Raw genomic sequence first — 57,360 nt, 5'->3', positions numbered from 1 at the left:
CACAGCCTTGGTCAGCTTCGAGCTGTGCACGCCTCTCTCGGCGTAGTCGATCCAGAGGTCGGCACCGACCAGGGCGATCCTCTCCCCCGGCTGCAGGCGCTGCTCGAGCGCTTCGATCGCCCCGTCTGCCGCAGGCCTCTCGAGGAACATCACGTGCAGGAGCTTGTCCTGCGCCGCATCAGGGAACGGGTTCTCGGCGAGTGCCGCCAGCAGCTCGGAATGCGTACGCGCGATCACAGGCGTATCCACACCGAACTCGGCGGCGATCAGCGCCCGCACCTCGGCGCACGTGCGGTCGATGTCCCCCGGATCGTCGCAGATGATGTTGCCGCTCGCGATGAAGGTCGACACACCGGTGAGCTCGGTGCGCTCCTCGAGCAGTCGACGCAGCTCCGCCATGGGCACACGATTGCGCCCGCCGAGGTTCACCGCCCGCAGAAGCAGGGCGCAGCGGTCGGCGGTCACGCCTGTACGCTCTCGGCGAGTTCCGCTCCTGCATGAGCGAGCTCGGCGAGGGCGGCGGTGCTGGTCTCGGGTGCCACACCGGCGATCAAGTCGGTGAAGACCCGCACCCGCACACCGTGCGCGAGCGCATCCAGCGCCGAGGCGCGCACGCAGTGGTCCGTCGCGATGCCGACCACATCCGCGCTCAGCACGCCCGCCTGCGTCAGCACGGCCCCCACCGTGTCGCCGGCATCCGTCACGCCCTCGAACATCGAGTAGGCGGGCTCGCCCTGCCCCTTGCGGACGTGGTGGGTGACGGCATCCGTGACCAGCAGCGGGTCGTAGTCCGCTCCTGGGGTGCCCGCGACGCAGTGCACCGGCCACGAGTCGACGTAATCCGGCTCCGCGGCGAAATGGCCGCCGTTGTCGCCTGCGGCGTCGTGCCAGTCGCGGGAGGCGATGATCACCTCGTAGTCGGCGGCGTGCGCCTCGAGGAAGGCGGACACGGCGGATGCCACGGCATCTCCGCCAGCGACGGCAAGTGCGCCGCCCTCGGTGAAATCGTTCTGGACGTCGACGATGAGAAGCGCTCTGCTCATGCTTCGAGCGTACGCCCGAGGCGCGCGCGAGGGGAGAATCCAAAAGGCCCCGTGATCTTCATCACGGGGCCTGACGGAGCCCCGAGTCAGGATCGAACTGACGGCCTTCTCATTACGAGTGAGATGCTCTACCACTGAGCTATCGGGGCGCGATCTCCGATGTTACATGGTTCCGCGCGTGCTCGCGAATCGACCCTTCGACAGGCTCAGGGACCAGTCGATCTCACTCGCAGCGCAGGCCGTCTTCGGGCACCGTGCCGTCGACGAAGTAGGCCTCGACAGCGCTGTCGACGCACGTGTTGCCCTTGTTGTATCCGGTGTGACCTTCGCCCACGCGGGTGATCAGCACGCCTTCGTCGAGCTGAGCGGCGAGCGATTCCGACCACTCATAGGGCGTCGCCGGGTCGTTCGTCGTTCCGACGACGACGATCGGGGCTGCGCCCGTCGCGTGGATCTCACCGCGCGTGCCCGTGGGCGGGTACGGCCACACCTCACAGGAGTCGGGGCCCTCCCAGTAGGGCGCGATGGTCGGTGCGCCCTCGTCGATCTTGGCCTTCTGCGCAGCCTCGGCGTCCGGGTCGTCCTCGACCGGGTAATCCATGCAGTTGTATGCACGGAACGCTTCACTGGAGTTGTCGATGTACGCGCCGTTCTCGCGGCCGTTGTAGAAGTCCGCGAGCATGAACGCCGTGGAGGGATCGCCCTGCAGCGCCTCGTCGAGCGCCTGCGTGAGATACGTCCAGCTGTCCTGGGAGTAGAGCGCGGCGATGATGCCCGTCATCAGCGCATCGGCGCCGAGCATCCGCCCGTCTCCGCTCTTCAGCGGTGCGGCGTCGACGCTTGCGAGCAGCGCTCCGAGATCGGTCATCGCCTCGTCGACCGTGCCGCTGAACGGGCAGTTGCCCGAATCGAGGCAGCTCTGCATGTACGCGCGCAGCGCCGATTCGAAGCCGAGCGCCTGCGTCGTGCCGACCTCGAGGCCGGAGACGGCGGGGTCGATCGCGCCGTCCAGCACCAGGCTGCCGACCCGATCGGGGTACAGCTCGGCGTAGGTCGCGCCGAGGAAGGTCCCGTACGAGTAGCCGAGGTAGTTGAGCTTCTTGTCACCCAGGACCGCGCGGATGAGATCCATGTCACGAGCCGAGTTGATCGTCGTGATGTACGGGAGGATGCCGCCGCTGTTGGCATCGCAGGCCTCGGCGAACTTCTTGTGCCCCGCGAGCAGCTCTGCCTCCCATTCCGCAGAGCCGCGAGGAGAGGTCGGGATCGAGTACAGGTACGCGTCCATGTCGGCCGCGTCGTAGCACTTCACTGCTGTCGATCGGCCGACTCCACGGGGGTCGAATCCGATCACGTCGAAGTTGTCGATCAGATCCTGGCCGACCGCGAAGGTGAGGCTGTCGTGGATGAGGTCGTAGCCGCTCGCGCCCGGTCCGCCGGGGTTGGTCAGAAGGGAGCCCTTCGCGGTACCCGACGCCTGGTGGCGCACGACCGCGAGGGTGATGTCGCCCTCGGCGGGGTTCTCCCAGTCGAGCGGGGCGGTCACCTCGGTGCAGTCGAGACCCCCGCCGCAGTTCTCCCACGCGAGCGTCTGTCCGTAGAACGGCAGCAGGTCGTCGGACACGCCCTCGGTGTCCGGGGCGTTCGTGGCCGAGGGCTTCTGCTCGGGGATCATCGAATACAGGCAGCCGGTGAGGGCGACGGATGCCGCGGCGAGTCCCGCGATCACCGCCGCAGCACGGCGCAGGCGAGAAGTCGATCGAGTGTTCACGGTGTCCTCCCGCTCGTGATGGTCACGAGCAAGCTCTCCAGGGCGAGCAGCGGTGCGACGTTGCGCTCCAGCGACTGGCGCGTCTCGGCAAGGTGATCAAGTACGACAAGGGTACGGGCCTGGGTCCAAGCGTCGGCGAGCGCGCTCAGCTCGTCGCGAAGCTCGCTGTTGATCAGATCGTCGCCCCGCCCGAACTGCAGCATCACCACATCGCGGAACATCGACTGCAGATCTGTGAGCACCCGATCGATGCCGTCGCGCAGGCTGCGGGTGGCGCGCTTCTTCTGCTCGTCCTCGAGGGCTGCGAGCTGAGACCTCAGCGCCGGCGGCACGGCCTGCCCCTCGGCGATGCCCACCGTGCGCAACAGCGATGCGCGCTCTGAGGCGTCGCGCTCTGCGGTGAGGGCTTTCGCGTCTTCTGTCGCGGCCTGGATGATCCGCCCGGCGACCTCGACCGCGTCACCGACGCCACGGACGCCGATCACCGACCGCAGGGTCTGGTCACGACGACGGCGGGCGGCGTCATCGGTCGCGAGCCGCTGAGCCATGCCGATGTGCCGTTGGGCATGACGGGCCGCCTGCTCCGCGACGGTCTCGTCCACCCCGGTGCGCAGGGCGATCAGCCGTGCGACGTCGGCGACGTCGGGCTCGCGCAGCCGCAGAGAGCGGACACGGGAGCGGATGGTCGGGAGCAGATCGGCCTCGCTCGGGGCGCACAGGATCCACACGGTCTGCTCGGGCGGCTCCTCGAGCGCCTTGAGCAGCACGTTCGAGGTGCGCTCGACCATGCGGTCAGCGTCTTCCACGACGATCACCCGGTAGCGGCCGGCCGAAGGGGCGAAATACGAGCGCTCTACGAGGGCACGGGCCTCGGCGATCGTGATGATGACCTTGTCGGTGCGCAGAGCCGTGACATCCGGGTGCGTGCCGGCGAGCACCTGGCGCATGGCGGCCTCGTCATCGGGCCGATCCGCGACCAGCGCGGCGGCGAACGCGTAGGCCAGGGTCGACCGCCCCGAGCCAGGAGGACCCGTAATCAGCCAGGCGTGCGAGAGGGCTGCGGGATCGGATGCCGCTTCCCGCAGCGTGTCGACCGCGGCATCCTGCCCCCAGACATCGCCCCAGGGGAACGAGGCGGCGACGGTCTGGGTCATGCACCCAGCGTAACCTGCGCGACCGACGTCGCCTCCCGCCGTCGCGTTCCTCGGGCGCGCACGCGATCCTCAGTCGAGCAGCGCAGCGACCCTCTCGCGGATCTGCGCGGCGATGTCGTCGACGGATGCTGTGGCGTCGAGCACGAGAAACCGTTCGGGTTCGGCCGCGGCCAGCGCGAGGTAGGCGTCGCGGACGCGACCGTGGAACTCGGCTTTCTCGGCCTCGAGACGGTCGAACGGCTTGTCGGCGGAATCCAGCCGCCGCCGAGCCGCAGCGGGATCGAGGTCGAGCAGCAGCGTGAGATCCGGCAGAGCGCCCTCGGCAGCCCACAGCGACAGGTCGCGGATCTCGGTACCGTCGAGCACCCGACCGGCCCCCTGATAGGCGACAGAGGAGTCGAGGTAGCGGTCCTGCAGCACGATCTCCCCGCGCTCCAGCGCCGGGCGCACGACTGTGGCGACATGGTGCGCGCGGTCGGCCGCATACAGCAGCGCCTCTGCGCGCGGGGCGATGTCGCCACGGTGGTGCAGCACGATGTCGCGGATCAGCTGGCCGACCTCGGAGCCGCCGGGTTCACGAGTGCGGACGACCGTGTGCCCTGCGTCCGCCAGCCAGTCGGCGAGCAGGTTCGACTGCGTCGTCTTGCCCGAGCCGTCTCCGCCCTCGAGTGTGATCCATGCCCCGCGGCCTGCGGTCACGAGCCGGCTTTCGCCTTGGCCGCAGCGTTGGCGGCGCGGGTCGCGGCGGCCTTCTTCGCCGCCGCCGAGCGAGCCGCGGCCTTCTCCGCATCCGTCGAGGCAGCCGTCGCCGAAGCCTTCTTCGCGGGAGCCTTCTTGGCCGGAGCCTTCTTCGCGGGGGCCTTCTTGGCCGCTCCGCGCTTGGGAGCCGGCCCCTTGGCGCGCTTGTCGGCCAGCATCTGCACCGCGATCTCGAAAGTGATGTCGGCGACCTGCTGACCGCGCGGAATCGTGACGTTCGTCTCGCCGTCGGTCACGTACGCGCCGAAGCGTCCGTCGCGGATGCGGATCGGTTTGCCGCTCACCGGATCTGCCTCGAACTCGGCGAGCGCGCTGGACGCCCGGCGGGATCCGGCTCCGTACTTCGGCTGGGCGTAGATCGCCAGCGCCTGCTCGAGCGTGACGTCGAAGATCTGCGACTCGCTCTCGAGAGAACGCGAGTCGGTGCCCTTCTTCAGGTAGGGGCCGTACCGGCCGTTCTGCGCCGTGATCTCCTCTCCCGACTCGGGGTCCTTGCCGACGACTCTCGGCAGGCTGAGCAGCTTCAATGCGGTCTCGAGGTCGATCGTGTCGACGGACATCGAGCGGAACAGCGAGCCGGTGCGCGGCTTCGGGGCCGCTTCCTTCTTCGCGCCGCGCTTCGGCTTGGGCGTGTCCACGACTTCGCCGGTGGTCTCATCGACCGCCGCGTCGTCGGAGACCGGATCGTTCTCCTGCACGTACGGCCCGAACCGTCCGTCCTTGACGACGATGATCTTCCCGTTGTCGGGATTCTCACCGAGAACACGGTCGCCGGCGACCGGAGCGTCGATGAGCTCCTGCGCCTTCTCGGCGGTGAGCTCGTCGGGCGCGAGATCCTCGGGGACGTTCACGATGCGCGGCTTCTCGTCGGGCGCATCGGGACTCGCGACCTCGAGGTAGGGGCCATACTTGCCGAAGCGCAGCGTGGCGGTCTCCGTGATCGGGGTCGAGTTCAGCGCCCTCGCGTCGATCTCGCCCAGGTTGTCGACGACCTGACGCAGGCCGACGTGCGACTCGGAGCCGTAGTAGAACGACCTGAGCCATTCCACGCGCTTCTGCTCGCCACGGGCGATCGCGTCGAGGTCGTCTTCGAGGGCGGCGGTGAAGTCGTAGTCGATCAGGTCGGCGAAATGCTCTTCGAGCAGCCGTACGACGCTGAAGGCCAGCCAGGTCGGGACGAGCGCCTGCCCGCGCTTGGTTGCGTAGCCGCGATCGATGACGGTGCCGATGATGCTGGCGAACGTGGACGGACGGCCGATGCCGTGCTCTTCCAGTGCCTTGACCAGCGAAGCCTCGGTGTAGCGGGGCTTCGGCGTGGTGCGGTGGCCCTTGGCCTCGGCATCCGACATCCGCAGCTCGTCGCCGACGGCGACGACCGGCAGCGACTGGTCGTCCGACGCGTCCTGCGAGTTGCGCTTCTCGTCGCGTCCTTCTTCGTACGCCTCGAGGAAGCCCTTGAAGGTGTAGACGGTTCCGGATGCCGTGAACTCGACGCTCTGCGCACCGGCACCCGGCTCGGTCGAGGTGTCGACCGAGAGCGTCACGGTCGTGGTCTCGTACTTGGCGTCGGCCATCTGGCTCGCGACCGTGCGCTTCCAGATCAGGTCGTACAGGCGCAGCTCTTCACGATCGAGCTGCGAGGAGACGGACGCCGGAGTGCGGAACGTCTCGCCCGACGGGCGGATGGCCTCGTGGGCCTCCTGCGCGTTCTTGCTCTTCGACTTGTAGACGCGGGGCTTCAGCGGCACCGCACTGTCGCCGTACAGGGCGACCGCCTGGCTCCGCGCCGCCTGCACCGCCTGGGTGCTCAGCGCGACGGAGTCGGTGCGCATATAGGTGATGTACCCCTTCTCGTAGAGACGCTGGGCGACGCTCATCGCCTGCTTCGCGCTCATCGAGAGCTTGCGGCCGGCCTCCTGCTGCATCGTGGAGGTCGTGAAGGGCGCGTAGGGGCTGCGCGTGCCGGGCTTCGCCTCGACCTTGGTCACCGTTCCGGCACCGGCTGCGTCGACGGCCTGCGCGAGGGCCGCGGCCCTCTTCTCGTCGAGGATGACGACGGCCTTCTTCAGTTTGCCGAGGTCGTCGAAGTCGGTGCCCCGGGCGAGCTGACCGCCATCGACGCGGACCAGGCGCACCTTGAACGCGGAGGCCGACGCGGCGAGCGCCTCGACGTCCCAGTACTCGGCCGAGACGAAGGCCATGCGCTCGCGCTCACGATCGACGATCATGCGGGTGGCCGCGGACTGCACGCGTCCGGCCGAGAGGCCCGTCTTCACCTTGTACCAGAGCACGGGCGAGACGTCCCAGCCGTAGAGACGGTCGAGGATGCGGCGGGTCTCCTGCGCATCGACGAGGTCGGTGTCGAGTTCGCGGGTATTGCCGACGGCTGCCTGGATCGCGTCCTTCGTGATCTCGTGGAAGACCATGCGCTTGACCGGGACCTTCGGCTTGAGCGTCTCCAGGAGATGCCAGGCGATCGCCTCGCCCTCGCGGTCCTCATCAGTGGCGAGCAGGAGTTCGTCGGCGCTCTTCAGCGCGCGCTTGAGCTCGGCGACCGTCTTGGTCTTGCGGTCGGAGACCACGTAGTACGGATCGAAGCCGTTCTCGACGTCGATCGAGTACTTGCCGTAGGCCTCCTTGTCGGCGGCCGGGATGTCCTTCTTGTCTGCGAGGTCGCGGATGTGCCCGACCGAGCTCAGCACCTCGTAGCCGTCGCCGAGGTACCCCTGAATAGACCGCATCTTCGTCGGGGACTCGACGATGACCAGCTTCTTGCCTTGAGCCAAGGGTGCATCCTTTCTTCGAAGCACACCATACACACCACTGCCATGGGGGTGCCGCAGTGATCCGTGTACGAGCCACCGTCACTTCCCCTCGGGTGGCCCTGCTCGGGCTCGGGAGACGGCAGCCAGTCCAGCGTACGCCGCCTCGACCTCGACGGTCGCCACGAAGCCCTCCAGCACGCAGCCGGTGAGAGAGGCGCCCGACGCCGCGGCGACCCGCTCAGCGAGTGCGCACGGGTCATCGGATGCCGCGATCGCGCCGCTCGCGGCATCCGCCGCCGCCAAGGCCGCAGCGTCCGCGGCACCGGCGGCGCGCTGCGCCGTGACAGCCGCGCCGCCGACCGCCGCAAGGCCCATCGACAGAGCTCCGACGACGACGAGAACTCCCGCGGCGAGCGCCGAGCCCGCCATCAGAGACCTCCGCTGAGGGCGCAGCTCGACGCTCGCATCGGCAGCGTGAGCAGTCCGCCGATCTCGACGTCGACGGTCGCGGTGACGCACACGAGGTCGCCCTCACCGCGGCTGGCGAATCCTGCACCGGGTACGGCGGCCCCGACGACCCCCGCCGCGGCGTCAGCGCCCTCCCCTCGCCCGAGGAGGCGCGCCGCGTCGGCGGCCGCGTCCTGCAGCGACACCTGCCGCGCCGCCGCGCCGAGGGCGCCGGCTCCGAGCAGCAGCGTGAGGATCACGGCGGGAAGCGCGAGCGCGAGCTCGGCGGCGACCGAGCCTGTGTCACACCCGGCGGCCCGGCGCATCACGACACCGTGAGAGCCCGGCGCACCATGTCGGTGAGGATGCCGCGCACCTCGTCGGATCGCAGGACGAACACGAGGGCGCCGGCGAATGCCACTGCCGCCATCGTGGTGATCACGTACTCGGCGGTCGCGGCGCCCGTGTCGTCGCCGAACAGCTGCGACGCGCGGCGACGCGTGAGAGGGGGAATGGTGTTCATGGTGTTCCTTCTTTCTTATGTGGTGGTTCGGGTCGTCACAGCGAGATCGAGGTCGAGGTCAGCACGCTCAGCAGCAGCGGAGCCACGCCGAGGAGCATGAAAGCCGGCAGCGTGCACACGCCCAGCGGAATCAGCAGACGCGTCGACAGGTCGGCGGCCCGCATCCGCCCGGCGACCCGGGCCGCATGCCGGTCCTGCGCGGCCGATGCGCGCAGCAGCTCACCGGCGGGAACGCCGGCGGCGCGAGACAGCTCGAGCACCGTGTCGATGCGCTCGCGTCCGCCGTGCCGCGACGCGGGGCTCTCGGCCACCAGACGCAGAGCACGTTCGACCGAGGCTCCGCCGGCGAGCGCCACCGCGACGAGTTCGGCCTGCATGCCCGGAGTCCCGGGTGCGGGCTGCGCGCGATCGAGCAGCCGCTTCGTCCACATCCTGGCGGCGAGCATGAGCAGGATGCCCAGCACGACGCAGGCGGTCCCGATCGGGTTGCCCACGATCACGCTCACCGTGTCGAAGCCGAGCGCGAATCCGAGCAGGAGCCCGGCGAAAGGCATCAGGAGCAGGAGCCGCGCGGTGCCGGCAGGCTCGGCCAGCGCGATGCGCACGTCATCGGCGGCTGAGGCCGCATCGCGCAGCGTCTCGGCGATCATGCGGAGCACCTCGGCGAGCGGCGCCCCGACTGTCGTCGCGATCTCCCAGGCGGCGGCGAGATCGAGCCAGGCTCCTCCTTCCGCCTCGATCGCCGCGGTCAGCGGCATCCCGTCTTCCGCGCGCGAGACGACAGCCGCGGCATGGCTGTCACCGGTCTCGGCCAGGTGCCGCCACGCGACGAGCGGCACCGCTCCGGCCTGCAGCAGCACCGCCAGGGTCTGAACGCTCGTCGCGGCATCCGCTCCCTGATCGACCGCGGTCCGCCGACGCAGCCTCACCACGGCTGCACCTCCTCGATGCCGAGCCTGTCGCCGACCAGGGTGAACCGCCCGGCCTGCGCGATGCGGCGCGCACCGCCCGGAGCCCGAGCGAGGTGGAGCACGATCGTGAAGGCGCTGACCACCTGCCGGGCCAGAGCCGTCGCATCCATCCCGGCGAGCGCGCCGAGCGCCTCGAGTCGTGCGGGAACGTCGCGCAGGCCACTCGCGTGGAGGGTGCCCGCTCCCCCGTCGTGGCCCGTGTTGAGGGCCGTCAGCAGTTCCCGCACCTCTTCGCCGCGGCACTCGCCGACGATCAGCCGATCGGGCCTCATGCGCAGCGACTCACGGACGAGCCTCGCGAGGCTGATGCCGCCGGCACCCTCGAGATTGGCCTGCCTGGCCTCGAGAGCGACATGGTGCGGATGCCGTGGCCGCAGCTCGGCGACGTCTTCGATCGTGACGATGCGCTCGGCCGGCGGCGCGGCCGACAACAGGGCCGACAGCAGAGTGGTCTTGCCCGTGCCTGTGCCCCCGGTGATCAGGACGTTCGCCCGTTCCCTCACGAGCTGCAGCAGCCAGGCCTGCTGACGCGAGTCGAAGGCGCCCAGCGCTGCAAGCGCGTCGAGATCGGCCGCTCGAACCCGGGGGATGCGTATCGACAGGGCAGTGCCGGCGGTCGACACCGGCGCGAGCACGGCGTGGACCCGGATGCCTGACTCGAGCCGCACGTCGACGCACGGCGCCTGGTCGTCAAGGTGCCGTCCGCCGAGCCCCACCAGCGCGACGGCGAGATCGCGCACCTCGCGTTCGGACGCCGCCCATTCCGTCACCGGCTCGGCACCGTGACCGCGGTCGATGAAGAGGCCCGCGGCCCCGTTCACGAAGATGTCGGTGACCTCGTCGTCGGCGCAGTGCACGGCCAGCGGGCCGAACGCCGGATCGACGGTGAGAGCAGCGTTCGCCGGAGCCAGGGCGGCGCCCTGCCCTCGAGGCCGGATGACGAAGGATTCGGTCATGCCCCGACGGTAGGCCGAAGCGCTCTTCCGCCGCCGAGCGATCCGGTTCGATCCGCGCGTTCTGTGCAGAAGTCGTGGTCGAACGTGATTGTGCAGGGCAGGCGGGGACCGCTCCGACATGGAGAGGGCGGCACCTCGCGGGGGGAACGAGATGCCGCCCAGGGCGGCGTCCGATCGGGGGAATCGGGCGCGCCAAGGCCGGAATGAGAATTCGGCTGTGGTCGAGTGTACGCAAGGCGACCGTCCTGACAAAACCCGCAGCACTACCGACTTTCAGCAGTATGCGCTGTCCGGGCCCGAGACTAGATTGGCGCCTGCCGGACGCCGATCTCGTCGCCGTCCGGCGCGCACGACACCCATCGCCGCAAAGGAGCGCCTTCCGATGAGCAGCCAGATCGATCACCTTCTCGATGAGACCCGCCAGTTCCCGCCGTCCGAGGAATTCGTGGCGCAGTCCATCGCGTCCCCCGCGCTCTACGAACGAGCAGCCGCCGACCGCGAAGGATTCTGGGCCGAGCAGTCGCGCGACCTCCTGCACTGGCACAAGCCCTTCACGCAGGTGCTCGACTGGTCCACACCGCCGTTCGCGAAGTGGTTCGACGACGGCGCGCTGAACGTCTCGTACAACTGCCTCGACCGTCACGTCGAGGCAGGTAACGGCGACCGCATCGCCCTGTACTGGGAGGGCGAGCCCGGCGACTCGCGCGCCATCAGCTACGCCGAGCTGACCGACGAGGTCAAGCGCGTGGCGAACGTGCTCCAGGACCTCGGCGTCGGCCAGGGCGACCGCGTCGCGATCTACCTCCCGATGATCCCGGAGGCGATCGCCTCGATGCTCGCCGTCGCACGCCTCGGCGCGATCCACTCCGTCGTCTTCGGCGGCTTCAGCGCCGACAGCCTGCGCTCGCGCATCGACGACGCCGGCGCGAAGCTCGTCATCACGGCAGACGGCGGCTACCGCAAGGGCAAGGTATCCCCGCTGAAGCCGGCCGTCGACCAGGCGCTGGCCGACCGCGGCGAGGGCGAGCAGCAGACGGTCGAGCACGTTCTCGTCGTCAAGCGCGGCGGCAACGAGGTGGACTGGAACGACGATCGTGATGTCTGGTGGCACGACGCGGTACCGTCCGCATCCGCCGATCACGAGGCGCAGCCGTTCCCCGCGGAGAACCCGCTGTTCATCCTGTACACCTCGGGAACCACGGGGAAGCCGAAGGGCATCCTGCACACGTCCGGCGGCTACCTGACCCAGGCCTCCTATTCACACAAGTACGTGTTCGACCTGCACCCGGAGACCGATGTCTACTGGTGCACCGCCGACATCGGCTGGGTCACGGGGCACAGCTACGTGACATACGGACCGCTCGCGAACGGCGCCACGCAGGTGCTGTACGAGGGAACCCCCGATGCTCCGCACCCGGGCCGGTGGTGGGAGATCATCGAGAAGTACAAGGTGTCGATCTTCTACACGGCGCCGACAGCGATTCGCTCGTTCATGAAGATCGGGCGGGCGGTGCCGAACAAGTTCGATCTGACGTCGTTGCGCGTGCTCGGCTCCGTGGGCGAGCCCATCAACCCCGAGGCATGGATGTGGTACCGCGAGGTCATCGGCGCCGGCAAGACGCCGATCGTCGACACGTGGTGGCAGACAGAGACCGGGGCGATCATGGTGTCGGCTCTGGCAGGCGTCACAGCGACGAAGCCCGGCTCGGCACAGGTTCCTCTGCCGGGGATCTCGATCGACGTGGTCGACGAGTCGGGCGTCGAGGTCGGCAACGGCAACGGCGGACTGCTGGTGATCACCGAGCCGTGGCCGAGCATGCTCCGCGGCATCTGGGGCGACCCCGAGCGCTACAAGGAGACCTACTGGGAGAAGTTCGAGGAGCAGGGCTACTACTTCGCCGGAGACGGCGCCAGGCTCGACGACGATGGCGACCTGTGGCTGCTCGGACGGGTGGATGACGTCATGAACGTCTCCGGGCACCGGCTCTCGACCGCCGAGATCGAGTCGTCGCTGGTCGCGCACGAGGCGACAGCCGAGGCGGCGGTCGTGGGCGCCTCGGATGAGACGACCGGGCAGGCGGTCGTCGCCTTCGTGATCATCAAGGAGAGCTACCTCGCCGCGCACGACCCGGCAGGCCTGGCGCAGCAGCTGCGGCTCTGGGTCGGCGAGCAGATCGGCGCGATCGCTCGCCCCCGCGACGTCTACATCGTCGGCGAGCTGCCCAAGACCCGCTCGGGCAAGATCATGCGGCGCCTGCTGCGCGATGTCGCTGAGGGCCGCGAGGTCGGCGACACCACCACGCTCGCGGACACGGCCGTGATGAGCATCATCTCCGCGCAGGTGAAGTGACCCCAGCCGGTCGTTGAACCTCACCGCACGTTGAGCGAGCGTAGCGAGACGAAACGCCTCATGTTCCGCGGATCATGAGGCGTTTCGTCTGGAACGCTGAGCGTCAGGCGAGGGTGAAGGTGACCTCGACCTCGACCGGGCTGTCCAGCGGAAGCACGGGCACGCCGACAGCGGCACGGGCGTGGCGTCCGGCGTCGCCGAAGATCTCGCCGAGTACGTTGCTGGCTCCGTTGATCACGCCGGGCTGTCCCGTGAAGTCGGGCGTGGACGCCACGAAGCCGCCGACACGCAGCACCCCGGCGATGCGCTCGATCCCGCCGGCAGCATCCGCCGCGGCCGCGAGCGCGTTCAGTGCACAGGTGCGGGCGTACGCATTCGCGTGCTCGGCCGAGACCTCCGCGCCCACCTTGCCGGTGGCGGGAAGCACGCCATCCGAGAACGGGAGCTGACCCGAGGTGTACACGAGGTCGCCGTGGACGACGGCGGGCACGTACGCGGCGACGGGGGCCGCGACGGCGGGCAGCTCGATGCCGAGCTCGGCGAGGCGGTCGGCGACGCTCACGCTGCTCCTCCCTCGAACTGGCGAGACGCCTCGGCAGCGGCCGCGAGCCCCGCGTTGGCCGAGGAATCGCCGGTCACGGGGCGCTTGAAGTAGGCGACCAGTCCGCCCTCGGGTCCGGTCACGACCTGCACGAGCTCCCAGCCCTGCTTCCCCCAGTTGTTGAGGATCGCAGCCGTGTTGTGGATCAGCAGGGGCGTGGTCAGATATTCCCACGTGGTCATGGCACTCCTATGCGCGCTCGGGCCGTCGAAAGCTGTTATTCAGGGAACTCCCTTACGATCAAGCGTATGCCCCAAAAGAATCGCACGGTGAAGAGCGTGCTCGGCGGCCTCGTCGGGCTCGTCGGGCTCAGCGTCGTCGCCGGCCTCCTCGTCACGGCCAGCGTCACCCCCGTCCTCGCAATGACGGGCATCACGGGTTCCACCGCCCTCTCCCTCTTCGAGAAGCTGCCCGAGAACCTCAAGGTCAACTCTCCGATGGAGCAGTCCACGATCTACGCCACTGGCACGGATGGCAATCCGTACCCGCTGGCGTCGTTCTACGAGCAGAACCGCATCCCGCTGAACTACGACCAGATCGCGCCGGTCATGTACGACGCGATCCTCTCCAGTGAGGACAAGAACTTCTACACGCACGGCGGCGTGAACCTCGGGGCGACCATCAAGGCCGCGTTCGGCAACGTCGTCGGATCGACCGACCGCGGCGCCTCGACGATCACGCAGCAGTACGTGAAGAACGTGCAGATCCAGGAGTGCGAGCAGAACGTCGACACCTCGGCCGACAACTACGACGAGCTCGTCAACGAGTGCTGGAGCAAGTACGCGATCGCGACCGGCAGCGAGGGCATGGAGCGCAAGCTGCGCGAGATGCGCTATGCGCTGCAGATCGAGAAGGAGTACTCGAAGAACGACATCCTGCTCGGCTATCTGAACATCTCGAGCTTCGGCGGCCAGGTGTACGGCATCGAGGCCGCCGCCAACCGCTACTTCTCGACCACGGCAGCCAACCTCACTGTCGCGCAGGCGGCGACCATCGCGGGCATGGTGCAGGAGCCGAACACTCTTCGGATCGACCTGCCCGGCGGCACCTGGACCGACAAGGACGGCGTCGCTCACAATGGCGAGGCTGACGGCTACGCCAAGACCCTCGAGCGTCGGAACTACGTTCTCGATCGGATGCTGAAGGACGGCAAGATCACGCAGGCCCAGTACGACGAGGCCTACGCGACGCCCATCACGCCCGCGATCAAGACGACAGCCCAGGGATGCACCACGGCCGGCGACAACGCATACTTCTGCCAGTACGTGAAGTCGGTCATCGAGAGCGATCCTGCGTTCGGCGACAGCGTCGAAGAGCGACGCGCCAACCTGCGCCGCGGCGGCATGCAGATCTACACCACGCTCGACATGCGTCTTCAGCAGCCTGCCGTCGAGGCCGTGCACGCGCGCGTGCCGCAGTCTCTGCCCGGCATCCTCGTCGGCGGCACGGGCGTCTCGCTCGAAGCGACCACCGGCCGCATCCTCGCGATGGCGCAGAACACCGCGTTCAACGAGACGACGACCGCCAATCTCGCCGCCGGCGAGACCTCGCAGGTCTTCGCTGCCGACCGGCAGCACGGCGGCAGCACGTACGGATTCGAGACCGGCTCGACCTACAAGCTGTTCACGCTCCTCGAATGGCTCAACACCGGGCACTCGGTGAACCAGGTGCTCGACGGGCGCCTCAGGGTCATCAGCCCGTTCACGGTCTGCGGTGAGAAGGTCACCAACAAGGAGAAGATCAACAACTTCGGCAACGGAGGCGGTTCCGTCAGCAGCGTCGCGCGGTTCACCGCTCAGTCGCTGAACACGGGCTTCCTCGCGATGGCCCAGCAACTCGACCTCTGCAAGATCAACGAGGTGGCCAAGAGCCTCGGCGTGCACTACGGAAACGGCGATGACATCACCGTCGGCGGCACGAACGCCAACACGTCGCCGAACGCGCCGTTCCCGTCGGTCCTCGGTTCGAAGAGCGTCGCCCCTCTGCAGATGGCCGGGGCGTACGCCGCCGTGGCCAACAACGGCGTGTTCTGCGAGCCGAAGGCGATCGACCGCGTGGTCGGCAGCGACGGTCAGGAGCGAAAGATCCCCGAGACCACCTGCACCCAGGTGCTCACCCCGGAGGTGGCCGCAACAGCAGCCTTCGCACTGCGCGGTGTGATGGAGGGCGGAACGGGTGGCAACGCCAAGCCCAACGACGGCATCCAGGTCATCGGCAAGACCGGTACTGCTGAGAAGGAGCACACGATGCTCATCGAATCCAGCACCAAGGTCACGACCGCGGTCTGGGTCGGCAACATCGATGGGCGAGAGAACCTCAGTCGGTTCCGGAACGGCGACGGCACCCCGCTGAACAACATCCGATACGGGCTGGCGAAGGCGATTCAGACCGCCGCCAACGCGACCTTCGGCGGAGACCCGTTCCCGAAGCCCGACGACAAGCTCACCAAGCAGGTGACCGCTGACGTGCCGAACGTGGTCGGCCAGACGATCGAGCAGGCGACGGCCACGCTGGAAGCCGCCGGTTTCACCGCTGCCGTGGGAGCACCTGTCGACAGCGATCAGGCGACGAACATCATCGTCGCGCAGGACCCGTCGGGCCAGGCTGCCACGGGGATGACAATCACCATCTCTCCGAGCAACGGCTCAGGCGCGACGATTCCTGCATCCGTGATCGGAGAATCGAAGGCGGCCGCACAGAACACTCTGTTCGGCGCCGGCTTCACCTCGATCGCGTTCGACAACTCCTGCAACCCGCCGAATGCGAAGGTCGCCAACACTGATCCTGCTGCCGGCACTGCGGCGAACAAGGCCACGACGATACAGGTCACGTGCCAGTGACGTCGAACCGCTCGGCCCACCCGGCCCTCATCGCGCTCGGCGCGGTGGGGGCCGCTGGCGCTGCCGCGGCTGTCTGGGGCATCGGCATCGAGCGCTACCTCTTCACGGTGCGGGAGGCGACGGCATCCGCTCTGGCTCCCGGCTCCGCACCCCTGAAGGTGCTGCACATCTCCGATGCGCACATGGCCCCCTGGCAGCATCGCAAGCAGGACTGGCTCGCGTCGCTGGCGCAGCTTCAGCCCGATCTCATCGTGAACACGGGCGACAACCTCGGACATCGTGATGGGCTCGAGGGGGTCCGCCGGGCGTTCGAGCCCTTCGCCGGCATCCCCGGGGTCTTCGTACACGGCTCGAACGACGTCTCAGAGCCCTCGCCGCGCAACCCTCTGCGGTACTTCTCCGGGCCATCGAAGCGGCACCGCAAGGCGCCTGAGCTCGACACCGCCGCGATGGACTCGTTCTTCACCCACGAGCTGGGCTGGACCGATCTGAACAACACCGCCGCCCGCCTGGAGGTCGCAGGCAACACGGTCGACTTCTTCGGCGTCGACGACGCGCATCGCGACTGGGACCGCCTGGAAGACCTCCCCGCGGCGATCGACGCTCTCGGCCCGCGGCCCGACGGCGCGTCGGTCATCGGTGTGACCCACGCGCCCTATCAGCGGGTGCTGAACGATTTCATCGACCTCGGCGCCGACGCGATCTTCGGGGGCCACACGCACGGCGGGCAGGTGTGCCTCCCCGGCTTCGGAGCGCTCGTCGCGAACTGCGACATCCCGCTCAAGCAGGCGAAGGGTCTCAGCACCTGGACGCATGATCACCGCACCGCGCCGCTCAACGTGAGCGCCGGCTGCGGTCACTCGATCTATGCCCCCGTGCGCTTCGCGTGCCGGCCGGAGGCGACGCTTCTGACGCTGACGGCGCGATGACGCACGCGGCGGCGGAACGCGAGCCCAGCGCGTGGCCGCTCGGCGGATACTGGTTCGCAATGCTTGTCGCCGGGGTGCCGGCGCTGCTCGCGAGCGGCGCCGTCTACTCGATCGCCCTGCCGCTGAGAGCCGAGAGCGGTGTCGCTGACGGCATCCTCACGCTGGCCCTGGCTTCGGTGCCGCTGATCGCGATGTTCGTGTTCTACCGGTCCTCCCGACGACACGGGTACGCGGCCTCGCCGGGGCTGGCCGTCGCGCTCGTCGTGTTCATCTGGGCGGGTGCCTGCATAGGCGCCGTGCTGAACTCGTTCGAAGACATCTACAGCACCGACGTCGATCCGGCACACATCGAGACGGTTCGGCACCTTTCCGAGTCGCTGCTCGGGGGCAGTGTCGGGCTGCTCACGCTCAACATCGTGTGTGCACTCGGCCTGAACGCCGAGGGCTGGCCCGGCCGCGCGGCGCGCATCGGCTTCATCGGTTCGGCATCGCTGTGGGGAGCACTCATCGTCGCCCCTGCCCTCACCGGAATGCTGACCGGAGGATGAGTCGGCGGCACGGGCGCGGATAGCACCCGAACTCGCGCACCACGGCATCCTCGGATTCGTCATCGTGAGCGCTCACCCGTCGTGACGACGATCCGACTCCCCCGATTCGCTGTTTCGCCCTCCTCTCTTGTAGACTCGGAGGGTTGCAAAACGGGGTGTGGCGCAGCTTGGTAGCGCGCTTCGTTCGGGACGAAGAGGTCGCAGGTTCAAATCCTGTCACCCCGACCAGTAACACCGGAAGGCCGCCCTCAGGGGCGGCCTTCTCTGTATCGAAAGCGAGGGAACGCACATGAGTACGCTCTTGCCTCCCCCGCGCCGACGCACGCGCACCGTCGCACTGATCCTCGGCATCCCGTTCCTGGCCGGCCTCGCGCTGCTCACCCTCACGCCCTCCCGTGTGGAGGAGAAGATGCCGAACCTCCTCGACGCGGTGCTCCGCGGCATCCACCGCCTGGGCTGGGAATCTCTCGACTTCACGAAGCTCGAGATCCTCGCGAACGTCCTCGTCTTCATCCCGGTCGGCATCCTCGCCTTCGTGCTGCTGCCGCGCCGCGCCTGGCCGGTGTCGCTCCTGATCGGTCCCGGCATCTCCCTCACGATCGAGCTCGCGCAGCGCTTCGCGCTTCCCCATCGCGCCGCCACCGTCAACGACGTGCTGGCGAACTCGACCGGCGCGATCCTCGGCGTGCTCGTCGCCGTGCTCTGCACTCTTCTGTTCGCCCCGCGCGTCTCGCGCGTCTCCCCTACGCTGGAAGCATCATGACCACGCCTGCCCTCGTCGCCTTCGACCTCGATGACACGCTCGCTCTCTCGAAGAGCCCCATCAGCCCCCGCATCGCCGAGCTGCTTCTCGCACTGCTCGAGCGGGTCGAGGTCGCGATCATCTCGGGAGGCAACGAGGAGCAGTTCCGCTCTCAGGTCATCGCTCAGCTCGGCGAGACGGATGCTGCGCCCCTGGGCCGCCTGCATCTGCTTCCCACGTGCGGAACGCGCTACCTGCGCCACGACGGCACCGTCTTCGCACCCCTGTACGCGCACGATCTGAGCGACGACGAGAAGACGAGAGCGCTGACAGCCCTGCGCGAGGAGGCCGAACGACTGGGACTGTGGGAGGCGGAGCCCTGGGGCGAGATCCTCGAGGACCGCGGCTCGCAGATCACCTTCTCGGCTCTCGGTCAGAAGGCGCCCGGCGAGGCCAAGCATGCCTGGGACCCCACCGGCGCGAAGAGACTGGCCCTCCGCGAAGCGGTCGCGGCCCGACTTCCCGACCTCGAGGTGCGCGCCGGGGGGTCGACGTCGATCGACATCACCCGCGCGGGCATCGACAAGGCCTACGGCATGACCCAGCTCGCGGAGCACACCGGCATCCCGCTCGCATCCATGCTGTTCTACGGCGACCGTCTCGACGAAGGCGGCAATGACTACCCCGTGCTCGCACTCGGCGTGCCCTCGGTGGCGGTCGACGGCTGGGAAGACACGGCGGACAAGCTCGACGATCTGCTCAAGACTCTCTGAGTCGTTCCGACCACCGCCCTCCGCGGGAGAAACGGATCGATCGGGCCGGGTTCTCCCGCGAAGGTGCGGCGTCAGCCGGCGGTGACCCGCCCCGCCTCGCCGGAGACCGGCACCAGCCGGGTGAGCTGCGTGACGTGCGCCGGTTCGAGCTCGGCGAGCGATGAGACTCCGAGCAGGCGCATGGTGCGCTCGATCTCGCTGCGCAGAATCGCGATCGTGCGGTCGACGCCCGCGCGTCCGCCCGCCATCAGGCCGTACAGGTACGCCCGTCCGATGAGCGTGAAGTCGGCGCCGAGGGCGACAGAGGCGACGATGTCGGCGCCGTTCATGATGCCGGTGTCGATCATCACGGTGAAGTCGTCGCCCACAGCCTCCCGCACCTTCGGCAGCAGGTGGAACGGGATGGGCGCGCGATCCAGCTGACGACCGCCGTGGTTCGAGAGCACGATGCCGTCGACGCCGGCATCCTTCAACCGCATCGAATCCTCGACGTTCTGCACGCCCTTGATCACGATCTTTCCCGGCCAGATGTCGCGGATGACGGCGAGGTCGTCGTAGCTGATCGTGGGGTCCATCGCAGCGTCGAGCAGCTCGCCGACCGTACCGCCGGTGGTGCTGAGCGACGCGAACTCGAGCTTCGGCGTGGTGAGGAAGTCGTACCACCACCACGGCCGCGGGATCGCGTTGATGATCGTGCCGAGGGTCAGCTGCGGCGGGATGCTGAAGCCGTTGCGCTTGTCGCGCAGACGCGCGCCGGCCACCGGCGTGTCGACCGTGAAGTGCAGGGTGTCGAACCCGGCTGCGGCGGCTCTGCGGGTGAGCTCATAGGAGATCTCGCGATCGCGCATCACGTACAGCTGGAACCAGTTGCGTCCGTCAGGGTTGACGGCCTTGACGCCCTCGATCGACGTCGTGCCGAGCGTCGACAGCGTGAACGGGATGCCGGCGGCGGCCGCCGCTCCCGCGCCCGCGACCTCGCCTTCGGTCTGCATCAGACGGGTGAATCCGGTCGGCGCGATGCCGAACGGCAGCGCTGACGGGCCGCCGAGGATCTCGACGGAGGTGTCGACCGTGGGTGCGGGACGCAGGATGCCGGGATGGAACTCCACGTCCTGGAAGGCCTGGCGCGCGCGCGAGAGCGACAGCTCGCCCTCGGCAGCGCCGTCGGTGTAGTCGAATGCCGCCTTGGGCGTGCGACGCTTGGCGATCGTGCGGAGGTCGTCGATCGTGAGCGCGGCGTCGAGACGGCGCTTCTTTCCGTTCAGCTCGGGCTTCTTGAACTTCATCAGCTCGAGCAGTTCGGCGGGGTTGGGTACCTGGCGCTGGACCATGGTGCTCCTTCGGTGGACGGCGGGCTCGTCAGGAGCCCAGAACGGTCTGGTAGTAGCCGGAGATGTGGTCTCGGACGAGCTGGCCGGCGGATGCCGCGTCTCCCCCGTCGATCGCCGAAACGATCTCGCGGTGCTCTGCGCGCAGGCGGGCGGCCATGGTGTTCCAGTCGGAGACGGATGCCGCTCCCGCCTGCACATAGGACTCGATCGCGGTGCGCAGGCCGGCCATCATCGCCGCGATCACCGTGTTGCCGCTGGCTTCCGCGAGCGCCAGGTGCAGCTGCGCGTCGAGAGCCAGGAACTCCTGTGGCGTGAGGCCTTCTGTGTCCATCACGTCGAGCAGCGTGTGGACGGCGTCCGTGTCACGAGCGTGCGAGTACGCGAGGGTTGTCACGACAGCCTCTTCGAGCACGAGACGCGTCTGGACGACATCGCTCAGCGGGAAGCTCTGGGCCGCCACCTGCAGCCGCAGCAGGGTCGACATGCCTCCGGAGGGCGTCGCGATGACGATCGCTCCCGACTGCGGACCGGAGCCGGTCGCAGTGCGGATCAGGCCCATGACCTCGAGCACGCGCAGAGCCTCGCGGACGCTCGAGCGGCCGACGCCGAGATCGGCCGCGAGATCTCGTTCAGAGGCCAGCCGGTCACCGGGACCGAGTCTGCCGTCGAGCAGGTCACGTTCGACGTGCTCGAGGACGACACGCCAGGCACGGGGCTGCTCCGGCATCCGCTCCTCCTCGACTCTGTGGTCTGACCACAGTAGCGCATGTGGTCAGACCACGCAAGGAACGTTCACAATTCAGGAAGAGATGGGGCCGATCGGTCCCGATCGGCCCCGGATACGCCGAACCGCCCCGATCTTCCTGAGTTATGAACGGGTGGCTTCATGGACGGCGCGGCTCGCAGGCCGGTCCGGCGCGGGCGGGGCGATTCAGCCCAGGCGGCCGCCGGACTCCTGCAGGTAGCAGGAGCCGCACAGCGACTCATAGGTCGTCACCTCGGGCGCGACAGCACCCTCCGCGCCCTCGTCGATCGCGACCTGGTCGCCGTCGAACACGAACCGCCCGCCGACCACACGGCCGTTGAACACGGCCTTGCGTCCGCAGCGGCAGATGGTCTTCAGCTCCTCGAGCGAGTGCGAGATCGCGAGCAGACGGGCAGATCCCGGGAACGCATGAGTGAGGAAGTCGTTGCGGATGCCGTAGGCCAGGACCGGGATGCCGTCTTCCACCGCGATCCGGAAGAGGTCGTCCACCTGTTCCGGGGTGAGGAACTGCGCCTCGTCGATCAGCAGGCAGGCGATGTCCTTGCCCTCGGCATGCTCGGCGTAGAGTGCGCGTGCGTCAGCATCCGCCTCCACCAGGAAGTCGACTTCTCGCGTCATTCCGAGACGGCTGGAGATCTCCGAGGCGCCCTTGGTGTCGATCGCGGGCTTCGCGAGCAGCACGTGCTGACCGCGCTCCTCGTAGTTGTATGCCGCCTGCAGCAGCGAGGTCGATTTTCCGGAGTTCATCGCCCCGTAGCGGAAGTAGAGCTTCGCCACGATGCGATTACGCGCTGATGCCGAGAACCTCGGCGGTGGCCGCGGTGGACTTCGCGGCGGCTTCCGCATCGGTGTTCAGCTTCTTGCCGAACGTCGGGATGAGTGCCCGCAACTCGGGCTCCCAGCTGGGGTACTCGTTCGGGAAGCACTTCTTCAGCAGATCGAGCATGATCGGCACAGCCGTCGACGCACCCGGCGAGGCGCCGAGGAGGCCCGCGATCGAGCCGTCGGCCGAGGAGACGACCTCGGTGCCGAACTGCAGGATGCCGCCCTTCTTCGGGTCCTTCTTCATGACCTGGGCGCGCTGACCGGCGTCGATCAGGGTCCAGTCCTCGTCCTTCGCAGTCGGCATGAAGGTGCGCAGGCTCTCGACCTTCTTGCGGTGGTTCTTCAGCAGCTCGCTCACCAGGTAGGTGATCAGGTCGGGGTTCGCGAATGCAACCCGCAGCATCGGCCACAGGTTGTGCGGACGCACCTGGGTGACGATGTCGAGCATCGACCCCTTCTTCAGGAACTTCGGGCTGAACGTCGCGAACGGACCGAACATCAGCGACGACTCGCCGTCGACGACGCGGGTGTCGAGGTGCGGCACCGACATGGGCGGAGCGCCCACCGACGCCTGCGAGTACACCTTCGCCTTGTGCTGTGCGACGACCTTCGGGTTCGTGGTCTTCAGGAACTGGCCGCCGATCGGGAAGACGCCGTAGCCCTTGATCTCGGGGATGCCCGAGCGCTGCAGCAGCTTCAGCGCCCAGCCGCCCGCCCCGACGAAGACGAAGCGCGCCTTGATCTGGTTCGGCGTGTGGCCCAGCGTGTTGCGGTAGCTGAGCAGCCAGCCGCCGTCCTTCTGCTTCTTGAGGTTCTTGACCTCGTGGTTCAGTCGCAGGTCGACGCCCGACTTCGTGAGGTGGTCGAAGAGCTGGTGGGTGAGGGCGCCGAAGTCGACGTCGGTGCCCGCCGGCACGCGGGTGGCCGCGAACGGCTCTCCCTTGCGGCGCTTCTGCATGAGCAGCGGCGCCCACTTGTTGATGACGCGGGAGTCCTCGCTGTACTCGATGCCCTCGAACAGGGGCTGCTTCTTGAGCACCTCGTAGCGGTCCTTGAGGTACGCCACGTCCTTCTCGCCGCGCACGAACGTCATGTGCGGGGTCGCGTTGATGAAGGTCTTGGGCTCGTCGAGCACGCCCTTCTCTACGAGCGACGACCAGAACTGGCGGCTCTGCTGGAACTGCTCGTTGATGCTGACGGCCTTGGCCGGGTCCAGCGGCTCGCCCTTGACCTGCGGCATGTAGTTCAGCTCGCACAGGGCGGCGTGACCGGTGCCGGCGTTGTTCCACGGGTTGGACGACTCCTGCGCCACATCGGAGAGCCGCTCGAAGGCGACGATCTTCCAATCCGGCTGCAGCTCATGCAGCAGCGTACCCAGGGTGGCGCTCATGATGCCACCGCCGATCAGGACGACATCGACGTTTTCAGTCACCGCACCATTCTAGTTCGCAGGCACGGCACGGCTGACCACGCGGGGGTGTGCGACCAGAGCCGATCCGCATGGCGCCGATGCGCTCAGGCTATGAGTCTCCTGTGTCGAAGCTCAGTCGCCGGGCACGTGGCGACGACCCTCGCGCGGTGATCCTCAGGCGGTGACGCTCAGGCGCTCCGCGAGGACTTCGGCGATCTGCACGGCGTTCAGCGCGGCACCCTTGCGCAGGTTGTCGTTGCTGATGAACAGCACGAGGCCCTTGCCCTCTGGTGCGGACTGGTCGGCGCGGATGCGGCCGACGAAGCTCGGGTCCTTGCCCGCGGCCTGCAGCGGCGTGGGCACCTCTTCGAGCTCGACACCGGGGGCGGCGGCGAGGATCTCCGTGGCACGGGCCGGCGTGATGTCCTTGGCGAACTCCGCGTGGATCGACAGCGAGTGCCCGGTGAAGACGGGGACGCGCACGCAGGTGCCGGCGACGCGGAGGTCGGGCAGCTCGAGGATCTTGCGGCTCTCGTTGCGGAGCTTCTTCTCCTCATCGGTCTCGTTGTCGCCGTCATCGACCAGGTTGCCGGCGAACGGGATCACGTCGAAGGCGATGGGCGCGACGTACTTCTCCGGCTGCGGGAAGTCGATCGCGGAGCCGTCGTGCACGAGACGGAGAGTGTCGCCCTGAGCGAGCACACCCTCGACCTGGCCCAGGAGCTCCTGCGCGCCCGCAAGGCCCGAGCCGGAGACGGCCTGGTACGTGGACACGATGAGACGCTCGAGACCGGCCTCGGCGTCCAATGCCTTGAGCACCGGCATCGCAGCCATCGTGGTGCAGTTCGGGTTCGCGATGATGCCCTTGGGCCGCTCGTCGATCGCGTGCGGGTTGACCTCGCTGACCACGAGCGGCACCTCGGGGTCGTTGCGCCAGGCGCTGGAGTTGTCGACCACGACGGCGCCCGCCTCGGCGAAACGCGGGGCGTAGGCGCGGCTGGCGGTCGCGCCGGCGGAGAAGAGCGCGATGTCGATGCCTGCGGCATCCGCTGTCTCCACGTCTTCGACGATGACCGTCTCGCCCCCGAACTCGATCGCGGTGCCCGCTGAGCGAGACGACGAGAACAGTCGCAGCTCGCGAATCGGGAACGACCGCTCGGCGAGAATCTCGCGCATCACGGTGCCCACCTGGCCGGTGGCGCCCACGATGGCGACGGAGAGTCCTGAGTCGGAGATGCGGGTCATGAGAGTTCCTTGGCGTCGAACGAGTACTGCGTTGCGAGACGCGAGGCGCGACGTCGGGGTGCGGATGCCGCGCCTGGCGCCGATGTCAGGGTTCCGGTGAGTCTACCGCGCCGGAAACGGTGCCAGGGTCGTGATGACGGGAGCGGATGCCGTCAGCGGCCGGTGCCGGCGTGCACCGTGGCTTCGGCTTCGCCGTCGAGCCCGTACGCCGTGTGCACCGTGCGGGCAGCCTCGGCGAGATCGGAGTCGCGCAGCACGACCGAGATGCGGATCTCGGAGGTCGAGATCATCTCGATGTTGATCCCGGCATCCGACAGCGCCTCGAACAGGGTCGCCGAGACGCCCGAGTGCGTGCGCATCCCGGCGCCGACGACCGAGAGCTTTCCGATCTGGTCGTCGTGCACGAGGCTGGCGAAGCCGACCTCGGCCTGATCCCCGGCGAGCGCCTTCAGCGCCGCCGAGGCGTCGGCCTTCGGAACCGTGAACGAGATGTCGGTGCGACCGGTCGCCGACACGTTCTGCACGATCATGTCGACGTTGGCGCCGGACTTCGCGACGATCTTGAAGATCTCGGCCGCCTTGCCCGGCACATCCGGCACACCGGCGACGGTGATCTTGGCCTGGCCGAAATCGGTGGCGACGCCGGCGACGATCGGTTCTTCCATGGCTGCTCCCTCGGATTCGCGGGGGTTCTTCATGCCCTCGCCCAGAACGTAGGTGCCCTCGGACGACGAGAAGGTCGAGCGGGCGTGGATCAGGACGCCGTGGCGGCGTGCGTATTCGACGGCGCGGATGTAGAGCACCTTGGCGCCGTTGGCTGCCAGCTCGAGCATCTCCTCGCTGGAGACGTGGTCGAGCTTCTGCGCCTTCGGGATCACGCGCGGGTCTGCCGTGAAGATCCCGTCGACGTCGCTGTAGATCTCGCAGACGTCGGCGTCGAGCGCGGCGGCCAGTGCGACGGCGGTCGTGTCGGAGCCGCCACGGCCGAGAGTCGTGATGTCGCGGGTGTCGCGGTTGAAGCCCTGGAAGCCGGCGACGATGACGATCGCCCCCTCGTCGAGCGCCTCGCGCAGGCGCACGGGGGTCACGTCGACGATGCGCGCGGCGCCGTGCTGCGAGTCGGTGATCATCCCGGCCTGGCTGCCCGTGAAAGAGCGCGCTTCGAATCCCATCGAGTGGATCGCCATCGCCAGCAGCGCCATCGAGATGCGCTCACCGCTGGAGAGCAGCATGTCGAGCTCGCGCGGGGCCGGAATCGGCGCCACCTCGTTCGCGAGGTCGAGCAGCTCGTCGGTGGTGTCGCCCATCGCGCTCACGGCGACCACCACGTCGTGACCTGCACGACGGGTGTCGACGATGCGCTTGGCGACGCGCTTGATGCTCTCTGCGTCGGCGACGGACGAGCCGCCGTACTTCTGCACGATGAGGGCCACGTTCACTCCCTGGGATGTCGGGCGGATCCGCCCACGCTCATTCTACGGAGACTGCATATGCGCCGATGCGCATGTGACGGGGCCCGGGCGGTCGGTGCGAAACGTCGGAGTTCCTCGCCGACACACCGCACCGCGGCTCGCTCCGCCGGCGTGTCGCGTCGAATCTCCGACTTTTCACACCTGCATGACGGGCGGACGCCGCGGGCGGAGGCGGGCGGGCGCACCCGGAGGAGGCTCAGGGTGCGGGCGGCAGCGGAGCAGGGGCGGATGCCGCGGGCCGGAGCCGTCCGCCGGTGCCGGCGAACCAGCATCCGGCGATGATCAGCGGGAATCCGATCAGAAGCCCGGGGGTCAGCGGCTCGGCGAGCACGATCGCGCCGAGGATGATCGCCACCACCGGGTTGACGTAGGTGAACAGCGGCGCACGCACAGGGCCCACCTCGCGGATCAGCGCGAAGAACGCCAGGAACGCGATGGCCGTGCAGACCACGGCGAGCGTGAGCATGGCGCCGATCGACGGCAGCGTGGGCACCTCGTGCTGCGTGAGCAGCCCGATCGGCAGATACAGGATGCCGATCATCATGAGCGAGAGCGTGATCGTGCCGAGTGAGGGCACGTCGCCGAGTTTGCGCGCCACGATGAAGGGGGCGATCGCGTACAGGACGGCGACCAGCAGAACCTCGCCGGCCGCGAGAAGGCTCACGTCGCCGCCGAACAGCCCGGGGCCGGCGACCACGATCGCGACGCCGATGAAGCCGACGATCAGGCCGATCGCGCGGGCGGGCCGCAGCACTGCCCTGTCCCCACCGCCCAGGGCGATCAGCGCGGCGAACAGCGGCACGGTCGCGACGAGGAGCCCGGTCATGCCCGAAGGCAGCGTCATCTCCGCGTGCCCGAGCAGCACGAAGGGCCCTGCCATCTCGACCAGGCCGAACGCCAGCACCCACGGCCACATCTTGAGCGCGGGCCGGAGCGCTCCGGAGCGGATCGCGAAGGGCAGCAGCAGGAGCGCCGCGATGAGCGTGCGCCCGGCGACGATCGCGGGCGGCGAGAACGACTCGACCGCCACGCTGATGAACAGGTACGGCACTCCCCACAGCAGGCACATCGCTGCGAAGAGCAGCCAGCCGCGGCGCGAGAAGCCCGACTGTGCGGTCACAGGACGCGCCGGCCCTCGAAGGCACGGCCGAGCGTGACCTCGTCGGCGTACTCGAGGTCGCCGCCGACGGGAAGGCCGGAGGCCAGCCGCGAGACGGTGATCTGCATCGTGGTGAGAAGGCGGCTGAGGTAGCTCGCTGTCGCCTCGCCCTCGAGATTGGGATTGGTCGCGAGGATGACCTCCTGCACGGTGCCGTCCGCGAGGCGCGACATCAGCTGGGCGATGCGCAGATCGTCGGGGCCGATCCCGGCGATCGGGCTGATCGCGCCACCGAGCACGTGGTAGAGCCCGCGGAACTCGCGCGTGCGCTCGATCGCCGCCACATCCTTCGCATCCTCGACGACGCAGATGAGCGCCGGGTTGCGCCGCGGATCGCGGCAGATCGCGCAGCGGTCCTGCTCGGCGACGTTGCCGCAGATCTCGCAGAACCGCACGCGCGTGCGGATCTCGGAGAGCAGCTCGGCCAGACGCGCGACGTCGAAGGTCGGCGTCTGCAGGATGTGGAAGGTGATGCGCTGGGCCGACTTCGGTCCGATGCCGGGAAGACGGCCGAATTCGTCGATCAGCTCTTGGACGATGCCGTCGTACATCAGTTGAACCTCGTCGGGGGCTCGTAGGGCTCTTCGCGCACGAACGTCGCGCCAAGCACCTGGCGGATCACGGCCTCGCCGTAGCGCTGCACTCCCCCGCCGGGGGCGCGCTCCGTCACCACCGGCGCGGACTGCGGGCGGACAGGCGAAGGGGAGGGAGCGGATGCCGGGGCTGAGGATGCCGGGGCGGTGTGGGCCGGGGCCGGCGAGGCCGGGGCGGTCGGGCGTGCCACCGGCGCCCCGACGGACGCCGGCTCATAGGCGGGATCGTACGGCGGCTCGTCATCGTAGTAAGGAGGCTCGTCATCGTACGGAGGTTCGTCGACGGCCGCGGGGGCCGGCGCGGACGACGAATCGCGGCGAGGCGTCTCGGCCGTCCCTACGCTCGGCTGAGGCATCTGAACGGGCGCATCCGAGGACGTGCCGGCGACGGAGGCCGGCGGAACCACCGATGCGGTCGCGGCAGCAGCGACGGGCCCGGAAGCGATGGATGCAGCTGCAGCTGCAGCTGCCTCGGCCGTCGGCGCGGTCGGGGCACCGCTGCCGAGCGTCGCGGGAGCCGCAGCGTCAGAAGACGCCGCGGGGATCGACGCGACCGCCCACTCGGTCACAGGTGCCGAGGACTCGGAACGGGACTGCGGGCGGGAAGACCGCGCTGACGCAGGCTCCGATGCGGAGGGCGCGTCGCCCGTCGACGGCGCGGACGACGAGGGCTGACGCGGCGCGCCGCCAGCCGGCATCGGGGCCGGGCGGTACTTCACCGTGACGCCGAGCTCCTGCTCGATCGCCGTGCGCAGGTGATCGGACGGGCCGGAACCCGGAACGGAACCCTTGAACTTCTGAACGTCGTGCTGGCTCGTGAACCCGAGCGTCAGCACCTCGCTCTCGGTGTCGTAGGCGAGCGGCTGAACGGCTGTCGCGAGCAGCCACGAGGTACGGCTGATGTCTTCCAGGCGCTTGAGGACCGCAGACCACGAGCCGGCGATGCGCTCGAGGGTCACGGGGCCCGAGGGAGCTGCGGGCGCGGACGACGCGGGCGCGGAAGCGGCAGCGACGGGAGCCGACGTCGAGGCAGGAGCCGACGTCACGGCAGGAGCCGACGTCGCGGCAGGATCGACGCGTTTCGTCTCGGTCGCTGCGCTCCCTCGCGGGGCGACCGGCGAGGCGACGGGCTCAGCCGTGGCGGCCGCAGGCGCAGAGGTGACAGGAGCGGAGGCCGCAGGCGCAGAGGTGACAGGAGCGGACGCCGCAGGAGCGGAGGCGACAGGCGCAGAGGTTCCGGCATCCGCACCTCCGGCGAGGACGCGCGCGACGAGCAGTTCGAGATGCAGGCGAGGCGATGTGGCACCCGACATGTCGTCGAGTGCTGCGCTGACGATGTCGGCCGTGCGCGAGAGCCGCGCCGACCCGAAGACCGCAGCCTGACCGCGCCAGCGCTCGAGCTCGTCGTCGGCCACGCCGCGCAGGACAGCGGCTGCACCGGCTCCGACGGCGGCGATGACGATCAGGTCGCGCAGGCGCTCGAGCAGATCGTCGACGAAGCGGCGAGGATCCTGACCGGTCTGCACGACCTTGTCGATCGCCGGGAAGGCGGCTGCGGCGTCGCCCGCGGCGAGCGCGTCGACGATCTCGTCGAGCACCGTCGCGTGCGTATAGCCGAGCAGCGACACCGCGCGCTCGTACTTGACCTCGACGATCTCGGAGCCCGCCGGCGAATCGGACCCGGCGATCAGCTGGTCGAGCAGAGACAGCGTGTCACGAGGCGACCCGCCGCCGGCGCGGACGACGAGCGGCAGCACACCCTGTTCGACGGCCACCCCCTCTTCCTTGCACAGCTTCTCGACGTACTCGAGCATCGCTGCAGGCGGCACGAGCCGGAACGGGTAGTGGTGGGTGCGCGAGCGGATCGTCCCGAGCACCTTCTCGGGCTCGGTGGTCGCGAAGATGAACTTGACGTGCTCCGGCGGCTCTTCCACGAGCTTCAGCAGCGCGTTGAAGCCCTGCGGCGTCACCATGTGCGCCTCGTCGAGGATGAAGATCTTGTAGCGATCGCGGCTGGGCGCGAACGTCGCCCGCTCGCGCAGGTCTCGAGCGTCGTCGACGCCGTTGTGGCTGGCGGCGTCGATCTCGACCACGTCGAGGGATCCGCCGCCCGCACGCGAGAGCTCGACGCAGCTGGGGCAGGTGCCGCAGGGCACGTCGGTCGGCCCCTCTGCGCAGTTCAGGCACCGCGCGAGGATGCGCGCCGAGGTGGTCTTGCCGCAGCCGCGGGGCCCTGAGAAGAGATACGCGTGCCCGACCCTGTCACCGCGAAGCGCGGTCATCAGCGGATCGGTCACCTGGGACTGCCCGATCATCTCGCCGAAGGACTCGGGCCGGTAGCGGCGGTAGAGGGCTGTAGTCACCAGAACAGCCTACGGCGTGCCGCCGACCTTGCGGTCGGCCCTGAGGACGATCGTCCTCATCGCCTCGGCGAAACCCCGGATCCGCGCCGACACCCCGCCCTTGCGGCATTGCTGAGACGGGGTCTCGGCGACACGGCGGGGTCTCGGCGACGGGATCAGTCGATCGGGTCGGATCCGATGATCGGGATCGCCGTCGTGATCACCGGAACGGATGCCGACAGCGGCGTGCCGTCCTCACGCAGCGCATCCTCGAACTGGCGCAGCGAGGGGCGGCCGGGGATGACCGGCCCCTGATCCGCGAGCTCGACGATCACGGGAGAGCCCGCCGTTGCGATGTACGCGTCGCCGCGCACCGTGAACGGCACCGGTTCCCCCGAGCGCACCTCGACCGTCAGCGCATCGCGCGTCACCGTCACCAGCAGCGAGGATCCCTGCCACTGCAGCGGGTACGACAGTCGCGGCCAGCTGGCCGGAAGACGCGGGTCGAAGCTGAGCTCGCCCGCGTAGTCGCGCATGCCGCCGAATCCGCTCACGAGCGCAGTCCACACGCCACCGGCCGATGCGACGTGCACGCCGTCGGCGGCGTTGTGGTGCAGATCGTGCAGGTCGACGAAGATCGACTGGGAGAAGTACTCCAGAGCGAGGTCCTGATAGCCGACCTCCGCCGCGAGGATCGACTGCACGACCGCGGAGAGCGTGGAGTCGCCCGTGGTCAGCGGGTCGTAGTAGTCGAAGTCGGCGCGCTTCTCCTCCGGCGTGAAGTGGTTGCCCTGCAGGAACAGCGCGAGCACGACGTCAGCCTGCTTGAGCACCTGGAATCGGTAGATGACGAGCGGGTGGAAGTGCAGCAGCAGAGGACGCTGCGAATCCGGCGTGTGCGCCAGATCCCACACCTCGCGTTCCAGGAACAGCGAGTCCTGCGGATGGATGCCGAGCGCCTCGCTGTACGGGATGAACATCGCCTCGGACGCGCGCTCCCACTCATCGGCTTCCTCGGGCCGAAGCCCCGTGCGCTCGACCAGCCGCGCGAAGTCCTCAGGGTAGCCCTCGGCGATCTCGTGCACGACCTTCGCGGCGTAGCGGAGGTTGTAGCGTGCCATGACGTTCGTGTACAGATTGTCGTTCACGACCGTCGTGTACTCGTCAGGGCCGGTAACGCCATGGATGTGGAAGGTCGAGATGCGATCAGCATCCGCCCTGTTCGCCACATCCCTCGAGGTGCGCCAGAACCCGAGAGTCGCCCACAGCCGGGCGGTCTCGATCGCGATCTCGGCCCCTTCACGCCGCAGGAACTCCTCGTCGCCGGTCGCCCGCACGTACTTGCCGAGGGCGAAGCTCACGTCGGCGTTGATGTGGTACTGCGCGGTGCCCGCCGCGTAGTACGCCGAAGCCTCCTCGCCGTTGATCGTGCGCCACGGGAAGAGGGCGCCGGCCTCGTTGAGCTGCGCGGCACGCCGCCTGGCGGCGGGCAGCATCAGCACCCGGGCGCGCAGCGCGTTGCGCGCCCACTGCGGCGATGTGTACGTGAGGAACGGGAGCACGTAGATCTCGGTGTCCCAGAAGTAGTGCCCGCTGTACCCCGAGCCGGTGACGCCCTTCGCGGCGACTCCTGTGCCGTCGGCACGGGCAGAGGCCTGTGCGAGCTGCAGCAGGCACCACCGGGTCGCCTGCTGCAGGTCGTCGTGCCCGTCGATCTGCACGTCGCTGCGCTCCCAGAACGCGGCGAGCCACTCGGCCTGACGCTGGAACTGCACATCGACGCTCTCGACCACGACACGGTCGAGCGAGCGACGGCAGCGGTCGACGAGCTCGCGGGGCGGCACGCCGCGGGAGGTGTGATAGCTCACGAGCTTGGTCACCGTGATCGGCACGCCGGCCTTCGCCTGCACACGGAACACGTTCTTGGCGATGTCCGCTTCGATCAGAGTGCGGGCGCTGTACTCGTTGTCGGTCTCGATGACGTGATCGGCCACGACCGCCACGGTCATTCCCGATGCCGCGACGCGATACGACAGCGCGGAGCGCAGTCCGTCCTGCCAGTGCTCGGCGGGCTGCAGCACGCGATCGGCGATCTTCTCGGCCTTGCGCGGATCGAAGCCCGCGCCCTGGGCCTCGACAGGCGTGCCGGCGTAGACGCCCGCGCCGTCCTGCCGGTTCAGCAGCTGACAGCTGATCGTCACGGGCGCGTCCGAGTTCTCGACCACGACCTCGAGCCTCAGCACGGCCAGGTGACGCTCGGCGAAGCTGACGATGCGCTCATCGCGCATGCGCACGCGCTTGCCGGACGGCGTCTCCCACACGACGACGCGCTCGAGCACACCTGTGCGCATGTCGAGCGTGCGGCGATACTCGCGCACATCGGCGTCGTCGAACGAGATCGGCTCGTCGTCGACGTACACCCGCATGACCTTGGCGTCGGGGGCGTTGACGATGGTCTGCCCCACCTCGGCGAAGCCGTAGGCCTGCTCGGCGTGCCGGATCGGCCAGGTCTCGTGCAGGCCGTTGATGAACGTGCCGTGCTCGTGCGCGCCGCGGCCCTCGATGTGATTGCCGCGGAGCCCGAGATAGCCGTTGCCGACGCCGAACAGCGTCTCGCCGACCCCGTCTTCGGTGTAGCGCGTCTCGATCAGGCGCCAGGGGTCGACGGGGAAGCGGTCGCGGTCGATCATGCGGTCTCCTCGGAGTCGGGTGCGGAGTCGGATGCTGTCAGGAACACGTCGAGATCGGTCACGACGACGGTGGCGCCCGCGGCGCGCAGCGCGTCGGCGCCCGTGCCGCGATCGACGCCGACCACGGTCGCGAAGCCCGCTGCGGCCGCGGAGGCCGCTCCGGAGGTCGCGTCCTCGACCGCGGCGCTGAGCTCGGGGTCGACGCCGAGAGCCTCGGCGCCGGCGGCGAACATGTCGGGGGCGGGCTTGGAGGCGAGCCCGTCGTTCTCGGCCACGACGCCGTCGACGACGACCGTGAAGAACGAGCGGATGCCGGCGGCCGCCAGCACCTCCTCGGCGTTCTTCGAGCTGGAGACGACGCCGAGAGGCACTCCGGCCGCATGCAGCTTCTCGACCAGCGCGAGGGATCCGGGATAGGGGGCGATGCCCTGGGCGCGCAGAGAGGCGGCGAAGGCGGCGTTCTTGCGATTGCCGATGCCGCAGATCGTGTCGGCTTCGGGCGGGTCGTCGACGCTCCCCCACGGCACCTCGACGTTTCGGCTGTGCATCAGGCTCGCGACCCCGTCATAGCGCTTCTTGCCGTCGACGTAGTCGTAGTAGTCGGCGTCCGTGTAGGCGGGGTCGATCTGCCAGGCGGCGAAGACCTCGTCGAACACGGCCTTCCACGCGCGCATGTGGACCTCGGCGGTCGGCGTGAGCACTCCGTCGAGATCGAAGAGCACGCCCTCGGCGCCGAGCAGATCGGGAAGAGCGTCAGGCACAGGAACCTCCGGGGAGAAGGACGAGGGGGGTTCGGCACCTCTCCGTGCCACGGTGCAAGCGTAGTCGGGCGAGTGAAGTGAGGTAACCCCCGACGGCGTGGCGCGCCGGACTCGGTTAGGAAACCGGGTTAAGCAGCTCTCGCGCTTCGATCGCGATTCTGTCTAGCTGCGTGCTGGGCACAGCGTGCACACCCAGGCTCTGCCATGCTTCCAAGGCCGCCTCGAAGACATCGACGGTCCTCGCATCAGCTCCCGGTCGCGGCTCCTGATATGCCGCCGAAACGGACACGTCTTCGGAAGCAGGTAGCTCCGAAGTCCCGGATAGGACCACTCCACCATCGGTACGCAACCGGCTCACGATGAAGTTCCATGATTGAAGCTCTTGTTCAAGTGTTTCGCTGTCTCGTACGTCGAACGCGAAAGCCTGCGAAAGCTGATCAACGCGGCCATCGACGACCGCGAAATCGAACCTGCCTCGTTGCCGACCAAGCCGCGCCTTGGGACGCCGCAACAGCGACGATCCCAGTTCCAGGCTGCCGGTGCGAACATACAATTCCGCCAGGTTCTGCACCATGCGTGTACGAGTCTGGGATCGTGCAGCGGCCGTCGGCGATGCGACCAAAGCCGGGTAGAGGAAATCAACGCCGTCCTTTGCCGATGCGGCCTCCACAGGAGCTGGGGCGCTTACTTGTAGGACGTTGTTGAAGCGATGCGACAGAAGCTCAAGCCAAGCCCGTCCGATAGTCGGCGCATCCGCGCGCGCGAAGAGCGCCAACGGTGGATGCTCGTAATCGTGAACCGAGCGCTCGATACTCTCGAGCCACGGGCGGAGCCCGCTCGCATCTCCGCCAAGCCTGCTAGCTCTACGCAGATTCGGGACGACACGAATCGCCCAGTCGCCTCCGTCGCGGCCAACGATTACGGCGACATTCACTTGCTCACCCCGTGCCACATCCGGTACATAACGAACGAGCCAGTACAGGTACGGCTCTTCCATGATGACTCCCGGGAATCTCGGATGCGACCAGGTCAGGCCGCTATTCGTCGTGTTCGTGCAGCAACAGCAGGTGCCCGGTAGTAGAGGAACCAGGCCATCGACTCAAGGTCGTGATCGGAAGCACCCCATTCTAATGGGACGGCGGACATCGCTCGAACATAGGAATCGGGAGTAAGTGATTCGAGACGGTCCGCCACCTGAAGCAGTGCTTCCTTGCTCAGCCCGGCAGGTGGATTCCGGAACGCTCCATCCAAGTCCGCCAGACGCTCGAGAACACTCGTGTCCCAATCGCCCTCGCCCGTCGTGAACCAGAGCCCGTGATCGTACGACCAAATGGATGACGAGTTAGACGCGTCATAGAGCCATTGCTCATCATCTCCCACACACAAATCCCACAACGCCAGAAGGGAGGCTTGCCGACGGGCGTTGTCGTCTCGACGGGTGTATGCGAGGGCATCATCGTCGACCGCACCAGGTACATGTAGGGATGCATGGGCAACGAGAGGGTGCTCGGAAGGCCGAACAGGGAAGTCGGTCCATCGACTTGAACTTGGCGGCACCAGCGCAAGCGCACGCCGACATACAGGGGCGCCGATGAGCCGTCCCACCTCTTCGACGATGACTTCATTTACCAAAACCCGATCACCTTGGGGGTTTCCGGGCACTTTGAACCAGTACTGGTTGCCGTCGCTGCCAAGACCTAAGAACGCTCCAGCACCCGAGGAACGCGCCCTGCGAAGTGGTGCCCTCAACGTCATGGTTGGGGTCGGACGTTCATACCCTTTCAAGCGGCCCGTCCAAGCGTCCCGATCAAAGTAGTCGCGCGGCATACGCCGAGCGTAGTGCGTTGGGCGCCGAACTCATTGCCCCTCACCCGACGCGCCGGATTCAGCGCAGTCCTGCGGTCTGCCTTGCGATCTGCAGTTCCTCGTTCGTCGGCACGACGAGGACGGTCACTCGCGAGGCGTCAGTGGAGATCCGGCGGATGCCGCGCTCGCGCGCGGTGTTGCGATCATGATCGATCTCCACGCCCGCGAAGCCGAGGGTCGCCATGGCCTCGGCGCGCACCGCCGCGGCGTTCTCGCCCACCCCGGCGGTGAAGGAGATGACGTCGACCCCGCCGAGCTGGGCGATGTACGCCCCTGCGTAGGCGCGCAGCCTGTGGATGTAGACGTCGAAGGCGAGGGTCGCGGCCTCGTCGCCGGCTTCGCGGCCGGCGAGGATGTCGCGCATGTCGCTGAGCCCGGCGAGGCCCTTGAGGCCGCTGCGCGTGTTCAGGAGCGCGTCGAGATCGTCAATGGAGAGACCGGCCCGTCGGGAGAGATGCACGAGGGCGGCGGGATCGATGTCGCCCGACCGCGTGCCCATGACGAGTCCCTCCAGAGGGGTGAGCCCCATCGAGGTCTCCACCGAGCGGCCGCCGTCGACCGCTGTCACCGACGCGCCGTTGCCGAGATGGAACACGATCTGCGTCAGCTCGCCGAGGTCGCGCCCGAGGAACGCGGCGGCCGACTCGCTGACGAACTGGTGGCTGGTGCCGTGGAAACCGTAGCGGCGGACCCGGTGCTCGCGCGCGAGGTCGGCGTCGATCGCGTACGTGTACGCGGCCGGAGGGAGCGTCTGATGGAACGCGGTGTCGAACACGGCCACGTGCGGCACATCCGGGAACACGGCTCGCGCCGCGACGATGCCGGCGAGGTTGGCCGGGTTGTGCAGCGGAGCGAGCACCGAGAGCTCCTCGATCTGGCGCTCGACGTCGGCGTCGATGAGCGTGGGGGCGAAGAAGCGCGCCCCTCCGTGCACGACGCGATGCCCGACGGCCACCGGCGGATGCTCCTCGAGTGACGGCCCATGCGCGGCGAACTGCTCGAGCATGACTCCGAACGCCGCGTCGTGGTCGGCGATGCTCCGCTCGTCGGCGTATTTCGCGTCGAGCATCGTGACGACGGCATCCGACGCGGTCTGCGGCCGCACCTTGTGCTCGACCGGGCTGAGCTCCTGGCCGATCCGCTCGATCAGACCGCTTGCCAGCTCGTTCTCGTGCTCGATGTCGATCAGGCTGTATTTCAGCGACGACGAGCCGCTGTTGATGACGAGGATCGCGCTCATGATTCCTGTCCCTGCGCCTGGATGGCGGTGATGGCCACGGTGTTGACGATGTCGTCGACGAGCGCGCCGCGCGACAGGTCGTTGATGGGCTTGTTCAGCCCCTGAAGAACCGGCCCGATCGCGACGGCTCCCGCCGAGCGCTGCACCGCCTTGTAGGTGTTGTTGCCGGTGTTGAGGTCGGGGAAGACGAACACGGTGGCGCGGCCGGCGACCTCGGAACCGGGCAGCTTCGCCTTGGCGACGGCCGCGTCTGCGGCGGCGTCGTACTGGATCGGCCCCTCGACCAGGAGCTCCGGGGCCCGCTCGTGCACGAGCGCGGTCGCCGCCCTGACCTTGTCGACGTCGGCGCCCGACCCCGACTCTCCGGTCGAGTACGACAGCATCGCGACACGGGGGTCGATGCCGAACTGCCGCGCGGTCGCGGCGGAGGAGATCGCGATGTCGGCGAGCTGCTCGCTGGTCGGATCGGGGATCACGGCGCAGTCGCCGTAGACGAGCACCCGGTCGGCCAGCGCCATCAGGAAGACGCTCGAGACCACGTTGACGCCCGGCTTCGTCTTGATGATCTCGAACGACGGGCGGATCGTGTGCGCGGTCGTGTGCGCGGCGCCCGACACCATGCCGTCGGCGAGCCCCAGGTGCACCATCATGGTGCCGAAGTACGACACGTCGGTGACGGTGTCGGCGGCCTGTGCGAGCGTGATGCCCTTGTGCGCCCGCAGCCGCGCGTACTCGGCCGCGAACCGCTCGACCATCTCGGGGTCGTTCGGGCTCAGGACCTGCGCCGCACTGATGTCCACGCCCAGTTCGAGCGCCCTCGCCCGCACCGCCGCTTCGTCTCCGAGGATCGTCAGGTCCGCCACCTCGCGGGAGAGCAGAGTGGCCGCGGCCTGCAGGATGCGATCGTCGTCGCCCTCGGGCAGCACGATCCGCCGCCGGTCGGCGCGGGCGCGCTCGATCAGGCCGTATTCGAACATGAGCGGCGTCACGACGGTCGACTCCGCGAGGCCGAGCTGCGTGGTCAGATCGGTGATGTCGACGTGCGCCTGGAACAGACCGAGCGCCTTGTCGTAGCGGGTGCGCGACTCGGGCGAGATGCGCCCGCGCGCGTTCATGACGCGGACGGCGGTGTCGTAGGTGCCGAGGTCTGTGGTGATGATCGGCGCCGTCGAGGCGAACCCGTCGAGCAGCTGCACGATCGGCTCTGGCAGCGGGAACGGGCCGTTCAGGATGATGCCCGCCACGCGCGGGAAGGTGCCGGAGGCGTCGGCGAGCAGGGTGGCCAGCAGCACCTCGGTGCGGTCGGCGGGGATCACGACGACCGCCTCCTCTGTGATCCGCGGCAGCACGTTCACCATCGACATGCCGGCGACGACGATGGTGAGCGCCTCTCGGTCGAGGCGGTCGGGGTCGCCCTTCAGCAGCCGGCCGTCGACGGCGGACAGGATGCCGCGGATCGACGGGGCCACGAGCGTGCGGTCCTCGGGGATCGCCCAGACCGACATGCCGCGTGCGGGGCGCACGGAGGCCACGGCCGCAGAGACCTCGCCCAGAGCATCCGGGGCTGCGCGATTCACGATGACGGCGAAGAGCTCCGCCCGCTCCGCCTCGAGTTCGGCGAGCGCGAGCGAGGCGATCTGGCCGACGGCGGATGCGGACCGCGCGGTCGTGGTGCCGAGCTGCTCCGCCTGCCGCTGCTGGTCGCGACCCGAGAGCACGAGCAGAACGGGGGCCCCGAGGTTGGCCGCGATGCGCGCGTTGTAGCCGAGTTCGGCGGGGCTCGCGACGTCGGTGTAGTCGCTGCCGACGATGACCACGGCATCGCACTGGGCCTCGACGGCTTTGAAGCGGGCGACGATCGTCGACAGCGCGCGGTCGGGATCGTCGCGCACGTCGTCATAGCTCACGCCGACGCAGTCGTCGTAGTCGAGGTGCACGCCGTCGTGGGCGAGCAGCAGCTCGAGGATCTCGTCGCGCTGCGTGACGGAGCGCGCGATGGGGCGGAACACCCCGACACGCGGCGTCACCCGCATCAGCGCATCGAGCACACCGAGCGCGATCGTCGACTTGCCTGTATGACCTTCGGCCGAGGTGATGTAGATGCTCCGCGCCATGGGTTCAGCCTAGGCGTGTCAGCACCCGCTCGTGAGCGCGTCGACGACCGCCGTCGCATCGTCCTGGTAGCGCGAGTAGTAGTCGGCGTCGGTGTTCACCTGGACCCGGTGGATCGCGTGCGACGGCGGCAGCTGCGGCCAGTCGGCCAGCGTCGACAGCTTGCGGTAGAACAGCGTCGCGGCCGTCGCGGGATCCATCCGCTCCTCAGCGCTCCCCCACCAGTCCTGCTGCTGGAACAGCCCGATGCTCGTCGTCCGCGAGCCGTCGGGGTTCGTGAACCCGGTCGTCTCCCAGTCGCCGTAGGCGATGTTGCGCAGGCTGCTCTCGCCCATCGCGGTCATCACACCGAGGATCTGGCCATCGCGCCCGAAGCCCAGAGCGGATGCCGTCGTCATGATCACCGCCGCGTTCTGCAGCTGCTCTCCGTCCCAGCCCTCGATGTCGGCCTGCGCGAGATCGGCGGGGCGTGCGGCACAGTACTCCGGCGCCGCCGCAAGCTCAGGTGCCCACGAGGCAAGGCCGGGCGCCGCGAGCACCGCGACGCCCGCGACCACCGCCCCGATGGCGGCCGAGACGCCGATACGTCGCAGCATCCGGCGTCTCTGCATCCGAATCCGTGCACGCTGCCTGCCGCTCGGCCGCTTTCGGCTCCTCGGCCGCTTTCTGCTCGCGGATCGTCGTCGACGCGCGGTCATGCCGGTCGCGGCCCTCGTCGAGCGGCGAAGGCGGCGAGTCCGCCGCCGATCGCGCCGAACAGGTGCCCCTGCCACGAGACACCTGCGCCGGCGGCGAAGACCCCGGCGAGCATGGCGGCCCCGTACGCCCCGATGACGAGGAGCGCGACGACGGCGTAGAGGATGCGGTGCGCGACGCGTCCCGGTGCGAAGACCCGGGCGACCAGATACCCGAAGTAGCCGAACACGAGGCCCGATGCGCCGACGGTCAGGGTCCCCGGAGCGTTGACGGCCCAGGTGCCGATGCCGCCGACCACGGCGATGATCCCCGTCACGGCCCAGAACCGACGCGCGCCCTCGGCCGCGACGAGACAGCCGAGCACGAGGAACGGCACCGAATTGCCGATCAGGTGCGCCCAGCTCGCGTGCAGCAGCGGGGCGAAGACGACGCCGAGAAGACCGGACGGATCCCAGGAGCGGATGCCGAAGCCGGAGAACGAGCCGGGAAGGATGCTGTCTGCCAGCTGCACCGCCCACATGATGGCGAGCAGCGCGATCGGGGCGCCGAATCGGCGGAGTGCGCTCGGCGGGGCCTGCTGCTCGGTGACGGTCACTCGTCGATTCTGACAGCGGCGTCTGTGAGTCCTTCGACAAGCTCAGAAACCCGGAGGCGACAAGCTCAGGAACCAGGAGGCGACAGGCTCAGGGACCCCAGAGGGCAAAGAAATGACCCTCCGCGCACCCAGCAGAGCCCGGTTACCCTTGCTGCGTTTCCGCCCTGGGGGAATTGGCCTGGATGCCGCCACGCGGAGAGCCGTCGACAAGTCTACCCGACAGCAGAAGGGTCGCTGAACCGCGCAGAAGGGTCGCTGCGCACCTGATCGGGTTACGATCGGTTCACGCGCGCACCGCAGCGCACACGCGAGAGGGAACGCATGTCAGAGATCTCCCCGACGGCACCGATGACGGCCGATCAGTTCGCCGCGCGGACCGATGCGATCGCCGCGTCGATCAGCCAGGTCATCGACGGCAAGCCCGAGGCCGTGCGCAGCGCGCTCATCTGCCTGCTCGCGGAGGGGCACCTGCTCATCGAGGACGTGCCGGGGGTCGGCAAGACCATGCTCGCCCGGGCCCTGGCCGCCAGCATCGACGCGACGGTCCGCCGCATCCAGTTCACCCCGGATCTGCTGCCGGGCGATGTGACGGGCGTGAGCGTCTACAACCCTGTCGACCAGGAGTTCGTCTTCAAGCAGGGCGCCGTTTTCGCGCACATCGTGATCGCAGACGAGATCAACCGCTCCTCGCCCAAGACCCAGTCGGCGCTGCTCGAGGCGATGGAGGAGGGCCAGGTCACGGTCGACGGCGCGACCCACATGCTCCCAGAGCCCTTCCTCGTGGTCGCGACCCAGAATCCCCTCGAGATGGAGGGGACCTACGCCCTGCCGGAGGCGCAGCGCGATCGCTTCATGATGCGGATCTCGATGGGATATCCGGATGCCGCCGCCGAGGCGCTCATGATCAGACAGCGCGACGTCGTGAATCCGCTCGCCGGAGTCGCGCCGGTGACGGACGCGGCAGCGGTCATCGATCTCATCTCCTTCGCTCGCTCCGTGCACGTCGCGCCCACGATCGAGGAGTACACCGTGGCGCTCGCCCAGGCGACCAGGGCCGACCCGAGCCTGCATCTCGGGGCGAGCCCTCGCGCCACGCTGCAGCTGATCCGCGCGGCCAAGGTGCGCGCGGCGCTCGACGGGCGCGACTTCGTGATCCCCGACGACGTCTCCTCTCTGCTGATCCCGGTGTTCGCACACCGGCTGCTTCCCGCGCGGGGCGCGCACCGAGCAGGCGCACAGCCCGTCGAGGCCGCTCTGCGGCAGATCGCGGCGCGCGTGCGGGTGCCGATCGCCGCACGCGTCTGAACGGCCGGCCATGCGACCCCGACGCGCGCTCACCCTCCGGGGCACGGGTGCGCTTCTGGCCGGTATCTGCTGCCTGATCGCGGCGAACCTCATCGGTGCGCCGATCCTCGTCTACGTCGGCGTGCTCCTCATCGCCGTCACGCTGATCGCCCTTCTCGTCGTCCGCCTCCCCCGCCGCTCCGGCAGCGTGGCCCGACAGATCTCCACCGACCTGCTCACCGTGTCGGAGACGTCGCTGGTGACGGTGCGCTTCGATCTCCGTGCGCTGCGGGCGCCGCACGGGCTGTGGCGGGACGTGCTGCCGGACGCCGTGTCCGGCGACGCGGCCGGTGAGTACCCGAGCGAGAACGGACTGCTCCGTTATCCGATCACAGGCGTCCGGCGCGGCGTCTGGGCGATCGGCCCGCTGATGCTGCGGACCGTGGATCCGTTCGGGCTGGCCCAGCGGGAGCAGGCCTTCGGCGAGACGCGCACGATCACCGTCGTGCCGGAGGTCTTCGCCCTGGCCCCGCTCGCCGTCAAAGTGGGAGCGTCCGGCGGCACTGCGCACACCTCGTCGAGCAGGCTCGGGCAGGGCAGCGACAACCTCTCGCCTCGGCGCTACGTGTCGGGTGATTCGATGCGCCGCATCCACTGGCGGGCCACAGCGCACCGCGGACAGCTCATGGTTCGCCAGGAGGAGGAGGAGTCGAGTCCGGATGCGCTCGTCATCCTGGATCGCAGCTCGGCGCGGTGGGCGACCCAGGGTGAGGAGGCCGATCCGGCGTTCGAGGCGGCGGTATCGCTGTGCGCCTCGGTCGCCGTGCATCTCGTTCAGGAGGGCTACGGCGTCGACGTGGTCGACAGCGCAGGTAATGCGCTGGGCACTCTGCGCGGCCATGAGGATGACCGCGAGGGGCTGCTCGTGGCCCTCGCGATGGTGTCGCCGCGCGGCGCAGCCCGCGACGTCGTGACGCTCGTCGGCGGGACGCCACCGGGCCCGCTGGTCTACATCACCGGGAGCCTCGACGAAGACGCGGCCGAGGCGCTGCGCCCGGCCGGCGCGGCAGCCGCGATGCTGTTCGCGACGGAGCTCAGCGAGGATGCGGCGCAGGCGGCTGCACGTCGCGGCTGGCGCGTCGCCGCACTCGGCGCCGACATCGCGGAGGCGTGGGCGGAGGCATCCCCCGAGGGGATCGGAGTCGGTGATGTCCCCCGCTGACGTCATCACCGCGACGCCCGCGCGCGACGGCACCGACGCTCTCGAGGCGCTGGTCGCTCAGGGAACACGCGAACCGCCGCGGCGACGGCGACCCGATCGGCTGCAGTGGCACGGCGACGGGGAGCGCCACGACGCGTACTTCGCACCGGCGGTGCTGGCCGCGGCATCCGCTCTGGTCGCCGTCTGGCCCTACACCTCGGTCATCTCCCCCGGTCCGTGGTCGTTCGCCGTGCTCTCGGTCGTCTTCACGGTCGCACTCGTGGGCTTCGGGATGCGGGTCCTGCTGCGCTACCGTGCCATGTGGGTCCGGGAGCTCTCCGCTCTGCTCGCACAGGTGGCCGCATCGGTGGGCGTCGTGACGCTGCTGGTGGCCGGCGATACGGCGGTCTTCGGGATCGTGCCCACCACGACCTCGCTGCGGGTGTTCGGCTCTCTCGCGCAATCGGCGTGGGAACAGGTCGTCTTCGGATCCGCGCCCCTGGAGAGCACCCCCGGGTTGCGTCTGCTCCTGGGCGCCGGGTTCGCAGTGCTCACGATTCTGCTCGACCAGCTGATCTCGACGCGCGGCGCCGTGCTGGCGAGCGTGCTCATCGCGGTGGTGGGCTCGGTGCCCATGATCGTCACGCTGGGCGATGCGAACGTGGTCTGGTTCGTGCTGCTCGCGGTCATGGTGCTGCTGCTTTTCCGCAGCACCGCCCGCCGCCATCCCGACGCCCCTCGTCGCGACTCGTCGTTCACCGCGATCGCGGCCGGAGCAGCGGCGGTGGTGTCCGCGCTCGTGGTCGCCCCCATCGTCCCCGTGTCGGCGTCGCTGGCCGGCACAGGCGTGGGCGTCACCGTCGACGCGTCTCTGCGCCTGGGCGAGGATCTGCGCCAGCCGAACCCCGTCGAGGTGCTGACCCTCGCGACGAGCGGCAAGTCCGCCCCCTACCTGCGCCTGACCACGCTCTCCGACTTCAACGGTCGCACCTGGATCCCCGACCGCGGCGAGCTGCAGTCGACGAGTACGGGCTTCGGTCCCGCGGAGTGGGGCGAGGGCATCGCTGTCGCCGAGCAGACGACCTCGATCCGGGTGCTGCGCATGTCGAGCTCGTGGCTGCCGGTGCCGTATCCGGCGACGAGCGTGCAGGGTGTGGGCTCGGGGTGGATGGTCATGCCCGAGAACCGCACGCTCGTCTCGCGGAATGCGGATGCCGTCGGCAACGACTACACGGTCGCATCCACGAGCGTCACCCCTTCGCTCGAGCAGATCAGGGCGCTGTCCGCCGCCGAGCCTCCGGTAGATGACGATCCTGTCGAGCTGCCCGAGGTCATCGCGCAGACGGCCGCGGAGGTCACGGCCCAGGCGACGACCGACTATGACCGGCTGATCGCCCTGCAGAGCTGGTTCCGCACCCAGTTCATCTACTCGCTCGAGACTCCGGTCGAGGAGGACTTCGACGGCACGGGGGCTCAGGCGGTCGCGAAGTTCCTCGAGGTGAAGTCGGGTTACTGCGTGCACTTCGCCGGCGCGTTCGCGCTGATGGCACAGAGCCTGGGCATGCAGACCCGGATCGTCGTCGGCTATCTCCCCGGCACCCGCACGCCGGAGAAGCGAGGCGACGAGGCTGTGTACTCGGTCTCCAGCGACCAGCTGCACTCCTGGCCGGAGGTGCTCTTCCCCGGCATCGGCTGGGTGCCGTTCGAGCCGACAGCGACGCTGGGCACCCCGACTGCATTCTCCTCGGCGACGACGTCAGGCGGCACGGGTGGCTCCGCGACGCCCGCGCCGACGACCCGGCCGGAGGATGAGGAGACAGCGGCTCCAGAGGTCGACCGCAACGACGCCGACCGCGGCTCGACGGGGGCCGACAGCCTGCGCCGGCTGGACCCGACCCCGGTCGTCCTCGGGGGCCTCGGCATCGTGCTGCTGGTGCTGCTGCCCATGCTGATCCGCCTCGCCGTCCGTGCGGTGCGGGTCAGACGCGCACGCGGCGGCGACGCGCAAGCAGCCTGGACAGAGCTGCGGGCGAGCATGATCGATCTGCAGATCGGGCTGTCAGACGCCGACTCGCCGCGCCGACGCGCGCTCGGGCTCGTGACCGAGAGCGGTGTGGACGAGCAGACGATGAAGACGCTGACGGATGCCGTCGAGCGGGCGAGCTACGCGAGATCGGCCGATCCGATCGATCTCGCGCCGGCGCTCACCGAGGTTCTGCGGCGGCTGCGCAGCAGCGTCGACCGGCCGGCAAGGGTCAGGGCGCTGCTCATGCCGCGGTCGCTCGTCGCCGGACGCGCCGCGGACGCTCCCGTGCTGGCCTGAGCGAGCCCCTGCGTCTCTGAGCCTGAGCCTGTCGAAGGGTCAGGCTGCGTGCGCTGTGCAGCGGACGGCGTCGCACGACTCGCACACGACGGCTTGAATCTGGCACGACGGATCGGGGCAGTTCGACGTGCGGTTCGTCGATGCGCCGCATCCCGCGCACACGCCGATGACGGCGGCGTGGTCGGAGAAGTCCATCGAGCGCCGCTTGTCGAAGACGTACAGCGACCCCTCCCACAGGCCGTCGTCTCCGTACTGCTCGCCGTAGCGGACGATGCCGCCCTCGAGCTGGTACACCTCGCCGAAGCCTCGAGAGGTCATGAGACTCGACAGGACCTCGCAGCGGATGCCGCCCGTGCAGTACGTGACCACCGGCTTGCCCTTGAGATCGTCGTAGGCTCCGGAGTCGAGCAGGGACACGAAGTCGCGCGTCGTCTCTGTGTCGGGGACGACCGCGTTCCGGAACCGGCCGATCTGCGCCTCAAGCGCATTGCGGCCGTCGAAGAAGACCACCTCGTCACCGCGTTCGTCGATGAGCTCGTGCAGCGCTTCGGGTGAGAGGCGGGTGCCTCCGCCGACCACGCCGTCCTCGTCCACGCGCAGCTCACCCGGCGCGCCGAACGACACGATCTCCTCACGCACCTTGACGCTGAGCTTGGGGAAGTCGAGGCTGCGGCCGTCGGCATCCACGCCCGTACCCTCGCTCCACTTGATGTCGACGTCCTTGAAGGGCGCGTAGCCGCGGAATTTGCGCACCCACTTCTTGAGGACGAGCACGTCGCCGCCGAGGGTGCCGTTGATGCCGTCCTTCGAGATGATCAGGCGACCGCGGAGTCCGAGAGACTCTCCGAGGTCGCGCTGCCACAGCCGGATCGCCTCGGGGTCGGCGAGCGGCGTGAAGACGTAGAAGAGGATGATCTTGGGTGTTGCCACCCATGGATTTTACGCGGTGCGCAGCTGTGCGATGAGCGGATCGTCGTCTTCGGGGTCGGTGACGACGCCGGTGATCTCGTCGAGGGACAGCACCGGGAAGCGCGAGACGGCGCCGATCTTCTCTGCGCTGCCGAGCACGAAGGTGTCGGCGCTGCGCGCCGCGAGGGCGCGCTTGGTGACCGCATCGTCGAGCTCTCCCGTAGTGAGACCGTGGACGGGATGGATGCCGGTCGCGCCGAGGAAGAAGACGTCGGCGGCCAGCCGGGCGATGGCCTCTTGCGCGAGGGCGCCGCCGACGACCGCGGAATGCCGGCTGAGCTCGCCGCCGATCATGATCACGCGTGCTCTCGAGCTCTCCATCGCGGCCAGAGCGACGGCCGGGCTCGGAGTGAGGACGGTGACGTCGCCGGGGAGCATCCGCGCCATCGCGAGTGTCGTCGTGCCCGCATCGAGGATGAGCGTGGATGCCGGCCGGATCAGGGCGAGCGCTGCTCGCGCTACGCGCTCCTTGCTGTCGGTGGCGATGCTCAGGCGCTGCGCGACGGGTGCATCCGCCGCCGGCACCGGCAGCGCGCCGCCGTACACGCGAATGCATCTGCCCTCGTCGGCGAGCTCACGGAGATCGCGGCGGATCGAGTCCTCGGAGATGCCGAGGTCTGAGGCGACGGCCTTCGCCACGACTCGCCCCTCGGCCTCGAGCAGAGCGAGGAGGTGTTCTTTGCGTTGCGCGCTCAGCATCCCACTTCTTCCTGTTATTGCATGTTCTTGCACGGTTAACGCTACAGTGTCCGACATGAACAATCCACTTCTCATCCTCATCGCCGGCCCCTACCGCTCGGGAACAGGCGGCGACCCCGACGCGATCGCTCGCAATCTCGAGCGCTTGGAAGAGGCTGCGGCGCCGCTTCATCGACTCGGTCACATCCCGATGATCGGCGAATGGGTGGCGCTGCCGACTCTGCGCGGGATGACAGACGCCGAATCCGCGGCGACCGACGTGATGTACGACACCGCCGCGAGGCTGCTGCAGCACTGCGATGCGGTGCTGAGGCTCCCCGGCGACTCCTCGGGCGCCGACAACGACGTGAGGATCGCCCGCGAGCGCGGCCTACCCGTGTACTACTCGCTCGACGAGGTGCCCGCCGCCTGAGGCCAGCGGGAGGCCGTGTCAAAGGACGCCCGGGCGATCGGATAGACTGTTCAGGTTGTTCCTTGGTGACGTGTCCGAGCGGCCGAAGGAGCACGCTTGGAAAGCGTGTGTTGTGCAAGCAACCGCGGGTTCGAATCCCGCCGTCACCGCCAAACGCCTGAAGGGCCTCACGAAGTGGGGCCCTTCAGGCGTTTATCCGTCGGATTCGGGGACTCAGCCGAACGTGATCCCGTAGCTCTTCCCGCCCGGCGCCGCAGGCAGCTCGGTCATGCCGAGTCGCTCGTAGAACGCGGCGGCGCCGACGTTCTTGGGGTCCATGCCCAGATGCAGTCCCGGCGCTCCCCTCCGCTCGAGCTCCGCGAACAGCGTCTCGATGAGCCGACGGCCGAGCCCCTGTCCCTGGGTCTCGGGCAGCAGATCGATGTGCAGGTGCGCGGGGTATGTCGCGGTGTTCGGGTCGAGTCCCGGGCCGCGGGTGTACCCGTACTCGATCATGCGATCCTCTCGCGTGGTCACCTCGGCCGGTCGGGGGTGCCGCTCAGACAAGCGCGGCCACCACTCGTCGCGGAACCAGGTGTAGAACGCGTCGGTGTCGTCGGTCGCGACGATGTAGCCGATCGAGCGCTGGTCATCCGACTCGACGATCCAGGCGAGATCGGGGTGCCGCTCGACGTACGGCACGGCGAACAGGTCGCCCCACAGGGAGTCGTCGGAGAGGATGCCGGTGGCATCTTCACCGGCATCCGCCGTCTTCACGCAGATCTCGTACATGGCCGCGCGATCACTCGGGCGGTAGGGGCGGATGACGGGCATGTCAGCCTCCTCGCGGCTCTTCGGAGGAGCGGATGCCGCGCACCCACGGGAGCATCCCGGCGGCGAGCAGCAGCACGACAGCCGATCCCACGAGCGCACCGCCGATGGTGTCCGTCGCCCAGTGCACCGACAGGAATGTGCGCGACAGCGCCATCGCGAGGACCCAGACCGCGCCCGCGATGGCCGTCCAGACGCGGGGGAACAGAACCCAGACGACGACCGCGATCGTGGCCGCGTTCGCCGTATGCCCTGAGGGGAATGAGCCGAAGTCGCTGACGACGATCATGTCGTCGGGACGCGCCCTGCCGAACAGATGCTTGAGCACCTGCACGGCCCCGGCGCTCGCGACGAAGCAGATCGCGGCGAACACTGCGGCGCGCCATCGCCGCGCCAGGAGCAGGGCCGCGATGACGAGCAGGGGCACGCCGAGGATCGCGATCCAGCCGCCGCCGATGGCGTTCAGGACCATCGCGAACTGCACCATGAGGTCTCCGCGATGAGCCGACACGAACTCGTTCCACCACGCGTCGAAGACCGGGGGTTCGGAGAAGCCGAAGACGATCAGCGCTCCGAGCACCACCGAAGCGCCGAGCAGACCGGCTCCCCAGCCCCACAGCATCCCTCTTCTCATCGCTCCATTCTCCCCGTGATCAGGGCGCCAGCATGCCCACCGTGCGCGGACGCACGATCAGCCACAGCGACAGCAGTCCGATGAGAGCACAGCCGACCATCACCGACGCCATGGTGGTCGCGGTGATGCCTGCGCCCTTCGAGATCCAGCCGACGACCGGCGAGATGAGGCCGGCGACGCCGAAGTTGGTGGCGCCGATCACGGACGCCGCGGTGCCCGCGGCCTTGCCGTGACGGTCGAGCGCGAGCACCTGCACGTTCGGGAATGTGAATCCGCACGCCGTCATGAACACGAACAGCGGGATGACGGTTCCCCACAGCCCGAGCCCCAGCTGATCGGTCACGATGATCGCGATGCCGGCGAGCAGCAGCACGGCCGTCGAGTACGCCATGACCCACTGCGGACCGAAGCGCGCCGCGAGCCGAGAGGCGAACTGCACGCCGGTGACCACGCCGAGCGAGTTCACCGCGAACAGCAGCCCGTACTGCTGGGCGTCGAGGCCGTGTGTCTGCTGGAACAGGAAGGGCGATGCCGACAGGTACGAAAACAGGCCAGAGAAGGTCATGCCGCCGATGATCAGCACGCCGATGAACACACGATCGGAGAACACCGAGCGGTACCGCTGCAGCACGGTCGCTCCGCCCCTGTCCTGACGGCGCGCCTTAGGCAGCGTCTCCGGGATGAACACGATGGTCGAGACGAGCATGATCACGCCGTAGACGGCGAGGAACACGAAGATCCCGCGCCAGGGCATGAGCGTCAGCAGCCAGGAGCCGATCAGAGGAGCCGCGACCGGCGCGACACCCGAGACGAGGGCCAGCCGCGAGAGCATCACGACCAGTCGCCGGCCGCCGATGAGGTCGCGCACGACCGCCATCGCCACGACGCCGCCGGCTGCGGCACCGACGCCCATGAGCACGCGGGCTCCGCTGAGCAGCGGAAGGGACGGCGCGAGCGCTGCGGCCGTGCTGGCCAGGACATGCAGGGCCGTGACGACGATGAGCGGGATGCGGCGACCGACCTTGTCGCTCAGGGGCCCGACGACGAGCTGACCGAGCGCGAAGCCGATCATGGTTCCGGTCAGCGTCAGCTGGATCGCCGCTGCGGTGGTGTCGAAGTCCTTCTCGAGCACGGGGAATGCCGGAAGGTAGAGGTCGATCGTGAACGGGCCGAGTGCGGTAAGCGCCCCCAGCAGCACGATGTACAGAATGCGACGCCGGTTCGAGATCGAGTCGCCAGGGTGCAGCATGATCGGCGCGGTCGCCGGATTCGAACCGAGAGTGCGGATCGCGCCGGTCACCGAGGGCACGCGGATGCTGCCCGTGGCGGTCCGTTCGGGGACGGTCGGGAGGGAGTCGGTCGTGGGCGCGTCAGACACAGAGGGCTTTCGAGGAGGAGCGGATGCTGTCGAATCGATTCGATCGACAAAGATCCATGTTACCGCGCGCAGAGCCGCCGTCGGAATCGCGCCCCGGTCGTCGACTGAGCGCAGCGAGATGAAACGCGGTCTCAGTCGCGAGAGATCTTCGCGAGCCCCTGCTCGAGGTCGGCGATCAGGTCGTCGACGTCTTCGATTCCGACCGAGAGCCGGACGACGTTCTCGGGCACGGCGAGCTCGGTGCCGCGCACGGAGGCGTGCGTCATGTCCGAGGGGTAGCCGATAAGAGACTCCACTCCCCCGAGCGACTCGGCGAGCTGGAACAGCTCGGTCGACTCCGCGAAGCTGCGCGCGGCATCCGCTCCTCCCGCAAGGCCCAGAGAGAGCATCCCGCCGAATCCGCTCATCTGGCGTGCGGCGATCTCGTGACCGGGGTGCGAGGCGAGGCCCGGGTAGTAGACGCGCTCGAACTCGGGGCGGCCCTCTGCCCATTCGGCGATCGCCTGGGCGTTGTCGGAGTGCTGGCGCACCCGCACCGCGAGGGTCTTGATGCCGCGCGTGGTGAGCCACGCGTCCATGGGCGCCGATACGGCGCCCACCGCGAACTGCTGGAACTTGACCTGCTCGTAGAAGCGGTCGTCGCCGAACACCACGGCGCCCCCGAGCACATCGGAGTGACCGCCGAGGTACTTCGTCGTCGAGTGCACGACGAGATCGGCGCCCAGCGCCAGCGGCTGCTGCTGCGCGGGGGAAGCGAACGTGTTGTCGACGACGAGCACGGCGCCTGCAGCACGGGCGATCTCGGCGATGGCCGCGATGTCGACGATCTTCAGCAGCGGGTTGCTCGGAGTCTCGACCCAGACGATCTTCGTCTCCGGCCGGATCGCCGCGCGGAGCGCGCCGGCATCCGACATCTCCACCGTCGTGGTCTCGACGCCCCATGGCGCGAACACCTTGGCGAGCAGACGGTAGGTGCCGCCGTACGCGTCGTTGCCGATCACGACGTGATCCCCCGGCTTCAGGATGCTGCGCAACAGCGCGTCTTCGGCGGCAAGACCCGAGGCGAACGAGAGCGCGTTCTCGGCGCCCTCGAGAGCGGCGAGCTGCGTCTCGAGCGACGACCTGGTCGGGTTGCCGCCGCGGTTGTACTCGAAGCCGTTGCGGAAGCCGCCGATGCCGTCCTGGACGTGTGTGGAGGCCTGGTGGATCGGCGGAATGATCGAACCCGTCGTGGGGTCTGGCGCTTGACCGGCGTGGATGGCTCGGGTGGCGAATGCGTGATCGGACATGTCTTTCAGACTACGTCCGCGCCCGCCACCCGAGCTCCACGGTTACTCCGTGGGTCCCTGAGCCTGTCGAAGGGTCACCCCTTCGTCGACCCGGCGAGCAGACCGCGCACGAAGTACCGCTGCAGCGAGAAGAACACGATCAGCGGAATGATGATCGACACGAAGGCGCCGGCGGTGAGCAGGTACCAGTCGTTCCCTCGCGTGCCGGTGATCTCGGCCAGCAGCTTCGTGATGGGCGCGGCCGCCCCGTCGGCGAAGACGAGGGCCACGAGCAGGTCGTTCCAGACCCAGAGGAACTGGAAGATCGCGACCGACGCGATCGCCGGCATCGTCAGCGGCAGCACCACGCGGAAGAAGATCTGCCCGCGAGATGCGCCGTCGACCCGTGCGGCCTCGATGATCTCGCCGGGGATCTCCGACATGAAGTTGTGCAGCAGATAGATCGCCAGCGGCAGCGCGAACATCGAGTGCGCGATCCACACCTGCGCGTATCCCTGCGAGGCGCCGAGCGGGAGGGTGATCTGCAGGCCGAACAGGTTGATTCCGCGCGAGAACGAGCTGAGCAGCGGCACCAGCGCCATCTGGATCGGCACGATCTGCAGCGCGAACACGAAGATGAACAGCGCGTTGCGCCCCTTGAAGTCGATCCACGCGAAGGCGTATGCCGCCATCGACGCGATCATCAACGGGATCAGGGTCGCCGGGATCGTGATGGCGATCGAGTTCACGAACGACTCGATGATCGTGAGCTGTGTGGTGCCGGACTTGAGCACCTCGGCGTAGTTGTCGAGCGTCACCTGAGGGTTCACGAAGAACTCCCACCAGCCGCTCGAGGAGATCTGATCCCTCGGACGGAACGAGGAGATGAACAGCCCGAGCGTCGGGATCGTCCACAGCACGGCGATGATGATCGACGCGATCGACGCCCAGGGGCGGGACAGCCGCTTGCGGGCACGTCCGGCCGAAGCCTCGAGACGGCCGCCGGTCGTGATCGCCCGGGTGCTCTGCGAATCGGTGGTCACTGTGGCCATCATCGGATCTCCCGCTGCTTCTTGATCTGCCGGGCGTTGTAGATGACGATCGGCAGCACGAGGATGAACAGGATCACCGACAGTGCGGCGCTCCGCCCCGCCTCGAACTTGGAGAACTGCGTGTACATCTCGTTCGCGAGCACGCTGGTGCCGTAGTTTCCGGCGGTCATGGTGCGCACGATGTCGAACACCTTCAGCGAGGCGATCGAGATCGTCGTGAGCACGACGATGAGCGCGGGCCGGATCGACGGGACCGTCACCGACCAGAACCTCTCCCAGGCGTTCGCTCCGTCGAGCTCTGCAGCCTCGAGGAGTTCGGCCGGGACGCCCTTGATGGATGCCGAGAGCACGACCATCGCGAAGCCCGTCTGCACCCAGATCAGCACGACGATCAGGAACAGGTTGTTCCACGGCTCGTTCAGCAGCCACTGCTGCGGCGTGCCGCCGAACCAGACCAGGATCTGGTTGAGCAGACCGATCTGCTTGAAGTCGCCGCCGCGGTACTCGTACATGAAGCGCCAGATGATGCCGGCGCCGACGAACGAGATCGCCATGGGCATGAACACCAGGACCTTGTAGATCTTCTCGCCTCTGGTCTTGTCGATGAACACCGCGTAGGCGAGACCGACCAGGGTCGAGACGAGCGGCACGAGCAGCACCCAGATGATCGAGTTGACGACCGAGGTGATGCCGTCGGACTGCGTGAAGATCCAGATGTAGTTGGTGAAGCCCACGAACTCCTTGCCGGTCGAGTTCCAGAACGAGGAGTACATGGTCTGGATCGACGGGAGGATCAGGCCGACGAGCAGCAGCAGCATGGCAGGGGCCATGAAGGCGACGAGCTGGATGAGGTACCCCGCGCCGTCGCGGGACCTGTAATCCAGGAAGAAGAACAGCGCCCCGACGAGGACTGCCACGCCCATGGCCCAGTAGTAGGACTGGAAGAACCACATCACGGCGAGCGGGATGAGCAGGCACATCGCAAGGCGGATGCCGGTGTACAGGGCTCCCTTGCGCGGAGCGACGTCCACGAGGAGCAGGATGACTGCCACGACCACCGCGAATGCGATGACGACGGCCACGGCCTGGAGGATCGGCGGTAGCGAGCCGATCCATTTGAAGAACAATTGCGCGGTCACGGATTCCCCTTCGAGACGCGGTGCGGAGAAGCGGGTCGGCGCGACGTTGCGCGACCCGCTGAAGTGGAGGAAGAAAGAGGGCCGCCCCGCGGGGCGGCCCTCTTCATTCGATCAGCTGGAGGGCCAGCCGGTCTGGATCTGAGTGAGCACGTCATCCGTCGACGCGCCGTTGACCCAGTCGACCATGCCCTTCCAGAAGGTGCCTGCACCCACCGCACCGGGCATCAGGTCACTGCCGTCGAAACGGAACGTGGTGTCCGGGTCCTGAAGGATCTTGATGGTCTCCTGCAGGATCGGGTCCTTCGCGTTCTCCGGGTCGAGGCCGTTGTTGGCGCTCGTCACGCCGCCGAGGCTGACGCGGCTGTTCGCCCACTCGGGGCTCGACAGATACTCGAGCACCTTCTGCGTGGCTTCCGAGTCGCTGAAGGCGCCGACGATCTCTCCACCACCGGTGACGGTCGTCTCATCGGCGGTCTTGCCCGGAAGCATGAACGCCCAGACGTCGCCGTCCTCGGCGATGTTCGTGCCCTCAGGGTAGAAGCCCGACAGGAACGACGCCTGGTGCGTCAGCGCGCATTCGCCGCTCGCGACCTTCGGGGCGACATCGCCGAAGGCGGTCGAGTTGATCGAGCGCACGTCGCCGAATCCGGCGTTGACGTAGCTCGGGTTCAGCAGGATCTCGCCGACGGAGTCGAACGCGCCCTTGATGGCCGGGTCGGTGAACGGCACGTCGCCGGCGACCCAGTTGTCGTAGACCTCGGTGCCCGAGGTGCGCAGCACGTAGTCCTCGATCCAGTCGGTGCCGGGCCAGCCCGTGGCGGTGCCGGATTCGAACCCGGCGCACCACGGCGCGGTGCCGGTCTTCGACTGGATGGTCGCGGTGAGCGTGTTCAGTTCGTCGAGCGTGGTCGGAACCTCGACGCCCCACTCCTTGAACTTCGCCGGCGAATACCAGATCCACCCCTTGACGTTCGCCATCAGGGGCGCGCCGTAGAAGGTGTCGCCGACGGTGCCGTACTTCACCCAGTCCTCGGTCCAGTACTCCTTGGCGTTCGCCTCGACGGCCGCGGGAGCAGGCTTCAGGTAGTCGCGGCTCGCGAAGTCGGCGAGCAGACCCGGCTGCGGGAAGATCGCGATGTCGGGCGGGTTGCCACCCTGTGCGCGGGTGCCGAGCTGCGTCTCGAAGTCCTGGCTGCCCTCGTACTTGATAGTGATGTCGTTCTCCTCGGCCCAGTCCTTCCAGGACTGCTGGAGGAGCTTGGCCTCGTCGTCGACGATCGTTCCGTAGATGGTGACGGTGTTCGAGTCGCCACCTCCGTCTCCGCCCCCTCCGCCGGGCGCGCCCGGTGCTCCACATCCGGCCAGCGCGACACCCGCGACCCCAAGGAATGCGAGCGGCACCAGCCGCCGTGAACGCTGTGACAGACCCATGTGGTTCCTCCTCTTCGAGTAACTGTCCCCATGTCTCGGCGCCCCTCAGCGACGCGATCGGGAACCGATTCCAGGCCAACCTACCCGCGGCCCCGCTCCCGGCACAATGCCTCAGTGTCACAAGTTCGCATCCTCTTTCCACTTCCGAAGGTCCTGGATGGGAGCGCTCCCGCACTGTTCACATGGAACCGGTTCCCTTCTGAACCCGCGCGCACTACGATGTCGATCGGCACAGTCGCCGAAGGTCGAGGAGGACCGGATGAGCACGATCGCGGACGTCGCGGCACGCGCCGGCGTGTCGAAGGCGACCGCGAGCCGCGCGCTCAGCGGCAACGGCTATGTCTCGGATGAGACGCGGCAGCGGGTGACGGATGCGGCGGCTGAGCTGCTCTACGTCGCGCACTCCTCTGCCACCAGCCTCGCCACCGGTCGCACGCAGACAGTCGGCGTGATCATGCCCGCCGTCGACCGCTGGTTCTTCGCCGAGCTCCTGGCCGGGATCCAGGAGGCGCTGTTCGACCTCGACTACGAGCTCGCGCTCTACGGCATCCGCGAGGGTACGACGACCAGGGAACGGCTCTTCGACACCGTGCTCCCCCGACGGCGATTCGACGGCATCATCGCCGTCGGCATCCAGCCGAGCGCTCACGAGCTGGAGCGCCTGCAGCAGTCGGAACGCCCGCTCGTGAGCGTCGGACCGTACAGCGAGGGGTCTAGCTCGGTCTCGATCGACGACGTGGCCGCCGCGCGCATCGCCACGGAGCATCTCATCGACCTCGGCCACGTCGACATCGCCTTCATCGGAGGCGGTGCGGATGCGACCGGTGTGAGCTTCGGCGACGCCCGCCGCGTCGAGGGCTACCTCGAAGCGCTGCGGGCGGCGGATCTGGCTGCATCCGCTCGTCTCATCGAGGCCGATCCGACCATGCCCGGCGGCTATGACGCCGCCGTGGAGCTGCTCGGAGATCGGCGATGCCGCCCCACCGCGATCGTGGGCGTGTGCGACGAGGCGGCGATCGGTGCGACCATCGCGGCGCGCCGACTGGGCATCTCGGTACCCGCCGAGCTCAGCGTCGTCGGCATCGACGACCACCAGCACGCCGCGATGTTCAGTCTTACGACGATCAGGCAGTCCCCGCGCGATCAGGGGCACGAAGCGGTAAGACTGCTGCAGGATCAGATCGCGAGACCGGATGCCGACGTCGAGCGGGTGCTGACGGCATCCGCTCTCGTGGTGCGCAACTCGACGTCCGCACCCCGCTCCTGAAACGCCCCTGCAACGCACGAAGGCCCCGGGTGACCCGGGGCCTTCGCAGAAGCGTGTGTGACGCAGTGATTACTTGAGGGTAACCGTCGCGCCAGCCTCCTCGAGAGCAGCCTTGGCCTTCTCGGCGGTCTCCTTGTTGGCGCCCTCCAGGACAGCCTTGGGAGCGCCGTCGACGACACCCTTGGCCTCGCCCAGGCCGAGCGAGGTGAGCTCGCGGACGACCTTGATGACCTGGATCTTCTTGTCGCCAGCAGCCTCGAGAACGACGTCGAACGAGTCCTTCTCCTCCTCGGCCTCGGCAGCGCCTGCGCCACCAGCGGCACCGGCGACGGCGACGGGGGCAGCAGCGGTGACCTCGAACTTCTCCTCGAACGCCTTCACGAAGTCGTTGAGCTCGATGAGGGTCAGGCCAGCGAACTGCTCGAGCAGCTCTTCGGTGGTGAGCTTCGCCATGATTTATCTCCTAGATAGATGGTTTGTGTAGAACGAGAACGCTGGTCGCTTACGCGGCCTCTGCGGTCTCCAGCTTTTCGCGAAGAGCATCGATGGTGGCGGCAGCCTTGCCCATCGTCGCCTTCATCATGCCCGCAGCCTTCGCCAGCAGAACCTCACGGCTCTCGAGCGCGGCGTACTTGTTGACCTCGTCGGCAGAGAGGGCGTTGCCCTCGAAGATGCCGGACTTGATCACGAGAAGCGGGTTGGCCTTGGCGAAGTCACGAAGAGCCTTGGCAGTGGCGACGAAGTCACCGTGCACGAACGCGACGGCCGACGGACCCTTGAGGTCGTCGTCCAGCGCGGTGATGCCTGCCTTGTTGGCGGCGATCTTGGTCAGCGTGTTCTTCACCACGGCGTACTCAGCGTCCTGACGGATGCTGTTGCGCAGCTCCTTGAGCTGGGCAACCGTCAGACCGCGGTACTCGGTCAGCAGAACGGCGGACGAGTTCTCGAATGACTTCGTGAGCTCGGCAACCGATGCATCCTTCTGCGCCATGGTCACTCCTTGGTGTGTACGAGGCGCCTCACGGAGGTGAAGCGCCGCCTCGACCGCGGGCAACAGAAAAGCTCCGGCGCAAGCGCACGGAGCTTTGGAAAGTTCGTGTCCTGCGCGGGCCCCTGCTGAGCAGAGCTTCGATCACCATGCACCTGCGCGCACGACGATGACCAGCGGTCTTCGGTTGCACCAACTCTACCCCACCCGCATCCTTCCCCCAAATCCG

Annotated in this window: 52 protein-coding genes, 3 tRNA genes and 1 other RNA gene (1 of these 56 only partly in view); 13 read left to right on the top strand and 43 right to left on the bottom strand. The window is 68.4% G+C overall.

The features are described from left to right. The 12 genes from RS84_RS00510 to RS84_RS00455 all read right to left on the bottom strand — a co-directional run. Positions 1-465 carry the 5' portion of a DUF1697 domain-containing protein gene (locus RS84_RS00510; protein ID WP_045255804.1) on the bottom strand. The gene continues 78 nt to the left of window position 1, outside the view, so 465 of the gene's 543 nt are visible here — the first part of the coding sequence; its start codon is at positions 463-465; the stop codon falls past the left edge of the window. Beyond that, positions 462-1,043 carry an isochorismatase family protein gene (locus tag RS84_RS00505; protein WP_045255803.1) on the bottom strand — a complete coding sequence of 194 codons (582 nt, stop codon included), beginning with the start codon at positions 1,041-1,043 and terminating at the stop codon, positions 462-464. The genes RS84_RS00510 and RS84_RS00505 overlap by 4 nt, the downstream gene beginning before the upstream one ends. A gap of 77 nt (positions 1,044-1,120) precedes the next feature. Then, a tRNA-Thr gene (locus tag RS84_RS00500) sits at positions 1,121-1,192 on the bottom strand. A 74-nt stretch (positions 1,193-1,266) separates the two neighbouring features. Next, on the bottom strand, positions 1,267-2,814 hold the full coding sequence (locus RS84_RS00495; RefSeq protein WP_045255802.1) for an alpha/beta hydrolase: 1,548 nt from the start codon (positions 2,812-2,814) through the stop codon (positions 1,267-1,269). After that, positions 2,811-3,968: a DNA polymerase III subunit delta' gene (locus tag RS84_RS00490; protein WP_045255801.1), complete on the bottom strand. Its 1,158-nt coding sequence runs from the start codon at positions 3,966-3,968 to the stop codon at positions 2,811-2,813. The genes RS84_RS00495 and RS84_RS00490 overlap by 4 nt, the downstream gene beginning before the upstream one ends. 69 nt (positions 3,969-4,037) lie before the next feature. After that, positions 4,038-4,667: a dTMP kinase gene (gene tmk / locus RS84_RS00485; protein ID WP_045255800.1), complete on the bottom strand. Its 630-nt coding sequence runs from the start codon at positions 4,665-4,667 to the stop codon at positions 4,038-4,040. Next, positions 4,664-7,513 carry a type I DNA topoisomerase gene (topA, locus tag RS84_RS00480; RefSeq protein WP_082061975.1) on the bottom strand — a complete coding sequence of 950 codons (2,850 nt, stop codon included), beginning with the start codon at positions 7,511-7,513 and terminating at the stop codon, positions 4,664-4,666. Before topA ends, tmk begins: the two co-directional genes overlap by 4 nt. A gap of 78 nt (positions 7,514-7,591) precedes the next feature. After that, positions 7,592-7,921, bottom strand: a complete 330-nt coding sequence (locus tag RS84_RS00475; RefSeq protein WP_045255799.1) for an Rv3654c family TadE-like protein — start codon at positions 7,919-7,921, stop codon at positions 7,592-7,594. Then, positions 7,921-8,265 carry a TadE family type IV pilus minor pilin gene (locus RS84_RS00470; protein ID WP_045255798.1) on the bottom strand — a complete coding sequence of 115 codons (345 nt, stop codon included), beginning with the start codon at positions 8,263-8,265 and terminating at the stop codon, positions 7,921-7,923. The genes RS84_RS00475 and RS84_RS00470 overlap by 1 nt, the downstream gene beginning before the upstream one ends. Continuing rightward, positions 8,265-8,462 carry a DUF4244 domain-containing protein gene (locus RS84_RS00465; protein ID WP_045255797.1) on the bottom strand — a complete coding sequence of 66 codons (198 nt, stop codon included), beginning with the start codon at positions 8,460-8,462 and terminating at the stop codon, positions 8,265-8,267. Before RS84_RS00465 ends, RS84_RS00470 begins: the two co-directional genes overlap by 1 nt. 35 nt (positions 8,463-8,497) lie before the next feature. Beyond that, complete coding sequence (locus tag RS84_RS00460) at positions 8,498-9,394, bottom strand: type II secretion system F family protein (protein ID WP_045255796.1); 897 nt, start codon at positions 9,392-9,394, stop codon at positions 8,498-8,500. After that, on the bottom strand, positions 9,388-10,389 hold the full coding sequence (locus RS84_RS00455; RefSeq protein ID WP_045255795.1) for a TadA family conjugal transfer-associated ATPase: 1,002 nt from the start codon (positions 10,387-10,389) through the stop codon (positions 9,388-9,390). Before RS84_RS00455 ends, RS84_RS00460 begins: the two co-directional genes overlap by 7 nt. A 382-nt stretch (positions 10,390-10,771) precedes the next feature. On the opposite strand from RS84_RS00455, the gene acs reads away from it, so the two are divergent. Continuing rightward, a complete protein-coding gene (gene acs, locus RS84_RS00450) occupies positions 10,772-12,739 on the top strand; it encodes an acetate--CoA ligase (RefSeq protein WP_045255794.1) in 1,968 nt (655 codons plus the stop codon). Between the two features lie 103 nt (positions 12,740-12,842). Here acs and RS84_RS00445 read toward each other — a convergent pair whose 3' ends face one another. Continuing rightward, positions 12,843-13,301: a RidA family protein gene (locus RS84_RS00445; RefSeq protein ID WP_045255793.1), complete on the bottom strand. Its 459-nt coding sequence runs from the start codon at positions 13,299-13,301 to the stop codon at positions 12,843-12,845. Beyond that, on the bottom strand, positions 13,298-13,522 hold the full coding sequence (locus RS84_RS00440; RefSeq protein WP_045255792.1) for a hypothetical protein: 225 nt from the start codon (positions 13,520-13,522) through the stop codon (positions 13,298-13,300). Before RS84_RS00440 ends, RS84_RS00445 begins: the two co-directional genes overlap by 4 nt. 66 nt (positions 13,523-13,588) lie before the next feature. On the opposite strand from RS84_RS00440, the gene RS84_RS00435 reads away from it, so the two are divergent. The 6 genes from RS84_RS00435 to RS84_RS00410 all read left to right on the top strand — a co-directional run bounded on the left by RS84_RS00435 (position 13,589) and on the right by RS84_RS00410 (position 19,172). Continuing rightward, positions 13,589-16,180: a transglycosylase domain-containing protein gene (locus RS84_RS00435; RefSeq protein ID WP_045255791.1), complete on the top strand. Its 2,592-nt coding sequence runs from the start codon at positions 13,589-13,591 to the stop codon at positions 16,178-16,180. Beyond that, positions 16,177-17,109, top strand: a complete 933-nt coding sequence (locus RS84_RS00430; protein ID WP_045255790.1) for a metallophosphoesterase — start codon at positions 16,177-16,179, stop codon at positions 17,107-17,109. Before RS84_RS00435 ends, RS84_RS00430 begins: the two co-directional genes overlap by 4 nt. After that, the gene (locus RS84_RS00425; RefSeq protein WP_152641706.1) at positions 17,106-17,657 is read left to right on the top strand and encodes a hypothetical protein; all 552 of its coding nucleotides are present in this window, start codon (positions 17,106-17,108) and stop codon (positions 17,655-17,657) included. Before RS84_RS00430 ends, RS84_RS00425 begins: the two co-directional genes overlap by 4 nt. A 151-nt stretch (positions 17,658-17,808) precedes the next feature. Further along, positions 17,809-17,885: transfer RNA gene (locus tag RS84_RS00420), tRNA-Pro, on the top strand. Positions 17,886-17,946: 61 nt separating this feature from the next. Continuing rightward, entirely contained in the window at positions 17,947-18,420 is a 474-nt protein-coding gene (locus RS84_RS00415) for a VanZ family protein (protein ID WP_052676148.1), read from the top strand. Then, positions 18,417-19,172, top strand: a complete 756-nt coding sequence (locus RS84_RS00410) for an HAD-IIB family hydrolase (protein ID WP_045255788.1) — start codon at positions 18,417-18,419, stop codon at positions 19,170-19,172. Before RS84_RS00415 ends, RS84_RS00410 begins: the two co-directional genes overlap by 4 nt. A gap of 71 nt (positions 19,173-19,243) precedes the next feature. On the opposite strand, the gene RS84_RS00405 is transcribed toward RS84_RS00410, so the two are convergent. The 18 genes from RS84_RS00405 to ffs all read right to left on the bottom strand — a co-directional run bounded on the left by RS84_RS00405 (position 19,244) and on the right by ffs (position 40,481). Then, on the bottom strand, positions 19,244-20,503 hold the full coding sequence (locus tag RS84_RS00405; RefSeq protein ID WP_045255787.1) for an alpha-hydroxy acid oxidase: 1,260 nt from the start codon (positions 20,501-20,503) through the stop codon (positions 19,244-19,246). 28 nt (positions 20,504-20,531) lie between these two features. Then, entirely contained in the window at positions 20,532-21,230 is a 699-nt protein-coding gene (locus RS84_RS00400; protein WP_045255786.1) for a FadR/GntR family transcriptional regulator, read from the bottom strand. A gap of 204 nt (positions 21,231-21,434) precedes the next feature. Continuing rightward, on the bottom strand, positions 21,435-22,046 hold the full coding sequence (locus RS84_RS00395) for a thymidine kinase (RefSeq protein WP_045255785.1): 612 nt from the start codon (positions 22,044-22,046) through the stop codon (positions 21,435-21,437). A 7-nt stretch (positions 22,047-22,053) separates the two neighbouring features. Next, positions 22,054-23,526 (bottom strand): malate:quinone oxidoreductase, encoded by a 1,473-nt coding sequence (locus RS84_RS00390; RefSeq protein ID WP_045255784.1) that lies wholly within the window; start codon positions 23,524-23,526, stop codon positions 22,054-22,056. 153 nt (positions 23,527-23,679) lie between these two features. Further along, complete coding sequence (locus tag RS84_RS00385; RefSeq protein WP_045255783.1) at positions 23,680-24,750, bottom strand: aspartate-semialdehyde dehydrogenase; 1,071 nt, start codon at positions 24,748-24,750, stop codon at positions 23,680-23,682. 152 nt (positions 24,751-24,902) lie between these two features. Further along, positions 24,903-26,183: an aspartate kinase gene (locus tag RS84_RS00380; protein WP_045255923.1), complete on the bottom strand. Its 1,281-nt coding sequence runs from the start codon at positions 26,181-26,183 to the stop codon at positions 24,903-24,905. A gap of 235 nt (positions 26,184-26,418) precedes the next feature. Further along, complete coding sequence (locus RS84_RS00375) at positions 26,419-27,342, bottom strand: DMT family transporter (RefSeq protein WP_052676147.1); 924 nt, start codon at positions 27,340-27,342, stop codon at positions 26,419-26,421. After that, positions 27,339-27,932, bottom strand: a complete 594-nt coding sequence (gene recR / locus RS84_RS00370; protein WP_045255782.1) for a recombination mediator RecR — start codon at positions 27,930-27,932, stop codon at positions 27,339-27,341. Before recR ends, RS84_RS00375 begins: the two co-directional genes overlap by 4 nt. Next, on the bottom strand, positions 27,932-30,337 hold the full coding sequence (locus RS84_RS00365; RefSeq protein WP_200891943.1) for a DNA polymerase III subunit gamma and tau: 2,406 nt from the start codon (positions 30,335-30,337) through the stop codon (positions 27,932-27,934). The genes recR and RS84_RS00365 overlap by 1 nt, the downstream gene beginning before the upstream one ends. 155 nt (positions 30,338-30,492) lie before the next feature. Further along, the gene (locus tag RS84_RS00360) at positions 30,493-33,006 is read right to left on the bottom strand and encodes a glycoside hydrolase family 65 protein (RefSeq protein WP_045255780.1); all 2,514 of its coding nucleotides are present in this window, start codon (positions 33,004-33,006) and stop codon (positions 30,493-30,495) included. Further along, a complete protein-coding gene (locus tag RS84_RS00355; RefSeq protein WP_045255779.1) occupies positions 33,003-33,767 on the bottom strand; it encodes a beta-phosphoglucomutase family hydrolase in 765 nt (254 codons plus the stop codon). The genes RS84_RS00360 and RS84_RS00355 overlap by 4 nt, the downstream gene beginning before the upstream one ends. A 115-nt stretch (positions 33,768-33,882) precedes the next feature. Next, positions 33,883-34,764, bottom strand: a complete 882-nt coding sequence (locus RS84_RS18830) for a DUF3037 domain-containing protein (RefSeq protein ID WP_082061973.1) — start codon at positions 34,762-34,764, stop codon at positions 33,883-33,885. 32 nt (positions 34,765-34,796) lie between these two features. Further along, positions 34,797-35,594 carry a hypothetical protein gene (locus tag RS84_RS19045; RefSeq protein WP_152641705.1) on the bottom strand — a complete coding sequence of 266 codons (798 nt, stop codon included), beginning with the start codon at positions 35,592-35,594 and terminating at the stop codon, positions 34,797-34,799. A 58-nt stretch (positions 35,595-35,652) separates the two neighbouring features. Further along, the gene (locus RS84_RS00345) at positions 35,653-36,873 is read right to left on the bottom strand and encodes an acetate/propionate family kinase (protein ID WP_045255777.1); all 1,221 of its coding nucleotides are present in this window, start codon (positions 36,871-36,873) and stop codon (positions 35,653-35,655) included. After that, positions 36,870-38,987 (bottom strand): phosphate acetyltransferase, encoded by a 2,118-nt coding sequence (gene pta / locus RS84_RS00340; RefSeq protein ID WP_045255776.1) that lies wholly within the window; start codon positions 38,985-38,987, stop codon positions 36,870-36,872. The genes RS84_RS00345 and pta overlap by 4 nt, the downstream gene beginning before the upstream one ends. An 18-nt stretch (positions 38,988-39,005) precedes the next feature. Next, entirely contained in the window at positions 39,006-39,581 is a 576-nt protein-coding gene (locus tag RS84_RS00335; RefSeq protein ID WP_045255775.1) for a hypothetical protein, read from the bottom strand. A gap of 98 nt (positions 39,582-39,679) precedes the next feature. After that, positions 39,680-40,276 carry a rhomboid family intramembrane serine protease gene (locus RS84_RS00330; protein ID WP_045255774.1) on the bottom strand — a complete coding sequence of 199 codons (597 nt, stop codon included), beginning with the start codon at positions 40,274-40,276 and terminating at the stop codon, positions 39,680-39,682. A 108-nt stretch (positions 40,277-40,384) separates the two neighbouring features. Further along, an RNA gene (gene ffs / locus RS84_RS18825) (signal recognition particle sRNA small type) lies at positions 40,385-40,481 on the bottom strand. A 116-nt stretch (positions 40,482-40,597) separates the two neighbouring features. On the opposite strand from ffs, the gene RS84_RS00325 reads away from it, so the two are divergent. The 3 genes from RS84_RS00325 to RS84_RS00315 are packed head-to-tail and all read left to right on the top strand — an operon-like array spanning position 40,598 to position 45,084. Beyond that, on the top strand, positions 40,598-41,581 hold the full coding sequence (locus tag RS84_RS00325) for an AAA family ATPase (protein ID WP_045255773.1): 984 nt from the start codon (positions 40,598-40,600) through the stop codon (positions 41,579-41,581). A 10-nt stretch (positions 41,582-41,591) separates the two neighbouring features. Next, the gene (locus tag RS84_RS00320) at positions 41,592-42,782 is read left to right on the top strand and encodes a DUF58 domain-containing protein (protein ID WP_045255772.1); all 1,191 of its coding nucleotides are present in this window, start codon (positions 41,592-41,594) and stop codon (positions 42,780-42,782) included. After that, positions 42,769-45,084: a transglutaminaseTgpA domain-containing protein gene (locus RS84_RS00315; protein ID WP_052676145.1), complete on the top strand. Its 2,316-nt coding sequence runs from the start codon at positions 42,769-42,771 to the stop codon at positions 45,082-45,084. The genes RS84_RS00320 and RS84_RS00315 overlap by 14 nt, the downstream gene beginning before the upstream one ends. Positions 45,085-45,123: 39 nt before the next feature. Here RS84_RS00315 and RS84_RS00310 read toward each other — a convergent pair whose 3' ends face one another. Continuing rightward, entirely contained in the window at positions 45,124-46,014 is an 891-nt protein-coding gene (locus RS84_RS00310) for a rhodanese-related sulfurtransferase (RefSeq protein WP_045255771.1), read from the bottom strand. 9 nt (positions 46,015-46,023) lie between these two features. Next, positions 46,024-46,752 (bottom strand): DeoR/GlpR family DNA-binding transcription regulator, encoded by a 729-nt coding sequence (locus tag RS84_RS00305; RefSeq protein WP_045255770.1) that lies wholly within the window; start codon positions 46,750-46,752, stop codon positions 46,024-46,026. Positions 46,753-46,807: 55 nt separating this feature from the next. Between RS84_RS00305 and RS84_RS00300 the strand changes: the two genes are divergently transcribed. Both RS84_RS00300 and RS84_RS00295 read left to right on the top strand, forming a co-directional pair. Then, the gene (locus RS84_RS00300; RefSeq protein ID WP_045255920.1) at positions 46,808-47,164 is read left to right on the top strand and encodes a DUF4406 domain-containing protein; all 357 of its coding nucleotides are present in this window, start codon (positions 46,808-46,810) and stop codon (positions 47,162-47,164) included. Between the two features lie 64 nt (positions 47,165-47,228). Beyond that, positions 47,229-47,316: transfer RNA gene (locus RS84_RS00295), tRNA-Ser, on the top strand. Positions 47,317-47,377: 61 nt separating this feature from the next. On the opposite strand, the gene RS84_RS00290 is transcribed toward RS84_RS00295, so the two are convergent. The 7 genes from RS84_RS00290 to RS84_RS00260 form a co-directional block, all read right to left on the bottom strand. Then, positions 47,378-47,977 carry a GNAT family N-acetyltransferase gene (locus tag RS84_RS00290; protein ID WP_045255769.1) on the bottom strand — a complete coding sequence of 200 codons (600 nt, stop codon included), beginning with the start codon at positions 47,975-47,977 and terminating at the stop codon, positions 47,378-47,380. 1 nt (position 47,978) lies between these two features. Beyond that, positions 47,979-48,608, bottom strand: coding sequence for a phosphatase PAP2 family protein (locus RS84_RS00285; protein ID WP_045255768.1), 630 nt, complete (start codon positions 48,606-48,608; stop codon positions 47,979-47,981). Positions 48,609-48,627: 19 nt separating this feature from the next. Further along, positions 48,628-49,986, bottom strand: coding sequence for a multidrug effflux MFS transporter (locus RS84_RS00280; RefSeq protein WP_414738806.1), 1,359 nt, complete (start codon positions 49,984-49,986; stop codon positions 48,628-48,630). 131 nt (positions 49,987-50,117) lie between these two features. Then, on the bottom strand, positions 50,118-51,275 hold the full coding sequence (locus tag RS84_RS00275) for a cystathionine gamma-synthase (protein ID WP_045255767.1): 1,158 nt from the start codon (positions 51,273-51,275) through the stop codon (positions 50,118-50,120). Positions 51,276-51,349: 74 nt separating this feature from the next. Continuing rightward, positions 51,350-52,306, bottom strand: a complete 957-nt coding sequence (locus tag RS84_RS00270) for a carbohydrate ABC transporter permease (RefSeq protein WP_414738805.1) — start codon at positions 52,304-52,306, stop codon at positions 51,350-51,352. Beyond that, positions 52,306-53,445 carry a carbohydrate ABC transporter permease gene (locus RS84_RS00265; RefSeq protein ID WP_200891942.1) on the bottom strand — a complete coding sequence of 380 codons (1,140 nt, stop codon included), beginning with the start codon at positions 53,443-53,445 and terminating at the stop codon, positions 52,306-52,308. Before RS84_RS00265 ends, RS84_RS00270 begins: the two co-directional genes overlap by 1 nt. 111 nt (positions 53,446-53,556) lie before the next feature. Then, positions 53,557-54,876, bottom strand: coding sequence for an ABC transporter substrate-binding protein (locus RS84_RS00260; RefSeq protein WP_045255764.1), 1,320 nt, complete (start codon positions 54,874-54,876; stop codon positions 53,557-53,559). A gap of 259 nt (positions 54,877-55,135) precedes the next feature. On the opposite strand from RS84_RS00260, the gene RS84_RS00255 reads away from it, so the two are divergent. After that, positions 55,136-56,143 (top strand): LacI family DNA-binding transcriptional regulator, encoded by a 1,008-nt coding sequence (locus tag RS84_RS00255; protein WP_045255763.1) that lies wholly within the window; start codon positions 55,136-55,138, stop codon positions 56,141-56,143. Positions 56,144-56,212: 69 nt separating this feature from the next. On the opposite strand, the gene rplL is transcribed toward RS84_RS00255, so the two are convergent. Both rplL and rplJ read right to left on the bottom strand, forming a co-directional pair. After that, entirely contained in the window at positions 56,213-56,596 is a 384-nt protein-coding gene (gene rplL, locus RS84_RS00250; RefSeq protein ID WP_045255762.1) for a 50S ribosomal protein L7/L12, read from the bottom strand. A gap of 49 nt (positions 56,597-56,645) precedes the next feature. After that, a complete protein-coding gene (gene rplJ, locus RS84_RS00245) occupies positions 56,646-57,134 on the bottom strand; it encodes a 50S ribosomal protein L10 (protein WP_045255761.1) in 489 nt (162 codons plus the stop codon). Positions 57,135-57,360 lie beyond the last annotated feature (226 nt).

Origin of the sequence: Microbacterium hydrocarbonoxydans (assembly GCF_000956475.1) — a bacterium.
Taxonomy (GTDB): domain Bacteria; phylum Actinomycetota; class Actinomycetes; order Actinomycetales; family Microbacteriaceae; genus Microbacterium; species Microbacterium hydrocarbonoxydans_A.
The sequence above is the reverse complement of the archived record's forward strand: the minus strand, read 5'-3'. Positions and strand labels throughout refer to the sequence as shown.

Bases quoted from the DNA above. Each gene is read 5' to 3' on its own strand.
- RS84_RS00505 (WP_045255803.1), bottom strand. From the start codon at position 1,043: ATGAGCAGAGCGCTTCTCATCGTCGACGTCCAGAACGATTTCACCGAG.
- RS84_RS00490 (WP_045255801.1), bottom strand. From the start codon at position 3,968: ATGACCCAGACCGTCGCCGCCTCGTTCCCCTGGGGCGATGTCTGGGGG.
- RS84_RS00475 (WP_045255799.1), bottom strand. From the start codon at position 7,921: ATGGCGGGCTCGGCGCTCGCCGCGGGAGTTCTCGTCGTCGTCGGAGCT.
- RS84_RS00470 (WP_045255798.1), bottom strand. From the start codon at position 8,265: ATGCGCCGGGCCGCCGGGTGTGACACAGGCTCGGTCGCCGCCGAGCTC.
- RS84_RS00465 (WP_045255797.1), bottom strand. From the start codon at position 8,462: ATGAACACCATTCCCCCTCTCACGCGTCGCCGCGCGTCGCAGCTGTTC.
- RS84_RS00455 (WP_045255795.1), bottom strand. From the start codon at position 10,389: ATGACCGAATCCTTCGTCATCCGGCCTCGAGGGCAGGGCGCCGCCCTG.
- acs (WP_045255794.1), top strand. From the start codon at position 10,772: ATGAGCAGCCAGATCGATCACCTTCTCGATGAGACCCGCCAGTTCCCG.
- RS84_RS00440 (WP_045255792.1), bottom strand. From the start codon at position 13,522: ATGACCACGTGGGAATATCTGACCACGCCCCTGCTGATCCACAACACG.
- RS84_RS00435 (WP_045255791.1), top strand. From the start codon at position 13,589: ATGCCCCAAAAGAATCGCACGGTGAAGAGCGTGCTCGGCGGCCTCGTC.
- RS84_RS00425 (WP_152641706.1), top strand. From the start codon at position 17,106: ATGACGCACGCGGCGGCGGAACGCGAGCCCAGCGCGTGGCCGCTCGGC.
- RS84_RS00415 (WP_052676148.1), top strand. From the start codon at position 17,947: ATGAGTACGCTCTTGCCTCCCCCGCGCCGACGCACGCGCACCGTCGCA.
- RS84_RS00410 (WP_045255788.1), top strand. From the start codon at position 18,417: ATGACCACGCCTGCCCTCGTCGCCTTCGACCTCGATGACACGCTCGCT.
- RS84_RS00405 (WP_045255787.1), bottom strand. From the start codon at position 20,503: ATGGTCCAGCGCCAGGTACCCAACCCCGCCGAACTGCTCGAGCTGATG.
- RS84_RS00400 (WP_045255786.1), bottom strand. From the start codon at position 21,230: ATGCCGGAGCAGCCCCGTGCCTGGCGTGTCGTCCTCGAGCACGTCGAA.
- RS84_RS00385 (WP_045255783.1), bottom strand. From the start codon at position 24,750: ATGACCCGCATCTCCGACTCAGGACTCTCCGTCGCCATCGTGGGCGCC.
- recR (WP_045255782.1), bottom strand. From the start codon at position 27,932: ATGTACGACGGCATCGTCCAAGAGCTGATCGACGAATTCGGCCGTCTT.
- RS84_RS00360 (WP_045255780.1), bottom strand. From the start codon at position 33,006: ATGATCGACCGCGACCGCTTCCCCGTCGACCCCTGGCGCCTGATCGAG.
- RS84_RS18830 (WP_082061973.1), bottom strand. From the start codon at position 34,764: ATGGAAGAGCCGTACCTGTACTGGCTCGTTCGTTATGTACCGGATGTG.
- RS84_RS19045 (WP_152641705.1), bottom strand. From the start codon at position 35,594: ATGCCGCGCGACTACTTTGATCGGGACGCTTGGACGGGCCGCTTGAAA.
- RS84_RS00345 (WP_045255777.1), bottom strand. From the start codon at position 36,873: ATGAGCGCGATCCTCGTCATCAACAGCGGCTCGTCGTCGCTGAAATAC.
- pta (WP_045255776.1), bottom strand. From the start codon at position 38,987: ATGGCGCGGAGCATCTACATCACCTCGGCCGAAGGTCATACAGGCAAG.
- RS84_RS00335 (WP_045255775.1), bottom strand. From the start codon at position 39,581: ATGCTGCGACGTATCGGCGTCTCGGCCGCCATCGGGGCGGTGGTCGCG.
- RS84_RS00325 (WP_045255773.1), top strand. From the start codon at position 40,598: ATGTCAGAGATCTCCCCGACGGCACCGATGACGGCCGATCAGTTCGCC.
- RS84_RS00320 (WP_045255772.1), top strand. From the start codon at position 41,592: ATGCGACCCCGACGCGCGCTCACCCTCCGGGGCACGGGTGCGCTTCTG.
- RS84_RS00315 (WP_052676145.1), top strand. From the start codon at position 42,769: ATGTCCCCCGCTGACGTCATCACCGCGACGCCCGCGCGCGACGGCACC.
- RS84_RS00305 (WP_045255770.1), bottom strand. From the start codon at position 46,752: ATGCTGAGCGCGCAACGCAAAGAACACCTCCTCGCTCTGCTCGAGGCC.
- RS84_RS00300 (WP_045255920.1), top strand. From the start codon at position 46,808: ATGAACAATCCACTTCTCATCCTCATCGCCGGCCCCTACCGCTCGGGA.
- RS84_RS00290 (WP_045255769.1), bottom strand. From the start codon at position 47,977: ATGCCCGTCATCCGCCCCTACCGCCCGAGTGATCGCGCGGCCATGTAC.
- RS84_RS00285 (WP_045255768.1), bottom strand. From the start codon at position 48,608: ATGAGAAGAGGGATGCTGTGGGGCTGGGGAGCCGGTCTGCTCGGCGCT.
- RS84_RS00275 (WP_045255767.1), bottom strand. From the start codon at position 51,275: ATGTCCGATCACGCATTCGCCACCCGAGCCATCCACGCCGGTCAAGCG.
- RS84_RS00270 (WP_414738805.1), bottom strand. From the start codon at position 52,306: ATGGCCACAGTGACCACCGATTCGCAGAGCACCCGGGCGATCACGACC.
- RS84_RS00260 (WP_045255764.1), bottom strand. From the start codon at position 54,876: ATGGGTCTGTCACAGCGTTCACGGCGGCTGGTGCCGCTCGCATTCCTT.
- RS84_RS00255 (WP_045255763.1), top strand. From the start codon at position 55,136: ATGAGCACGATCGCGGACGTCGCGGCACGCGCCGGCGTGTCGAAGGCG.
- rplL (WP_045255762.1), bottom strand. From the start codon at position 56,596: ATGGCGAAGCTCACCACCGAAGAGCTGCTCGAGCAGTTCGCTGGCCTG.
- rplJ (WP_045255761.1), bottom strand. From the start codon at position 57,134: ATGGCGCAGAAGGATGCATCGGTTGCCGAGCTCACGAAGTCATTCGAG.